Here is a 50266-nt window from a genome sequence, read left to right as displayed (position 1 = left end):
TGGGTGTATAGTTGCCATGAGTAGGGTTCCTTTCTTGGTGACTTCAGCAATCCCGAGAATACCCTACTTTTTTGCTGCCTGGAAAGGCTCCAAATCTTGGTACACAAACAATTTTACATCATCTCGATAAAACAGGTTACCAATTTTTAAGACATTAAGTGGTCTAGTATCACCCAAAAAATCAGTAATGAGTCCTTTTTTGTTCATAAACTCAACATGTTGAAGAGAAGGAAACATATCAAACCTTTGAGCGGATTCGTTCGCCACGAAGCTAATCTTGAAACGAACTAGTGCTTCAGCGGACACGACAAGCTTACGATGGGAATGACGGCCTAATTATGCCTTGGCATGGCCATTTACAACATTTTTCACTTGGCTGCTTTTATCTAGCGATTTGGCTAGACGCCTTCCTAAACTTATAGCTGGTTTTTCAACTAGATAATACATGGCACTTGAAATAATAAATGTGACTATAACAACCACTATACAAATTCCCCACAATGGTAACCTATTGTGAAGAAAATGCACACATGACAATAGCACAACAAGATGGGATAAATACAAGCTGAACGATACTTTACCTATATACTTCACAATTGCATTCCTTAGTATCTTAGATATTCGACTAGAGGTTATTGCAAAGATAATTAGAATTGAAGCACCAAGAGCAACAAACCATGTATCTATAACAGTTCGATAGAATGGGTGTAAATCATGAACAATTTTGTTTAGAACAAATGATGGATGAACATATAAATATAATATTAGTCCAATAAAAAACAAAGATATTCTTAGTTTCTTATGTAGATGCAGTATTTTATTGCTGATTTCATTTCGATACTTAGCGATTAAAGCACCTATCACAAACATTGCTGTGTAATGTAAAGAAGCATACAGTTCTGTTCCAATAAAATCGGCCTTTGTAACATAAGAGTAAACAACGCTGAGAACTGATAAAGTTATCCCTAATCCAATACCTTTTTTCCAACTCATACGTACCAATAAAAACATAATAAATGGAAATGCAAAAGATATTCTCATTTCATGAACTAATGACCAAACTACATTGTCCAAATTACTTGTGAATGTTCCTATTAGGAGTAAGTGATCTTTTAATGAACTTAAAGTTAAATCACTCGACCAACTTGAGTTAAACCAATCAGTTAAACCACTAATTTTACCAGTATAAAATAGTTCTCTGAGAAGCATGGCAAAACCGACTGCTACAATATATGGAATATATATCCTACAAATGCGTCTAATAACATAAGCACTATAAGTAAATTGTCGATTTGAATAGAACGGAAGGGACAGAACAAATCCACTTAAAACAAAGAATAATACTACAGCTTCACTGCCAGCAATAGCAAAGTGAAAAACACCAAACTTAAATAACAATTGCGATAAAAACGTTTTATTAAATATTAAATACATATGACCAAAAAAGACAGATAGTGCTGCAAGACCTCGAAGTGAATCCAGTTCTTCATAACGACCATTCATAAAAACTCCTCCATTTAGAGTAGCGTATTTAGCCCACGAAACAATATTCATCGCTTCTCAAGCAGCACATCTCGAAAAATTTCCAAAAAGCCCATATCTTTGTCTACTATAGACAAAAACATGGGCTTTTTGGAAATTCCCTTCAGAGATTAATTCTTATTCTGCATCTTCCACTTATTGAACTCAAGAAACTCCCGGAAGTCTTCCTTGCTGACTCCGGATGCCATCGCTTCGCGAATAAGTTCGTACCATTGGCGGTCTAGTTTTTCATCTTGCTCCTGTTGAACCGGGTCGTTAATCAGATCATCCATCGATACGCCGAGGGATTCGGCTACCTTCTCGAGAAATTGAATGGAAGGATTGGACATAATCCCTCTCTCAATATTGCTTATATAAGATTTGGCAACACCGGCACGCTCGGCTAATTCGGTAATCGAATATTTCTTTTGTAGACGCAATTCATGTATCCGTTTGCCTATCATGGGAATCGATCCTTTGCAATTTATAAACTTGATAAACTTAAATTAATTATAACATTATTATACCACAAAGAGAAATCCCCTCCTGTCCCAATGCCGAAACCATCTTAATAGATGTCTACTCTGCATTGTTTGGCATAAGGGGATTTATCATTACTGCGCTCTATGAATTAAATTCTGCAATCCGTCCGCATCGCTTATGTAAGAGTTTAAATGAGCCTGCTGTAAAAAATTTCGAACCTCGTCGATGGTAAGACCCATATTCCGCGCAGCCATGATCAGTTCTAACCATTCACTATCAACCACTTCTACAATTTCCCGGATAGCTTCATTCATTAGATAGAACAATCCTCCCCCACTTAACTAGGCCCTTAGACCTGTGACTCTGCGTTCCTACCCTTCGGCGAGGTGCGCCTGTTTCTGTCCGTAGCTAAAGGTTTAATTTAGTTAAAGTATACTCGGTAACATCTAAAAAGCATGTCACATCCTCTGTACGCTGAATAAATTTTTTTTTATCAATTTCGTTCTTTTCCGCAATCATTCTCCTTCTTCCCGCACATGATCGTTATACCATTTCATAAATTCAAATAAAATTTTATATTCGTTAATCCGATCTTTTTCGATTCCAAGTTGTTTTAATTCGTGGATAAAATCAAGCCACTCATTTTCAACCTGCTTAGTTTCCGCCTCAGCGGCCATTTCAACCAACACCTTGAGGTCCACTTTCAATACCTCAGAGAGCTTTTCGATAATATGGATCGAGGGATTTTGTTTCAAATTTCTTTCGATGTTGCTTAAATAAGACTTGGAAATCCCTGTCCGTTCCGCCAGTTCAGACAAGGTCAGCCCCCTTTGCTTTCTAAGGCTAGTGATATTATCGCCGATCATTATTACTCGACAGTTACGCTTTTAGCCAAATTTCTTGGCTTGTCGACATCGCACCCTCTAAACAATGCCGCATAATATGCGATTAACTGTAGCGGAATAACGGATACCAGGGGAGCAAGGTATTCATGAACTTTAGGGATCACCAACCGGTCGCTGCTTTCCTCCAGCCCTTCCATGCTAATCATGCAAACCGAAGCCCCTCGGGCCATAACCTCTTGTACATTACTTCGAATATTCCCCGCGATCGATGCTTGCGTTAACAGCGCGACTACCGGTGTCCCTTCTTCAATCAGCGCAATCGTTCCATGCTTTAATTCACCGCCTGCGAAGCCCTCTGCCTGAATATATGAGATTTCCTTCAGCTTTAATGCCCCTTCCAGACAAACGAAGTAATCCACGCTCCGCCCGATAAAGAAGCAATTGCGGGTTGCGCTCAAATAGCTCCATACGATCTCTTCCATCTTTTCTTTCCGGTTGATCATAATCTCCATCGCATTGGCAGCCAAGCTTAACTCGCCTACCGGATCGAATCCGATGTCCATCCCTTTAGCTTTCGCACAGTCGTATGCGAGTATAGTCAGCACGGCAAGCTGGGCCGTATAGGCTTTGGTTGAAGCGACGGCGATCTCAGGCCCGGCATGCGTCAGCAGCGTATAGTCCGCTTCACGCGATAGGGTAGAACCGGCTACGTTCGTAATCGTCAGCGCACGATATCCGAGCTTCTTGATCTCTACCAGCACCCCTCGACTATCAGCCGTTTCGCCGCTTTGGGAAATCATTATAAAGAGCGGCTTACCGGAAAGAATCGGCCTGTTGTAGAGGAACTCACTAGCTACATGAACCTCAACCGGTACATCGGCCATTTTCTCCAGCAGCTGCTTACCGACCAGCCCTGCGTGAAAGCTTGTGCCGCAACCGATGATATAGATACGGTCCGAACCCTTCATGGCTTCACGAATATTGGAATCGATAGCGATTTCACCGTTGCGGTCTTGATATTTGGAAACAACATTCCGAATCACGGACGGTTGTTCGTCGATCTCCTTGAGCATATAATGCGGGTAAGGACCTTTTTCAATATCGCTTGCATCCAGCTTTACTGTGAAAGGCTCTCTCTCAATCTGGGCCCCAGATAAATTTTTGATGGTTTTGGAATGGCTTTGCACAATCACCATCTCTTCATCCATCAGCTCCACAAACTGATTCGTCAGCTGCAGCGCGGCCATAGCATCACTTGCGATGACGTGAAAATTGCCGCCAACACCAATCAGCAGTGGGCTTTTATTTTTACCGACATAAATGGTTTCCCGGTCTTTCACATCCATTAAGGTAATGGCATAAGAACCTTTTAACACCGTCAGTGACTTTCTGAATGCTTCCTCAACCGGTATGCCGTTGTCGCTGAATTTCTCAACGAGCTGGACAATGACCTCTGTGTCCGTATCGCTGCTAAAGTACACATCCTGCAGATAATCCCGCTTAATTTCTTGAAAGTTTTCAATGACTCCGTTGTGGACGATAGTGAACCTGCCATTGCCGCTTTGATGCGGATGGGCATTTCTACGGCTGGGCACCCCATGAGTAGCCCATCGGGTATGACCTATTCCCATAGTTGCCGTCACCTGTGGATCGACCTCGTTCCGCAGCGCTGCAATGCGACCCTTTTCTTTAAAAACATGGGTTCCCGCTTCATTTAATAGCGCGATACCCGCGGAATCGTATCCCCGGTATTCCAGCTTCTCCAAGCCTTTTAGCAAGATTTCTTTAGCGTCCTGATATCCGATGTATCCGACAATTCCGCACACTAGATTGGCCTCCTATTAGTAAGAATGCAAGTTGGATTGCTTCGTTCTTTATTGAATCTTTCAGGTAGCTCATGAGGATTTAATGAGGAGGTATTGGTATGATTTCGCATGTATACAACCTTTGGAAAAAAGCGAATGTAACATACCATAAGCTGTTGTGTGCGTATCACTATACGCTTTATCGCGACTGCTTAGACCCCGAGATTAAAGAACAACATTACATAAAATTTAAAAAACATGAATTTTGGGAAGCGCATTCAAAATGATTTAACTAACGGCAGCCCGTAATTGCACGGTGCTCTTTATGGAATCGATCACTCTCATTTGATCTTCTTCGGTCATATTGGAACCTGATGGCAGGCACACGCCCTTGGCAAACAATTGCTCGGATATGCTTTCGCTCTCCTCATGAGAGAAGTAGGACATTCCTTCGAAAAGCGGCTGCAGGTGGAGCGGCTTCCATACCGGACGCGCTTCGATGTTCTCTTCCGCCAATGCTTCAATCAGTTGCTCCGCTGATATGCCAGCCTGCTTCTCGTCAATCGTTAATGCCGTAAGCCAGCGGTTGGATCGGGTATGCTTCAGCTCGGGCATAAAATTAAATCCTGGTATATAATTTAGCGCCTGATAATACCGCTCGAAGATCGCTCTTCTTGCCTCGACCCGTTCGGTCAGCACTTCCAGTTGCCCTCTTCCAATGCCGGCCAGCACGTTGCTCATCCGATAATTGAACCCGATCTCGCTGTGCTGGTAGTGCACGGCGGGATCACGCGCCTGCGTGGCCAAGAAGCGCGCTTTCTTCAGCGCGGCCACATCGTTGGAGACGAGCATGCCTCCTCCTGACGTCGTAATGATTTTATTTCCATTAAACGAATAGATGCCGAATTTGCCGAACGTCCCGCTTGCTTGACCCTTGTAAGTTGAACCGAGTGACTCCGCAGCGTCCTCGATGACAGGAACGTCGTACCGATCGCAGATGGCTAGGATCTCATCCATCTTCGCGCTTTGGCCGTATAGATTCACGACGATGACCGCCTTCGGCAGCGCCCCTTTCCGTTCTGCATCCTCCATCGCCCCCTGTAACGCTTGGGGCGACATATTCCAGGTTTCCGGCTCCGAATCGATGAACACCGGTTCCGCATTTTGATACAGGATCGGATTGGCGCTTGCTACGAACGTTAAAGTCGAGCAAAATACGCGGTCTCTCTCGTGGACATCCAGCAAGCGCAGTGCCAAATGAATGGCGGCGGTCCCGGAGCTTACGGCAGCAGCAGCATTAACCCCGACATAGGCGGCCAGCTCATTCTCGAAAGCATCAACATGCGGTCCAAGCGGCGCAATCCAATTCGTATCGAAGGCGTTCGCCACGTACGCTTGCTCTTTGCCACTCATGTGCGGAGAAGAAAGATAGATTCTTTTCTTAATCGAAGTCTCAGTCATGCGGCACAACCTTTCATCGGCATTATGGAATTACGATAAATAGAACACGGTGATCTCCGGTCTGCAGAACAAGCGAATCGGCAGATTGCTTGTACCGACGCCACGGTTTACATAGAGCGGCATCCTGTTTGGGCCGACCTCATACAAGCCTTCGATATACTTTTGCGCCAGATCCGGCGTAAAAAAGGGCTTGAAAAACGGCATACGAATCTGCCCCCCGTGAGAATGTCCTGAAAATTGGGCATTGACTCCGGATTTGCTGCTGAGCTCCGCAATATCCGGTTCATGAGCGAGCAATAACACGCAATGTTGATTGGACAAGCCCTGCAGCGTTTTCTTCAAATCGAATTTGCCCATTAAGTAGTCGTCTACGCCCGCAATGTAGAGTTGCTGCCCATCCTGGTCGATGCTGCCATGGCTGTTGATGAGTACTTGGAATTGTGAATCAAGCAGCTGCTGAATAACTTGTTTCTTTGATGTATAATCATGATTGCCGAGAACGGCCCATTTCCCGCCGCGCGGCGCTTGAAGCTTCTCAAGCAGCGGTGCTGCAGATTGTTTCCCGTTCCACTCCCGATCCAGCAAATCTCCGGTAAAGAACAGCAGATCCGGCTTAAGTCCGTTTATGAGGTCTACAACACTTTGGAATTGATCCGTTCCGTAGTAAAAACCAAAATGGACATCGCTGAATTGGACAATTTTCCATCCCTTGAATGCATCGGGAAGATTCCGAATCGAAAGCCGAACGGTTCGCACTTGATACCAGAATCGTTCCTCTATGACGTAGAAGGCCGTTCCCAACACCCCCGTCCCCAGCAGACCACGACCCATTTGCCTCAAGAATTGGCGGCGTGTGATGATTTTCGTTTCCGTCATGGATGTAAGCTCCTTAAAATAAGAAAAAGTGCCCTAGGCACTTTTGGACGCTTCTGTTTCTGCTTCATTACTGGCTGTCTTGATGATGACCGCTGGGGTTCCAACCGCTGTACTCTGCGGCGAAATATTGTTAATGACACTAGCCCCGGCCCCTATGATGGCCCACTCCCCAATCGTTCTTCCCGGAATGACCGTAGCTCCCGCTCCAATCATGCTCCCTTCTTCAGCTGTAACGCTGCCGGTTAGGGTTGCGTGCGGGGCGACGTGAACATAATCTCCGATGGCGTTGTCATGCTCGACAATAGCTCCGGTGTTGATGATGGCGTGTCGGCCGATAATAGCATCAGCGTTAATGACAGCGTTCGGCATCACGACGGTTCCACTCCCTATCCTTGCGCTCGGGCTCACCACCGCAGTAGGGTGGATCAGGGAGATATATGCATCGTCGGGTAAGCCAAGCTTCTTTGCCAATAGCCTACGAATCCGGTTGTTTCCAATTGCAATCACAAATTTTAGATTGCTGTTTACACTATGTAAGTAATTCGCCGACGCTATAGGACCTTCATAAATCCCATGTACCGAGCTCAACACATCATATTTATCGTCCAGAATCGCCCTAATTTCACACAAATCAGATACACAATGTATCATATCCTGTATGACTTTGCTGTGGCCGCCCGCCCCAATGATTACTAGTTCCATCTTTGTCACTTCCTTATTCTAGGAAAGTTTAGAACCTGTAAACCTCTCCATGGTGACATGATTTCCGTGTTGGATTCCTTCAGACTTAAGCACCTTGAACACAGTCAGCAGTAAAATTCGAAGATCGAGAAGGAAGCTTCGATGTTCCACGTACCATACGTCCAGTTCGAATTTTTGTTCCCACGTCAGCGCGTTCCTGCCGTTTACTTGTGCCCATCCGGTAATGCCTGGCCTCACGAGATGGCGTTTGGCCTGCTCCTCCGTGTAGAGAGGCAAATAATCCATTAACAGCGGTCTCGGGCCGACTAGGCTGATATCGCCTTTCACTACATTGACTAACTGCAGCAATTCATCCAGGCTGTATTTTCGTAAGAATTGACCGAACCGAGTAAGTCGTATGTAATCGGGTAATAAATTGCCTTCCTCGTCCATCTCATCCGTCATTGTGCGAAATTTATACAGCTCAAAGGGCTGGCCGTTCAGTCCGGGACGCAGCTGCTTGAACATGATTGGCGTTCCAAGCTTGAATCGAACGAGAACGGCAACTACGGCGATCATAGGGGAGAACAGCACCAAAAGCAATCCTGCCGCCAATAAATCGAAAAGACGTTTCATAGAGACAAAGCCTCGCGTATTTTGAGTTGTATTTTGGAAAACATCCGATCCAGCTTCCAAAAAAAATAATTTATTTTCCTAAATCGATGGCCATCCACAGCGACAAGCCATTGACCGTCTTGAATTTTCACTTGATCAATATGATGCATCCCATCCCGTCTCCAGTCGTTGTCTCTGTTTGTACCGCTTAAAATCAGCTCTGCCTCCTCTTCCTCGTACTCAGAGTCCGTAAGCTTAATGATCTTAAATACCCTGGTTGCTTTCCCATAATAGTCCTTGCCGTCCTGGGTATATCGATAAATCTCCCCATTCTGAACGATAATTCGGCCGCCGGGCCGGGAGATGCTGCTGTTATTGGTAATAATCGGACTTTGGGGATGCTCGACCCATGGGCCTTCAAGGCTGTCGGAGTGAAACAGATGCAGATTCTTGCCTTCAGATCCGGCAAATATCCACCACTTGTTATCGAATTCAAAAATAGATGGATCCACATACCTGCCGCTAAATAATTTGCAGGCTATTTCCCATTCGAACGGAAAGTTTGTTGCTTTGTACAACAAGACCCCCTGCGTTTGTTCCGTTTCGGGAAGCATGTAGATTTCATCCTTGAATTTAAATACCTGGGGATAGGATAAATGATGCTTTTCGTTCATCACGATTTTTTCGTACATCCACTCTTCCCCGTCATTGCTGATGGCTAAGCCGATCTCTCCGCGCCCCGATGCTTTATTTAACACTTCAAAAAACATGTAATACTTATTTTCATGTACGATAATAAAGGGGTCAGCAACGAATTCCGCTGGAACATCCTTAACATCCGAAGCCTGCAAAGTCGGCTTATCCAAATGATATTCATGTGGAGGCGCAGAAATCATGGAGTTCGAAGTAAACACTTTGATCGACCACAAAGAGGTGAGCATTCCTTCGCGTATTAGAGACAACAGATTCAGGGCCGTTTTCAGCGACGTAAATTTGGTTAACGACATTCTTCCCCTCTTTTCTTCCTATGAAGATATTACTGATAATATTTGTCGTTTTAGATCCTCGATAATATCCTTCACACAGACATCCGTAGATTCATGCCCTTTCTTGTATATGTCCTCCAGTATCTCCTGTAGCTGTTGTTGTGATAATTTTTGGGAGATATTCATGTTTCAATCCTCACTCGAACTTACCTCCGATTAAAATTTAATATAGTCGCTTTTGTAAACAATATCCAAGCTGATTGTATTTTCGTAATAATAATAAATAAGGTAACAAATGAGAATCGCGAAATAAATTAACTTCTGTTCCTTTTTGGGAAACAGCTTGACTACCCAAGGGATTAAGATCAGATTATATAAACCGAAATAAAAACTAAACCTGGCAAAAATCCACTGCTGCGTTGCGATTAGCATGAAAACCAGATTAATTAAGCACATGTTTACAACATAGTCACTATCGGGAAAGATCTCTCTGAGCTTATCTCTCCCGAAATAGGCTAGAACGACGGGAACAGCACACACAATTGCTCTCAAAAAATTAGCTCCGTGTGTTTCAAGAGCTTGATATTCGCTATATTTCGTATCCTGTATAACCGAAAATAACGCTTGTGAAAGTGTATTAAAGCCTATAACGAAAATTACTGCAAAAGCAAGCAAGATATAGGTTTGTGTAGTCCACGCTTTCCTTCTTACAATAAAGTAAATCGGTATGAGGATAAGTGCAGATTGATGGATTGTGGAAGCAAATAGCACTACGGCAATATACTTTTTCCAGCTGCCATCGAATATATATTTGGTTGCCATGAACAATATGGCGGCAGCAAGAAACTGCCTGATTCCATTCATGGATGTTAGAAGCAGTCCGGTAGTAAAGTATAAATAGATACTTAATTCAAATAATCTCGAGTATTTGTATAAAACAATGATAACAAGAACGTTCGTTATCAAGGCAACTGTGAAAATCAGTATTTGGGGGTCAGCCGATATTTGCTGTAACAAATATTGCAAAAATGCAAATCCAAACTCCCCCTTTAATCCAATATCTCCCAAATTCAAATGAATAAGTGTATAAGAATACATATAGAAAAACGTATCGCCGATATTTTTCCTTAAACCGGATACAAGCACTATGATTATCATCGCAATGAATACATAAAACTTATTTGGTTGAATAAAAACAGTTCCCACCGCTGCAGGTTTTGCTAGATATCTGGAAAATAGTGATATAACAAATGCACTAAACAATGTAAGCCATAATATAGTCATTTACAATATTCCCTCTCACTGAATAAGGACATATCGTTCATTTTTACTTCTTCATAACAGTTGCCCTATTTGTGTTTTGGATATATACATAAAGCAACGTGCCAAATGGTACAGCCAATAAAGTAGTCCATTTACATGGGGACTCGAACAAAAATTTGTAATTTCGAATCATTATGCTGCTTGAAACATAGTGCATAGCTTCGCGATATCTTTCTTTAAACGAGGGTGCATACTGCATAGCGATTTTTCTAAAAAATAGGAATCCCTGAGGGTTCCTCTTATACTGTTTGACGATGTTCATACTTGAACCGTCCACCAAATATTCAACGTGGCACAGGATTTCGTTCATAATAAGCAAGGGACAGTCTTGATCGATTAGAACATACTTATAACTAAGAGGACAGTACTTTTCACCAGGAAAAACCGGATACGGTGGACTCCTCCGTGTAAGCTCTGATCGATATACCAGCTTTTTATCGCCTTGGACTCTATGCTTAGAATATATATCCGATAACTTAGCCACCTTTAAATGTCCCGGTAGTTCGGTTCCAATTATTTCGCCATTTGGAGTGGCATCCAATCCAATAATCCCCGCAAACCTTTCGTTACCATGTTTCTTCCAAAATGAAACAATTTTCTCAACAGCATCATTGGCCATATAGTCATCCGAATCAATGCATACGTTGAGTTCCGTATCGATCAACTCATAGGCAGTATTATGCGCTCCGTGCATTCCTTGATTCTCTTGAAAATGATAACGGATTGGAACCAAATTCTCTGAAATCCAGTCATTAACAAGTTCCCTTGTTTTATCCGTAGATCCGTCATCTATAATCAACCAAATGAAATCCTTACAAGTTTGACGTTTTAAACTTTCGTAACAAAGATGAAGTGTATATGCTCGGTTAAATGTAGGCGTAAAAACAGTTAATGTATGACTCATTGTTTAATCCCCCATAAACTCTAAACTTACTTGAACTACAAAACATTATCCAAATAAAATTCACCTAAACTATTAGCGGTTGTAACGATATCATATCCTTTTTGGCGTAACAGATCTGTTGTATCTTCATGCTCCTGGGGTAATGCAAGAATCGAATCCGCCCATACATCTGGCGATTCCTTAAGACTCATGTACTTCACACGACCAGTTAAGTCAATTTCACGAGTTATTGTATCTGATACTACACATGTTAATCCTGTAGCCTGTGCTTCTATCATTACTACGGGGGCACCTTCAAAAAAAGAAGGAAATAAGAATATATCCATCGCCTGCATGACCCTTGCTATATCATCTCTAATGCCTAGAAATATAACAGCAGAAGTTAGGCCTAGGTTAGAAACCTTTTCTTCAATATATTGGCGTTCCTCACCATCCCCCGCCAATAGAAGTACGGAGTTCGGATTCTTCTTATTCAAGGCTTTAAATATATCTATCAGGAATTCATGATTTTTTGACTTGTGAAATCTACCCACATGTCCAACAACTAATTTACCACCGACGATATTCAACTTTTTTCTGATTTCGTTTCTCAATTCAGAACTATATCTAAATTCATCCAAATTTATTGCATTCTTGAGAATTGTTACATTCCCTGAATTTAAAAGTTTTTTTCCAAATAGCCATTGGCCCGCGGATTCTGAACATGCAAAATACATGCTAGCGCTATTCTTCATAAACAGTCTCGCATATATTCGAAAAGGTAATTTAAAATCAACCCCTAGATTACTTGTGTGACTATGTGCAATACGAGAATGAACACCCGCTTGTTTTGCCGCCCGTAGTACAAAACTGCTATTCTCGTTTATATGAGAATGTATCAATCTATATTCAGGATGATTTACGAAAAACTCATCTAACATTTTGAAATATACTCCGTAGTTGCCTGGTCGTATTTGCGGCATTCGATAAATTTTCCCTCCGAGACGCGAGATTTCATCATCGTACTGGCCCTTTTCAGCCCTATGCACCATAAAATCAAACTGAATCCGGCTGCGGTCCATTTGTCGATAGTAATTCATTAACATTGTTTCAAGTCCACCACGATTCATAATGGTGACTACTTGGAGTATACGAACTGGTTCCAAAAATATCGCTCCTATCTAATAATCTTTCTAAGACGATCCATGGTTACTAACATCATATAAAATCCCACAGCAAACCTATATTTCGCACAGAAATAAAACAACCTCCAAACAATTGAAAAATACTTCATTTCAAGGTGCTTGAAGGAGTGCTTTATTCTGCTATCATTCAAAATCGAGTTTAACATGCTAATCTTCCGCCAAAAGGGGACTTTATTGCTTAAACTAACAGTGTTTAAGCCAAGTCCTAAAGCATTAAGACAAATCCGATTGTTTAGAGCACAATGAAACTCTGGAAGCATCCTTTTTTCGGTTAAGAATCTTTCAATCGTACTGTAAAGGGTAAACCATTTATTTATAAGATCCGGCTTATAACCCGTTGTAACCGAAGTTGTATTCACGCGCCAATAATGATAATAAGGTCTATTGAGAAAGACAAACGATTTTGCATAATAGAACGTGTGTATATTAAAAAGTGAATCCTCGTTGGTCCCTACAATACTGAGATCTACGAATTGAACACCATTTTCTTTAATGATTTCTGATCGATATAACTTTGACCATACAGTTCCCCAGGCATCAAGAAGCTCCGGATTGGAGATCTCTTCATTTAACGGGCCCACCAAGCGACGAAGAATCTTAGATTGAACTTCGTCACCACTATAAGATACCTTATCCGGAAGGGGGAAATCCTTCTCCTTTGCATGGGTGCCAAACTCACGCATATAGGAGCACATGGCGATATCAGCTTTCTCCTGGACAGCTGTTTCATACAGTGCTCTATACATTTCCGAATCCACCCAGTCATCTGGATCGACAAAGCCGATATATTGTCCTCTCGCGATACTCAATCCTTCATTTCGCGCAGATGAGACACCACCATTTTGTTTTTCTATAATTAACAAACGTTTATCTCTATTTGCATACTCCTGAAGAATTTGTAAGCTCGTATCCGTAGAGCCGTCATTTACCGCGATAATCTCAATATCCGACAACCTTTGAGACAACAAGCTATCCAAACATCTACTCAAATAGTTTTCCATATTATATATAGGCACTACGATACTCACTTTTGGATTCATCGCGTTCCCCCGACATATATTGGGAATATATTTCGCCCAATTTTATCTTTACTTCGAAAAGCGAATATTTATTTACCATATTTGCACTTGCGATACCCATATTTTTGCGCAGAGACGTTGACAGACAGAGTTTAAGCAATTGTGTTGCATACAGGTGATAATCCTTATGAGACACAACAAAACCATTTTCCATATCCCGAATTAGCTCGGAGTGACCTCTGTTCATTGTTGCAACAACCGGCAATTCACATGACATGGCCTCCAAAATGTTTACTGGCAGTCCCTCTCGAAGACTTGATGCTACAGCAATATCGGATAAGGGCAGCAACTCATCGATATCGTTCCGATACCCTAAAAAATCAACCATTCCTGAAATCCCAAGCTGATTAGCCAATTCTATGCAGTCTGCTTTTAAATGCCCTTCCCCTGCAAGTAAGAGTCTCGCTTGGGGAACCTCATCTTTAATTTTTGCCAATGCTCTAATCAGAAGCTGCTGATTTTTATTTTTATTAAATTCAGCAGCGTAAAACATCAGAATTTGGTCTTGTTTATAGCCCGCTTTTAGTCGCAGTTCATGCTTTCGTGTTTTTCCAACTGTTGTAAAGCGCTCTGTGTCTACCCCAATCCCATGTACGTGTTCAATACGTCCGGCATTAAACTTGTGCTTCACAGCGAGCTGATAATCTTCTTCGTTGATAGTTATAAGGCAATCGGTTAAATGGGATAATAGTCTTTCGATCGGGTAGTAGGTCACCCAGTTTATTAGTGGTGCACCCTTACAAAAATGAAAGCCATGCGCGGTATAAATAACCTTAGTCCCTTGTTTTCGAGCTTTTCTTGCCGCAAGGCGGGTGAGAACACCACCTACTGGTGTATGACAATGGACGATTTCATACTTATTACTATCCATAATTGATTTTAGCTCACGATAGGCGTTTATGTTTTCTTTCCGAAAGGGCGACCGTTCGATCGGTAGATCATACTTGCGATCCACATACGGAAGCTCCATATTCCCTTTTGCAGCTACATGAACCTCCCAGCCTTGCTGCTGCAGCCACTCCAGATAGGGCAAATGAAATGCCTTAAAATGATAATCAACCGTTGCAACAAACAAGATTTTTGGGGACACTTAAACCACCCGTTCTTGGATAATTTCGGTCACTTATTAAGCAATTGCTTTTCCATCATCTTGGAAAGGTAATCTAACAATTTGTACTTCAAATCCTCGCGCTGTAGGGCAAACTCAATGGTCGTTTGAATAAAACCCATTTTCTCTCCGACATCGTATCGAGTTCCTTCAAATTCATAAGCATAAACCGCTTCGAAGTGATTCAATCCTGCAATCGCGTCCGTAAGCTGGATTTCTCCACCGGCACCTGGCTCTTGACTGCCCAAAATATCAAAGATCATCGGACTTAAAATATAGCGCCCCATGATAGCAAGATTGGATGGCGCATTCTCCAGCTTCGGCTTTTCTACTAAATTGCTTACATTGTAGAATCGCTCAGCGATTTTTTTTCCATCCACTATGCCATACCGGGATACTTCATTATCAGAAACATGCTTGACTCCAATAATAGATGCCTTATATCGATCGTATTGCTCAATCATCTGTTTTAAACAAGGTTTATCGGCGCCACTCACAATATCGTCACCCAACAGAACAGCGAATGGCTCGTTACCAATAAATTTGCGAGCGCACCAGATAGCGTGCCCGAGCCCTCTTGGCTCTTTCTGTCGGATATAATGAATGTCAACCATTTTTGATGACTTTTGGACTTCATTCAGCAAATCCAATTTCCGTTTTTCCAGAAGATTTTGCTCCAATTCGAACGAATTATCGAAGTGGTCCTCTATCGCTCTTTTACCCTTTCCAGTAACGATAATAATATCTTCGATCCCCGAGTCGACTGCTTCCTCGACAATGTATTGAATCGTAGGTTTATCTACGATTGGCAGCATTTCTTTAGGCATTGCTTTAGTGGCAGGCAGAAATCTCGTTCCAAGCCCAGCGGCAGGAATGATTGCTTTTCTTAGTTTCATGTTTGACATACTCTCCTTTAAACGTTGCATTCCGTATTAACCTGTGGATATGAGCTTCTTAGGTAGCTTAGGTGTTAGCTTTTGATTCGTTAAACCTAGCAACTGATTCCTTAGCGCTTCTTTATCAAGGGATACGTACGAGTCAATGACCTCTTCAATTTCGCTGATTAGAAGGTCTGCCGTTTTCCCTATGTAAATCTTAGGATGAACCTGCTGCTCATGAATCTCGTCTTCCTTAAGCAGTTCTTCGAATAGCTTTTCCCCAGGTCTAATTCCACTGTATTCAATCCCAATTTCTTCAATGGAGCTTCCGGATAACCTGATTAAATTTTTTGCGAGGTTCACGATTTTTACCGGCTCCCCCATGTCCAAGACGAAAATTTCTCCACCCTGAGCCAAAGCACCAGCTTGCAAGACCAGTCTGGAGGCCTCCGGGATCGTCATAAAGTAACGAACCATGTCGGGATGCGTAACCGTAACCGGACCGCCACTCTGAATTTGTTTCTTGAATCGAGGAATGACGCTGCCGCGGCTTCCTAAAACGTTGCCGAACCGTACGGCAACAAACCTGGTATTACTGATCTTATCCATGTTCTGAACGATCATTTCAGCTAACCGTTTTGTAGCCCCCATGACGCTGGTCGGATTGACCGCTTTATCCGTTGAGATCATGACGAATGTAGTTACTCCATACCGACTCGCTGCTTTGGCGACATTCATCGTCCCAATTACATTGTTTTTTACCGCTTCCTCCGGATTTCGTTCCATAAGTGGCACGTGCTTATGTGCGGCGGCATGATAAACGACATCAGGGTGATACGTGCTCATAACGGCCATCATTTTTTTTGCATCTTGGATGTCGGCGATTTCCGTTATAAATTCGATTTGAGTATTTCCGAACGAATCCTTCAATTCCATCTCAATTGAGTAGATGCTGTTCTCGCCATGTCCAAGTAATATTAGCTTATCCGGATGAAACCTTGCAATTTGCCGGCAAATCTCCGACCCGATCGATCCTCCCGCTCCGGTGACAAGAACAACCTTATTCGTTATATATTCCGAAATGCTTTCCATATTCAGTTCAACTGGCTCTCGGCCTAATAAATCCTCTACCTCTACATCCCGGAATTGACTAACGGTTACTTTCCCCGTTACGATGTCCTCAAGCATTGGTAATATCTGGGTTTTTACGGCAGTTTTTGCGCATTCCTGGAAGATACGGTTCAACTGCTTTTTATTTAGAGAGGGAATCGCAATAATAATGTTGTCGATCCCCCACTCTGTAACGACCCTCTCAATCTGTTCACTCCCGCCGACCACCGGTATACCCAATATGTCGAGCTTCTGCTTCTTCAGGTTATCATCAATGAACGCGATCGGTACCAGCTCTGCTTCATTATTGCCGATCAGCTGTCTTGCAATCATTGTCCCTGCCGCCCCTGCACCGACGATCAGAGTTCGCTTCTTATTGCGAGACTTCTGAACATAGGCATCGCGAAAGACTCTCCAACAAAACCTTGAGCCGCCTATTAACAGCATGTGCAGCATCCAGGTCACGGCAAGCAATCGGAAGAACGTCGTTTGCATTATCATGAGCTGAACAGTGCCGGTAGCCAATATAGAGAAAGAGACTGCCTTAAAAATAATCAATAACTCCCCGATGCTGGCATATTCCCAAGCCTTTTTATATAGCTTGTAACGAACAGAGAAAAGATGATGACTAAGCAGTAGGGTAATCGAGCTGACAACCATGGGAACAGTCACGACATGAAGAGTAGCATTCACCAGAAACTGACTGAAGTAGATAGCGGTTAGAACAATAAATGAATCCAATAAAATCAAAAATGAAAATCTTTGGCGGTAGGTCAATGAAATCACCCTTTCCATTCAATTCAATAAAGTTCTTGACTATAGGGTCTTTAAGACAAAACCTCATAGTCAAGAACTTAATGATAAACGGGCATCGAACCCATCCTCACACCATACCTTCGACGACTGGCGTCTAAGGTTTATTTCAACCCACAGCATGGCCGAGTGCCCCCTTTGATAACGGCGAGGAGACATCACCAAATTCCTTATAGTGAACAACGGTCTGTATTGTTGCACATACTCTTTTAAAATCGTTCGTTACATTGCTAGTTCATAAAATGTATTGTTCTATATAAAGAACGTAACTATAAAAAAAAAAAAAAATGAGTTGCATACCTTCACTGAAGTAATGCGTTCTTATTATTATAATAGTTCTTTATATAGAACAAGTCAACTGCAATCTGCATTTTCTTAAACGCGGTTTTATTGATAACGGTATTTGAACATTTATGTTCGATTAGTTTATTTGTACCATAGAAAAACCTTTGATCTGAGTTCTATACTCTTGAAGAAAAAGCTGCAATTTATTATCTGTTACCAAATATCTATCATCATGTAATGATTTTAATATATATTTATTAATTTCTGGACTATGGTGCATCGTATCTTTATAATTGTTTAAATTAAACGTAATTTCTTTATCTGTGGTAAAGTCAAAAAGTTTTGCGTTTTGATACTTGTTTAATTCTGAATAAAAATACTCTCTACTTTTGATTATATTATCTACAATAACTGGATCTAACTCATAAAAACGCTCGTTCATTAAAATTGAGTAGGGAGGATAGTAAAAATAAAAATGAGTGGCTGGATTGTTTTTAACGATAGGAAGAATATTGTTATCGATACTACTCTTTAGCCTATTAAAACTAAAGCTTTCAAGTAATTCTTTTTTATTTTTCTTATCTTCTAGAATTTTACGAGAATAATCAGCTATAACGTTTTCCTTACTATATGTGTATAGTCCCCCCCAAAAATAAAGTGAGTTTAAATCCCGTTGTGGCGCATCCTTAAAGTCAATCATGGCTGAAGTAATTTTAGCTAACTTAGGTGTTATATTATATAAAATGGAAATAATACTATATTTTATCGTTGTTATATTTAACAAATATTTCAGATCATTTGCCTGGTTATTATCATAAAGAAACGCTGGGAATTCTTCTTTATTAAAATCATCTTTACTTAGAGAAGTATAATCTAACCCCCAAATAACATTATCAATTTGGTTATTTTGAAAAGCAATTTCAGCAATTTTATTCTGTTCATAAGCAGAGGAACCTGCAATGGATAGTTTTAGTGTTTTTGCCCTAGGAAAAATACCATTTACTTCACTTGGGACGAAATTTTCTGTCATGGAAGTTCCTAATATTATCGTATTGTATTTATAATTTTTTGCTAAACCTGGCAGCTGCCATCTCTCTTCCGTCCAATATATACTATTAGCCTCTTTAGACCTATAGAATTGCAGTGGATCAATAAGTAAATTAAATAGAACTAATATCAATGAAAATATAAACATATAAGTTATTGTATTTCGCACCCAATTTTTACTCAATTTTTATTGCTCCTTTTTAGAAATTGAAGTATAAAAACTGACTTATTTTATTAAGGCTTGTTATGCAATAAACGAAAATAATGGAAATACAAATGGAAATTATTATGTTTGGCTGAAAACTTCCAGATAACTTATTGGAATTTTTACAATATACAACAACAAGCATGCTAACAAATATGTAAGGAATTGCGATCATCAACTCATTCAAATTAATAAAATAAGGGCTTATTGTAAATCCGTAATTTTTTAAAAAAGAGAGCTTTCCAAAGTCTGGCAATGCCATCCCGTTAAGTCCGATCATGCCTCTTAATACTTTTATTGCATCTCCCCATGTTGTAGCTCTAAAAAAAACCCACGCTATGTTGACAAAATTAAAAGTAATGAACCAAGCTATATATTTATTTAACTTAAAATCTTGTGACTTCCAGTAACGATTAATGACAGTAGCAGCACCATGTAGAAGCCCCCAAAAAATGAACGTCCATCCAGCACCATGCCATAAACCACTAATTAAAAACACTATTAATATATTAATATAAGTTCTTGTATTCCCTTTTCTATTTCCACCAAGAGGTATGTAGATGTATTGCGTCAAAAACCGGCTCAGAGTGATGTGCCATCTTTTCCAAAAATCTTGAATATCTAGTGCTTTATATGGCGAATTAAAATTCATTGGTAATACTATGTTAAACAATAATGCAGTCCCAATGGCCATATCCGTATATCCACTAAAATCAAAATATAATTGAAATGTATAGGACAGTGAAGTAATCCAACCCTCAAAAAAGGTCAATGTTTTTGCATTATCAAAGCCCATTGTGGCCCAAGAAGCTAATGAATCTGCAATAGCAACTTTTTTAAACAAGCCTATTGAAAAGATAAATATACCTAAGGAAATGTTTCGAAAATTTATAACCTTATTTTTTAATTGATCAAATTGAGGCATAATCTCTGAATGATGAACAATTGGTCCTGCAATTAACTGAGGAAAAAAGGTAACAAATAGTGAAAAATTTAAGAAGTTATATTTCATCGATTGTTTCTTGTAGGAATCTATAAGGAAGGCTATTTTTTGGAAGGTGATGAAGCTTATTCCTAGAGGCAAAACTAAATGTAATAGTGAAAAATGACTATTAAATAATGCATTTGTATTAGTAATTAAAAAATCAAAGTATTTATAATAGCCTAATAAACTTACATTGAAAATAATTCCTAGAACCAGCACGGCTTTTCTATTAATTCTTTGCTGTTTACTTCCCAATAAAGCGCCTGCAGCAAAATTAAATAATAGTGACATCAGTAATATTGATAAATATTGTATATTCCACCAACTATAAAAGCATAATGAACCAATAATTAACCAAATTTTCCCCAAAAAAACTAAACGTTTTTTATTTAAAATAAAATAACCTAAAAATACAATAGGTAAAAATAAAAAAATAAATTCATATGAGTTAAATAGCATGATTACACCATTTCCTTTATTTTTTCATATTCAGTTAGACATTTGTAACTAAACCTCGTAATGAATCTATCTCAAGATATCTTTTATTCATTTTTCACACGGGAATGCTCTAAATAATCCCACATCTATGAATCAGAGATTAGTGGTGGTGCATGAAAGACCACCACTAATATTGAGCATATAAATTTCATAACATCGACGCCATTGCAGTACTTGCCATATTTCTTCCTCACATTACTATTAAATCAATAAACTCTCTAACTGCCCCATTACCACCATTAGCTGTACAGACGTAATCTACTGCACCAATAACTTCATTTATTGCATCAGCTGGGCAAGCTTTCAGATAGCAAACTTTCATGCAATCCATATCATTAACATCATCACCAATATAAGCAACATTTTCATAGCTTAATTGATATTTATTCATAACCTCATCCAACACCCGCCGCTTATTGTCAACCCCTTGATAAACCTCTTCAATCTTTAGTTCAGCAGCACGTTTAGCTACTATTTCTGATTTTTTAGCAGTAATGATAACGGGTATAATATTATACTGTTTAAGATTAATTAAACGATATCCATCTTTTACATTAAACGCTTTAAAAACTTCACCATTTCCGCTAACATAAATTTTCCCATCTGTTAGGGTACCATCAACATCCATAACAAGCATTTTAATTTTAGATAAGTCTTTTTCCTTTATCATAAGAATATACCCACTCCAAGAATATCATTTACTCTTACTGTTCCAACTAGTCGATGATTCTTAATAATTGGCAATGCAGAAATATTCTTTTCTTGCATTATCTTTAATGCATCTACAGCGAGCACATCCAGATCAATACAGATTGGAGTCTTCACCATTACATCGTCTACTGACAAACCATAAATATTTACTTCTCTTGTAAATAATCTCCTTAGATCACCGTCCGTAAAGACTCCAATTAATTCGTTGTTTTCATTTACAATATTAATAATTCCAATGGCTTTCGTGCTCATCTCGATAATAGCATCTTTTAATTTAGTACCAACCATTACTACAGCGTTTTTATCCCCTGTATGCATAATGTCATCTACTTTTATCAGCAGTTTTTTTCCAAGGGAACCGGCTGGATGAAATAATGCGTAATTCCATTCACGAAAGCCATAAACTTTTGATAAACAAACAGCTAGTGCATCTCCCCAAACCATTGCAACCGTAGTACTGGATGTAGGTGCTAAATTCATTGAACAGGCTTCCCTAAATTCAGGGAACACATAGGAGTAATCACTGTACCTTACTAGGATTGATTTTGGATTTCCAGAAATTCCAATCAGTGTTGCACCTATTATTTTTATATTAGGAAGAATTCTAGCAATCTCTTCACTTTCCCCACTATAACTAATCGCTATTACGATATCATTCGCCGAGATCATCCCTAAGTCACCATGTAGAGCTTCTGCGGGATGAAGGAAAAACGATGATGTTCCAAGACTAGATAATGTGGCTGCAATCTTTCTTGAAACATGCCCAGATTTTCCCATTCCTGTAACAATAACTTTGCCATTACAATTAGAAATCAGCTCAACAATTCTTACAAAGTTTTCATCTAGAGCCTCTTTTACTAATTTTATTGCATTTATCTCAGTCTCAAAAACATATTTTGATTCAGAGAGAATATCGAATTGATGTTCAATTTCCGATTTAGTGAGAATATCGAATTGATTCATCATCGCGTACCGCCTTATATAGTTTAATAAGCTTTTTAAGTATTACCTCAATTTCGTCAAGCTTAACCATATTCGGGCCATCGGACTTTGCATGATCGGGATCCTCATGCACTTCCATAAATAATACATCTGCACCGACCGCTATCGCTGCTTTAGCTAAATACTCCACATATTCACGATTACCACCGGTTGAGGTAAGGTTTCCTCCAGGTTTTTGAACGCTGTGTGTTGCATCAAAAACAACCGGATAACCAAATTTTTTCATTTCAATGATGTTAGTCATATCAACAACTAAATTGTTATAACCGAATGTATTGCCTCTTTCGCATAAAAGAATATTTTCATTACCTGATTCTTCAACTTTTGTTATAACATTTTTCATATCTTTAGCAGATAAAAACTGTGCTTTTTTAATGTTTACGGGTAGTCCCGTTTCAGCTGATGCAACCAATAAATCCGTTTGTCTGCAAAGAAATGCAGGAACTTGGATCATATCCACAACCTCGGCTACAATCTTTGCTTGATACGGTTCATGAATATCTGTTACTATAGGTACCCCAAACTCATCTTTAACTTTTTTAAGTATACGCAGTCCTTCATGAATTCCTGGTCCTCTGAATGAGGAAATAGAAGTTCTATTCGCTTTATCGAAGGATGATTTAAAAATATACGGAATACCAAGTCGATTGGTAATGTCTTTCATCCTTGATGCAACTTCCATCACTTGCGCCTCTGATTCAATTACACAAGGTCCTGCAATCAACGTAAATATTGTGTTATCCATTGAAATGCTACCAACTTTCATCGTTTTCATTGTAACTTTTTCCTCCCAGTATATTTTTATAAACTTAAATAATCCCCACCTGATAGATGGGGATTTTCTTGTATTAGGATATGGGCAGCATGTGACGCTCGCTCATTTTTCCAGCCATATATTCTACAACTTTATCAATGTCTTTTGGTGTATCAACCGAGATGGTCTTACAATGTGCATTAATATAATAGATATCCTTCCTATTCTCAATAAACCTGAATGAATCGTTCTCTTCAATTTTTTCAATAGGGCCTCTAGGCGTTTCATGATAATATTGAAGAGCTGTTTTGGTAAATGCCCCCACCCCCACAAACTTTTGGTATGTATAGTTCATACCTCCTTTAGGAAATGGTATCGGGCTGCGAGAAATGAACAAGCAAATGCCATCTTTATTTGTTACAATTTTCAAATTCGTTGTATCCACAACCTCAACAGGGTCTGAAAAATCAGTCATAAGATTTGAAACATAAAATTCATCTTTGTTCAAACCATCTGGAATACACTTTACTATGTCTTTAGCTTCTATGACAGGCTCATCACCGTTTACCATCACATAAAGATCTGCATCAATGATTTGGGAGACTTCATACAGCCTTTCTGTTGCCGTATCATGGTCTTTAGAGGTCATAATCACTTTTGCTCCAAAACCTTCACATACGCTCTTTATTTCTTCACTATCAGTGGCAATATATACCTCTTCAAAGCATTCAACCTCCATGGAGTGTGTGTAAACCCACCAAACCATAGGTTTTCCAAAAATATTGGCTAACGGTTTATTATAGAATCTTGCTGAGCCGCCTCTTGCTGGTATTACTCCAACTATTCTCATACTTGTTACCACCTTTTCTAAAAATGGATTTTATCAAACTCTACTCTTTCAAATACATCTAACTTCCCGCCACGTGTTGCATTGAATATTTTTATATGGTTTTTATCTGCGTATTTTTTTGCAGATATAAATGCTCTCGTTGAAACCTCAATGTTGGGAATATACAAGTCTTCTTTGTCAGTGTTATACTTTTCAATAAAATAATCCTTAGCCGTCTCGTCTATGACTATTTCACCTTTATCGTTGACCATTTTACTGAAATTATGGTCAACACCTAAGAGATAGATTTCTTTTATTCCCATATATACAGCTAATTGAATTGCGGTATATGCAACGGTATTCCCCCAGTATATTCCCTTGACAATATTCTCGGAAAACTCAGGTTCAACTGTTCTATCGCCGAACTTAAAGATATAATACATTGCCTCATCGAAGTTAATTTTATAGTCCCGCGGAATGTTAACGGGGAAAAATTTATTTTTGACTTCTATTTTATTGATCTCTTCTTTACTTTTAAAAATGGTCTTGTCATCTTCAGAACAATAATACATGGGTCGCCAATCCGTGCGATCGAATATATAGTAAATTCGATTAAAGGCAAAGGTAACTTCATGCTTCAGCTTATCGAGGTCTTTAGCCCTCAAACTAGGACCATTTCCGATTATAAAGCAACGCTTATTTAAATGAATATTTTTCAAGGCTTTCATACTTTTCCCTTGTCTAGAGAAGGGAAATGCCAATTCATAAATATATTTTTTAGTACTATATATCGATGTAGATATTGAACCTTTAACTTTTTCCATAGATCTAACCAACCTCGGTTAAATGATATATTTTTTTCATCACAACTTCTGGACTGTAATTTTTTAACACATCACTATGATCCTTTTTCAATTTGGTATAAAGTTGATCATCCTTTAACAGAGAAATGATCCCACCAACCAAACCATCCGGGGTGGGTTCCACTAGTAGACCATTCTCCTTGTGTCTTATAAATTCCATGGGCCCCATAGACCTGGCAATAACAGCAGGGGTATTTAAAGTTAGAGCTTCCAATACCGTGATGGACAGTGATTCAACAAGGGATGGATGAACATATATCGTAGCATTTTTTATATAGGGGTAAGGATTTGGAATGGATCCTAAAAGAAAAATATCATTTTCTAATTTATAATCTTTAATGCATTTTTCAATTTCACCATACTGGACACCATCTCCAATAAGATACCATTTAATATTAAATCCATTTTCAATTAACTTTTTACATGCATGAACACAGTTAATCATCCCCTTTTCGGGTGACAATCGCCCTACACTTAGCAGAGTTATATTTTCATTAAATTTAATTTGATAAGCTGTCTCTTCATTTGCTTTTTGTTTAATTTCATCGGCATTTACTATATTTGGTATCGTAATCGTTTTATTTTCTATACCGTCAATGTTGCTTCTTATCATTCTATTGCTGCTATCTGATACCGCTATTATTTCATCAAATTTTTGAAATACTTTAGTCAATCGTTTTATTACCTTTTCCGGATAATCAAACGTCCCGTGATGCCACCATGTTATCTTCTTTTTACTGTTGATTACATATCCAACAAAGTCAGTGCAAATACCTACACGGTATGCTATTGCACAGTCATACCTTTTACTCAACTTAAAAAGTGGCCTAGCAAAAGTGAACGCCTTTACCCCTATGATTTTCTCAAGCAAAGTTATTAAGCGAAAACATAACCAGAACCAATTCCTGGTACGTATGTTATCTAAAATGCACTGCTTAAGTGGACCATAAGCTTTTGATAGATCGTAGGAAATAACATTGACTTCCTTGGGAACTTCATGAGCATAATCGCCAAGTCCTTCAAATAGTATCAAATCGATTTCATAATGATTATAGTCTACCCTCTTCAGCACATTGATTAGAGAGTTCTCAACTCCACCGACATTTAAATGACCGTTTACAAACAAAATTTTCTTCATTTAAAAACCTCTTCAAATTGTTTTCTAACACTAACACTTTTAATCTATTGTTTGGTTAGTTACATTCTTAGGCGAAAAGGTAAACGCTCCAAGCCTAACCAATCTACGTTTATTAAGTACTAATAAATTGTACAATCTACCCATTTTATACTTGATTAGAAGAATAACAATTTTCATCTTCCATGAGACTTTAGGTGCCTCCAAATCTTCAAAGATATCCCTGACTTTCGGATGATGCATTATATTTCTTATCATTATTATTCTATCTTGCACATTGCTTTCAGAATATTTTATTTGCCCTAAAGTGTATAATGTAAAATACAACATATTTATTTTTATTTGTTGGGGAAAATTAAATTCATCCCCCCCCTGAAAATACCTTTCTAATCTATAATTAATTTTAAGAAAGGAATCCCACTTCTTTGCATTATACGTATTTGTTGTAGAAGTGGGGTTGTAAAAGTAATTATAATAGAAATGATTTTTTAAATAATAGAAGTTTATCGCATGATACAATGCCTTTGAACCAAAAATTGAATCCTCACCATAGTGTACATCCTCATCATAGTAAATACTGTAAGTTCTAAGGAATTCTAACCTAAATAAACAAACACAGTTTGAAATGGTTGGTGGAAATTCGACATAATCAAACATAATTAAACTTTGAAACAGTTCATTCATGATGTCTTCTTTTGAGTAATACCCTTCTCGAATAGGTTGTGTTCGTTTGTCTTCATAGTCTTTTGATTTTTTTTTGAAATCGCACATAATAAGATCCAGGCTTAACTCTTCAGCCTTGCTAAACATATCCCGGTACATAGCGGCTTCAATCCAATCATCAGAATCAATAAAACTTATGTATTTCCCTTTCGCCATTTTTATTCCATCATTTCTAGCCGCTGAAACTCTCGCATTTTCTTTGTGTACAACTTTTATCCGTTTATCTTTTTTTGCATATTCATCGCAAATTTGTCCAGAACTATCCTTTGAACCATCATCAATTAATATAACTTCAAATTCCTGAAACGTTTGGCTTAGAATACTATCAATACAACGTTGTAAATATTTTTCAACATTGTAAACTGGTATAACTACACTAATTTTAGGACTAGTTATAGGGTCCATCCCTTTTCTCCTTCCCGAACTTCCTTAAATCTTCTGTTTAAGCTTATTATCCACTAATATTAATTTGCCTTGATCCAATTTATATACGATATCACAATTCTCAATGGTGCTTAATCGGTGAGCAATAATGATTAATGTCTTTTCACCTTTAAGATTATCTATTGCTTTCATAATTTCTCTTTCTGTTTCGTTATCTAAAGCAGAAGTCGCTTCGTCTAAAAAGATAATTTCGGGATTGTGATACAAAGCTCTAGCAATTCCGATACGCTGACGTTGCCCCCCAGAAAGTCTAATTCCCCGCTCGCCAACCACTGTATCTAATCCTTCAGAAAGTGTATTAATAAATTCTTTTAACTGAGAATCTTCAATTGCTTTTTGAAGAGCAGTTTCATCAATGTCCTTATCCTCAATGCCAAACGCAACATTTCTCCTAATCGTTTCGTCTGTTAAAAAAATGGATTGCGGAATATACCCGATTTTATTTTTCCATATTGGCAAAATCCCCTCTAATTCTCTACCATCAACCAATACACGACCTTTTTGGGTCTTTAATAGGCCTAATATAATATCTACAATAGTTGTTTTACCGGCACCCGAGGTTCCAATAAATGCAACTGATTTACCAATTGGAATGGTTAACGAAAGATTTTTAATTGAAAATTCCTCTTGATTCGGATAACGAAAATATATGTTTTCTAATTTGATAGAACTCCGAAAGGTTTTCTCGTCATTATTCAACTTTACTTGTGTCGACTCATCGGTCGATTCATTAAATACCGCTTTTTTTCCTTCATTCTCTTTAATCAAATCATTATAAACTACTGTCAAAGCCGGCTGGCTATATCGAAGGGACGTTAGCATCGCAACGATTCTTGTTATAGAAGGCATAAGTCGAAAAGCTGCCATAGCAAATAATGACATAGTAGAAACTAAACTAGCCATATCAATCCTTTGAAAAACAAGAATAATCATCGTAATAAGGACAACGGATACTAATAAGGTCTCAATGAATAACCTTGGTACTTGATCAAGGGTGCTTTTATAAATCATATTGTTTGTCAATATTTGACTTTCCCTATTGTACGAATTTACGAAGTAATCTTCTTTTCCTGAAACCTTTACTTCCTTGCTTGCCCCTAATCCTTGCTTTACCCATTTAAGTACCTCTCTACTTACTCTTTGATCTTCTTTTCCTAAATGAGTAATCTTTTTACGAAAGATTTTAAAGAACAGAAGAATACTTCCACCCAGCAATATTCCAGACGAAAAAGTTGCTAACGGCGCTGTCAATATAAGTAACGTAAGTATAAAAAGGATAACAATGATTTCCGTTAGCAATTGGAATCCCGACAGTAAAATACCAGTAAATATTTTCGTAACTTCCTCATTTACATTCCTTATTAATTCCGCTGAATTCCGCTGTAAATGGAATGTATATGGCTTTGTTAAATACTCCTTAAACATTTTCCTCGAAAGTTTTACCCTTTGATTAAAGATGACACGATATTGTGTGTTGTTAAATAATAGTAGATAGAGGTTTTTGATAATAAATATCGTTAATAGAACGCCAACACCAAATAAAATAAAAGCGTTCGTTGATTGAAAATTGAGAGCGTCGTACACATTTAATAAAATCGAGTGTTCTTTTATCATACTGGGATTTGTCACGATCCCAACAAAAGGGACAACTAATCCAATCCCTATGGTTTCAAAGATAGCCGCAATAATCATCATAAAAAAAAGTAATAGAAATTTCTTTCTATCACTTTTAGTAAAAAGTACCCATAATTTTTCGAATGTATCCTTCATTTTTGTTACACCTCAAATGTTTATAGTTCAACCTTCTGTAAGCCTCATACTCACCTTGAACCGACGCTAATTCCTCAGACGTTAAATAATTTGGTATAACTTATGCAGTTCTTCATGGTTACCAAAATCCTTATCCTTGATATTGTTAATTAAGATTTCTCTTAATTGATTATTCTTATATAATCTTTCAACTCCATTAGCTATTCCTTCAACACTTAGATCACAGATCATTCCATCTATTCCCTCTTCGATTTGACTATGGGCTGTAGGATATTGGGTCAATAAGATTGGTTTACCGAGTATTTTTGCCTCTGTAACGGTCACTGCTTTCCCTTCATACCTAGAAGGCTGAACATAAAGGTCACAAGCCTTAATATAGGGGTAAGGATTCATCTTTTTACCCAAAAGAATAAAGCTATCTTCTAATTGATGTTGTCGAATATGCCCTCTTAGCTCTTCTTCATATCCCCCATATCCGACAATATACCATTTAATATTAGTAAATCCTCTATCGTGCAGCTTCCTCAGTGCTTGAACAGCCATATCGAACCCCTTCACATAGGACAATCGCCCGACTGAGACTATGTTAAAGGATGAATCCCTTTCTTCATCAGAGAGTAAGGGGAGTTCATCGGCCATTTTTTTGATAAAGGCCGGAGAAGTAATATTTTCGATAAGCAAGATCTTCTTCCCTAAAGATGGATATTGAGTCAGGAATGCTTTTGTCACCGCATCAGAAATCGAGACGATATGATCGAACTTGTTCCAAACAGCTAGATCCAGCTTATTATCGATCTCCAGTTCACTATAGTCCGTATGAATCCAGGCGATCTTTTTGGCTGCTTCTACGTTATTCGAGATAATATCATGCGGCCAGGCGTAACTAATAGCAAGGTCATAATATTTCTTTTGTTTAGTAAGCACGTAAGAGCAGTATTTCATTACTAGTTGCATCTGAATGTAGCCGGAGCCCTCGGTCAAATTTCTACGCTTCGCTTTGATCTCTGCGACCGCTCTGCTAAGCAGTCTAATGATCGATGTCGAGATGTGCCCTTCTTTTAAGCATTGGACGACAGGTCTGCGGAACACGGTATACTTCGAATCTTGCGGTAAAATGTTAACCTTATCTGGAATTTGCCCGAGAAGGTCTCCTTTATGATGAAAAATCAGCAAATCGACATTATACTTTTCATAGTCGAAACTTTCAAGCATATTGATGAGACTTCGTTCAATTCCACCGATCTCCATGTCGTAAACCGAAAACAAGATATCCTTTTTCATACGTATCTCCAGACCATAACGATTTAATTATTGATTGGCAGCCGCATAAGGAATAAAGCTACGTTCCCTTTTATTCAAAAACAGCGTACTCGCAGGAACATGTCCTTTGACTACGCTGCCGGCTGCAATAACTGCATTATCCCCGATATAAGTATCCCGAAGAATAACTACATTGGAGCCAATCCATACATTTCGACCTATGATGACTTCGCCTTTAATCAGGTGCTGGTCGGTTTCACCTTTGTAGTTGTGATCGTGATCGTTAATGCTCACATTTGGCGCAATCTTCGTATGTTCCCCGATGAAAATCTTATTAACACAATTGATATTGCAATTATCGTTGATGAACACTTTATCCTCAATATGCAGCTCGCCAGTAAAATCGACTCGGATGCTAGCGTTCTTTCTTATGAAAACGAATTTCCCGATTACAACCTTGGCATGCCTGCTGAAAATTTCGATTCGACTATTGGCTTGAAGGGCAAAAATGGATGAACGAATGTTTCTCGCATAAATTAGCTTATTGATTCCCCCTCTAAGGTAACCGATCACTTGGGACAGGTTCATTATTAACGAATAATAAATCCCTCGATTTCGGCTTTCTCTCAGTAGGGTTGCAGCGATTTTTCTTACATTCGTTATCACCTTAGCCGCCCCCTTATTCTGGCAATATTATTTCCGCCAATAATTTTCGCCAGTGTTGATTTTATATTACCCTTTAGTCTCACAGATGGTGGCAGCCAACTCTTATAGAAATGATGTATCACATAGGTGTCGTTCGTAATAAATTTGCGGCAGTTGATATAGTCATAGGGGGAGAAATAAGTTTGAGGGTAAAAAACGGCTTCACCGTCGATGGCTTGAAGCTGGCCATTTAATTTAAGCCCCTTTTGTTCCTGTAAGATATTGGAGATCATGGCTACGTTGGTCAAGTCATTGTAGGTGCCATTATCTTTTAAAAAACTAATGCCGTCATAAGAATCTAGGAATGTCTTAATTAACTTGTTACCCCTAGTCGCCCCTATGGTGCTTGTAGCGATAAAGTTCTCTTGCTCAAAGCCCCAGAACGAATCATGGTGTAGAAGATTATCAAAGGGCTTGAACATTTCAACATCGGTATCCAGGTAAATGCCACCGTAGTTATAAAGCACAAAGACTCTTACATAATCACTAACAAAGGCAAACTTTCCGACCTTATAGGCTTCGCTCACATATGAATTACAGCTTATATCAAAGTTATCTTCGTTCCATTCCTTGATTTCATACTCCGGGCCCTTCCTTTTCCAGCTCTCCATGCATTTCTTGACGATGTCGGGCTTTTCTTTTCTGCCAAACCAGCAATAATGTATGATTTTTGGAATCTTATTCAAAGAATGACGCCCCCTTATAATAAGTCACGAACTATTATATCCCTTTAAACAGTTAAAGCTCTTAGCCATAAGGTCTTATCGCTAAAACCCCATAGCTAAAAGCCTTAAAGTTTGGGCATCTAACCCATCCTCACACCACACCACCGACGACTCGCGTCTAAGGTTGATTACCAACCCACAGCATGGCCGAGTGCCTCCATGGATAGCGGCAAGGAGACATCCCCGAAACGAACTGCATTTCACCCAAAATTCTGTTCTTTATATTGAACCATTTTTATTTTAGTTCTTTTTAGAGAACATGTCAACGAAATAATTCATTCCATGAACGATTGCGTCGCAGCAAGGATTTAAGTATCGGGGATCTGGCTACCTAAAAACAAAGAGAGCACTCCGTTCTTATCCGTGGCAAAATAGCTATATATGCCCCATTTTGAACAACGCAGCCCGATCCAAAATGATACTTGATCGGTGCTACGTATATAGTCGGATCGGTGAGCGATCATAATCACTGTCATGGATCCTTTTAGCTTCTCTAGGGCTGCTTGTATCTTTGCCTTATTCTCAGTGTCCGATGAGCTTGTAGCCTCATCTTAGTCAATGTCTCAGATTTCTGCAAAATGTTCAATTACTAAGGGCATTAAACCCGTCCTTTCACCACACCCTTGACAACTTGAGTCTAGGATTACATAACCCACAGCATGGCCGAATGCCTCCGTTTATACCGGTCAGAAGACATTACCGAACTACTGAACAAAATATTTTGTTCTCTCTATTCAGGAATCACGACATATTTTTTCTCTTAGGGAACTTGCCAATATTACATTTTCTATTCAATAGTAACCAACTTTATAAGGCAGCCTTCATCTGCTTCTGCAATAAATTGCTGAACAGGCCTCCATGATCTTCGGTGAGCTGCATAAATCCACCAAACTGAGCCACTCTACCATTTTCCAATACAATGACTTGGTTCGCATTACGGATCGTAGATAACCGGTGAGCAATGACAATAATGGTCATTGTTCCTTTTAATCCATCTAAGGCAGCCTGTATCTTACTTTCATTTTCCGAATCTAAGGCACTTGTGGCTTCGTCCAACACAAGTATCGATGGTTTTCTTAATATCGCGCGGGCCAAAACTATCCTTTGGCGCTCTCCTCCGGATAATCGAATTCCACGATCTCCTATAATTGTATCTAGTCCATTAGGAAGCTTTCTTACGAAATCAGATGAAGCTGCAAACTCAAGCGCCTCCCATAATTGTTCTTCGCTTGCATTTGGTGTAACCAACAATAGATTCTCTCTAATACTCCCATTAAACAAAAAAGGGTCCTGCGAAACATAACTGATCGAACGCCTTAATGACAACATGTTATCTTTCGTTAAAGGAGTTCCATCTATCAGAACAGACCCCTTCTCTGGCCGATTTAGACCCATTAATAGATCAACTAGCGTACTTTTCCCAGCGCCTGAAGGGCCTACAATTGCAGTCATCTGATTTGCTGGGATTTGTATATTGATATTTTGGAGTGCATAAGTTGACACTTTTGGATCATATGTAAAATAAACATTCTGACATTCAAGCTCTTTTTGAATTAGAATCGGTTTTATTTTGTCATAGTCTTCTTCATCTAATTCGTTCGCCCGCAAGCATTCATGTTGTAAATTGATTAATACCTGAAACGAAGGAATTAACGATCCTAACTCTTCTAGATTTGACTGAATACTGCTGACTCTTGGCCATAATCTCGAATAAATAGCCAAAATTAACATTAACTGTGGTAACTGTGCTTGAAACATCTTGATAGAAATATACGCGAAACCGGTAATTAAAAAGGCTGACACAACTTTATAGACAAATTGGGATGTTGTTCTCAATTTAATCAATTGAGTTACATTTTGTTCAATTCTAAAGCTAGTTGAACGTACCCAATTGATGTGGGACTTCTCAAGCGTATTACTTTTAATATCTTTAATCCCGTTTAGATGATCGGTCATTCCGGCTAAAAAAGCTTTAGATAACTCAACAGTTTCACTTCCCAATGAACTTGATCTTTTAATAAATTTCCGTGAAAAGAAAATAAGACAGGAGCCGAATAATATAACGAGAATGGTCATCCGTGCTGAAAGCCAGAATGCAAGGCTAATTTGTATGAAAGTAAATACCAATGCGGCCAAGAATTGAAGAAAAATCTGCGTCCCACCAGCAACACGCGATAGTTCGGTTGTCATTATGTTAATAACATCGGATCTTCTCTTTTTTAGGAAAAATCCCCAATTGGCTTCAACCAAAGCTTTATAAGTTTCTTCTCGTAATTTACGATTAAACCCTTGTTGAATTTTCCCATTCAATATCATTTGTTTTCGCTGAAAGTATCCTTGTCCTACCAATAATACAATATATACCACCAAAATTAATGGCAGACTAATATCCTTAGAAATGCCTTGAAACATATAAATAAACGAATGCAGTGGGGAAGTTTCATACATACGAAATTCAAATATCCCCGTAAAACTAATTAACGGTATTAATAGAAATATACCTATCCCTTCAAACAGGCTTATTACAACCATCCCAATTAGGTTTAAAAATAGTACATTTCCTGCGAAGGCGTGAATGCTTTTAAAAAAATGCAGGACGTTTTTCATTGCTAGGATCCCTTCTCATAATTTGTTTCCCTCAAATCCGGTCATGCGTTTAACTTTCTGGCAAATTTATTTACAACTGTAAACTTTTCCATTCCTTTAAATCCTGTAATAAAGTAGGGACCGCTGCGCAGCCAGGCATGGGCGATTAATCTGCCGTCCTTATCTTTCGAAGTACCGAAGTATATCGTACTTTCAATATTTCGCCTTTCCAACATCTTCATTGCAGCAATAGCTTGAACTAAACACATGCTTTCCCATAATGTGTAGCGGCTCATGATATGAATGGATTGAGATATTTGAATCAGATGTTTCTTGTTCGACTCTTCCAGATCCTCCGTTGTCTCATCCATCTGTTCACCCAAACAACATGAAAGCTTACGAAATGGAATACATTTCAATAACCGGGCCCATGCTAAAAAGAAATAAGCCTCGACATATAGAGTCTTTTCTTCCGAATTAAGCAAAAGATATGACTTAATCTTTCTTAACATGCTTCAATTAATCCCTCATTCATTAGATGCTTAAGAAACGAAGCCACTTGTTCCTCGCAGTCAGACCTTTCCACTGCATATACTGACATCAGATCGGAAACCAATTGCTCAATCGTGGTCGGTTCAGACATTAGTTCCCAGATGTGGCCACCGATTGCACCCAAATTGTAATACTTTCCATTCTTAATACATAACATTACCTTCTCTCCACCCATATCACTCACAATGTTTCCCTTTAGTTGTGCAATGGTTTGTTTCGTATCGATCATGCTCATTCTCCTTTATTTATTGAAGATATAATTAACTCAGCAAGTTGAGGGGCACTAAAACCCGAGGTAGGTCTACGTATTTGGTTGAAAATTAGCAATTGATTTAAAATATTAGCAGATGTGCGAAAATGCCAATCTATTAATCCCAAACGATTAATAATAAAATTTCTATATGTATGTTCGTACAAGGTGTGAAATCTCTCGAGCATTGAGAGCTGCTTTATGCTAATTTGTTGATCCTCTGTTTTTACCAGTTCAAAGATCCCTGCAAGTGGTAACGACTCAGTGGAGAACTGGGTCGATACTGGAATTGAATATTTCGTCTCTCGCTGGAATAAAGGACGAAAACCGCTTGATTCCATCCCGAAATGCATCAAGCTGTCTTGCCATAGCTTCTGCTGCGGATAAGATGGAATTACATATGGAACGCAATCCTCGGATTGGGTTATAGCGATAACGTCATCCGTAAGAAGCTGATAGCCTTTATTCAAGAAAGCTGTGGCCAAGGTTGATTTCCCTGCTCCTGAATCGCCTACAATAGCATATGCCTTCCCATCGAATGCAATAGCACTTCCGTGTAAAGGAAGTGTCCTTCTTTGCATTAAGATCGCGCCCATACATGTTCCAAGAACAAAAAGTCTAATTATATCCTCATCAGGTTCTTGTATAGGAGAAACCGTTATTTTTTTCCCATCTTGGATTGCAAATATGCCTATATTTTCGACCCGGAATACAACCATATTGCCATCAATTAAGAAATCGCTCCGTTCTTCCGAACGTTGTTTCCATAAATCATTTAGATCACCATACTCTATACATACATCTATTGAATTTGCCCCATCAATATTTAACGAGAGCTCCGGCAAAGATATTTCACTAGCAGTGAATAATCCAAAAGCCTTATAGATTAGTCTTTTCTCAACCTCAATCATTCATTTCACTCCAATACATGGGTGTTAAAAGCCCTTATACAAAAAGGTGTATAAGGGCCTCTAGCAAATGCAATAATTACTTAGCTGAAAGTTAAATCTTTCTTAGGTGTGTTCACAGGAAATTCTTTATCTGTGAAATCCCCATCAGATTGACCCATGGTCATGTTAACTTCCAAAACTTCAAGCTCAGGTTTCTGCCATTCTCTTTTCATTTACTCACCTCCTTTCAAGCAAAAATACATACTAAGCAAACTTTTTTAAAAAACGATATAAAATTAAACTACGCATAAGAGTCTTATAATCTGCATCCGAGCAACGTTCCGGAATTGGCCCATTTTTAACCTTCAAAAGCGCTGATCGAATTACTTGGCCGTCAACATATTCCAAAAATTTCTTATCACTAGCAAGCATTTCTGATTCTTCCAGGAAAGTATCCCAATGAGGCTTCATCCTATGAACCCAATCGGCGGATTGAATGCCCTTGACACTATGATTTAACCTAACCTTATCAGGTAGATAATTTACTGTAGATCTTCGAATAAGTGATCGGTCTACTCCATTCCGAACATATTGTCCTTCCGGTACGGAGAAACAAAAACGATACACTCGTAAATCATTTGTTGGATCGCGCTCCCAGAGCGAATGACGCAAAGACATTTTAGAAGCTCGTATATGGCTCGCATTCCATAAGAAAATATTCTCGTATATTCTTCTTCTCTCTTTATAAATAGTTGATCTAGGGAACCAACCTGATTCACTAAAACCGTGTTCCCTGAGTTTTTCATAAACACCTGTTCTTTGCGCAAACTTTGAATTTATCAATGTGGGTAGTTTAAACGGTTTACCAAGCGGAAACACTTTGTTGAGGATTGGAAACCCTGCTCTAAGAACATCAGGCAACATGCGCAATCTAGGACCGCCTACATATCTGCTGTAACTATCCAACTCTTTAAAAAGACGTATCCACTGCAACTTCTTTAATAGGATCGAATAGTAATCAAAAGCTGACCCCCACGAAATCGTGAAGTTTCCGGCTCCCCCGTCTAGAAGGACACCTATCTCGTGCTTATGCGCTTTCTCATAAATACCTTTAATCCAGAAAGAATTCTCAAAGAACTTATATGGCATCTCTAGAGCATCTATATAATCATCAATTTCTGTAAAAGGACTTTTCCCCTGGAAATCCAAGTAGTGGTCTTTAATTCCCCCTACATAATCTACTGTAGATTTAATAAAAGGACGTTCATCCGCTGTCAAATACCTAGGAGTAAAATCAACAAAGTCATGTGTTGGAACGTAGCTAAATGTATGTAACTCCTTGTTCTTCATCAGTGAGTTTTTTGCTGCGAAACTCACAACCGAACTGGAATCCAATCCCCCGCTGAGATATGAACCCACTTTTTTATGGGTACGCAGCTTAGAGGTCACCGCTTTCTGGAATACATCTTTAAAGGCTTCAACGTACTCCCCATCAGACTTTAGTTTTAATTGAGATCCGAAGGAGATAGAAACATATCTTTTAATATTAATTTTATTTGCCATTATTGAAATGCTATGGGAAGGTGGCAACAGATTAATGTTATGATATGGAGTCGTCGTTGCGTCTACCGTATCAATTGTCCCCAATATTGCCAAATATTCTGCAAGCCAAAGTTCATTTAATTGCTTTTTAACATAAGGCAAGGAAAGAATCGGCTCTATTGTTGTGCAAAAGGTAAACCGATACCGGTCATGAAAGTAATAAAGTGTTCTCGTTCCTGTAAAATCTCTCGCTCCAAACAAAAGTTGTTTGCGTTCATCCCAGATCATGAAGGCGAAATCGCCAACAAGAAATTTCGGCGCATCTTCACCCCATTTAACATATGCTTGCAAAATCAACTGGCTATCCTTCATTCCTTGTCGCCGATCCCGTTCAATGTTGAGTAATTCGAAAAGTTCATCTCGGTTATCAATGATCGCATCGGCCGTGATCGCAAGCTGCCTTAGGGAATCGTAGTAGGGCAACGGCTCGTTAATCGATTCGGGTGTTATCCACTGGGCGTGGCATCCAAGAAAGATGTTATCCTTGCGCCATACTTGGACATCGTCGGCCGGATATTTCTGTAGCGCCGCCATAATGTTCATGCTATGCTCATTAGTTACAGGTTCGTTGTTCATGTGAAATATTCCAACGATTGCGCTCATCTATTTCCCCTCATTCTTTTTGATGGTTATTTTTTGTTTTTATAACGAAATAAATTATATGACTGAATATCAATACCTTGCTTACATTTCATCAATAAAAATTATGATATTTTTTTATATCAGTTTTTCTCCAAAGTCAGAGACTTAAATCCAAGTTTATTCCCCACAAAGAACGTATAGTTCCACTTTCGATCATTTTTGTTCTTTATTAAGAACAAAATAAGAATAACATGTTATTTTTTTACTGTCAATACCGAAGGTACAGACAATTTCAGCTTAACCTTGTAATAATTAATTATTTTTAGAGTGATCAGAAAGTCTATTAGCATTATGATAATACTGACAAGGATGTTTTTATTTACAAGCTCCGAATTGAAGGACGTGCCATTCTCCATGTAACTCAGATGATATTGTATGAGCTTTTGGGAAGCTGCCATCATTTCTTCAGCGACAGGAAGCAACAGGGAGCTAAATAATTTGGCGACTTCATCCCGATCAGTCGGAAGTATGCTTGAAACCTCGCTGTTTTTCTTTCTGTATTCTTCATTATCTGCAGCTATTTTTTTCAGCATTTCTTTGTTTTTTTCCAAAATGGTTAATTGCATCGCCTTGTTTACTTCTTCATTGATCCGAACGTTAATCTGGAGGCTTTTCTGTAAATAGTCAGGCTTTTTCGTAAATAAATACGCCTGATATTTAAAATTTTGCTCAGATACATCAGTCTGCAAATCTTGAAGAATCGTTATTATCTGCAGCCGACGATTAAAAAGGTCCGAATAGGAATGTTCGATTTTTTTGAGACAATAAAGAGTTGTGACGTTTAAAGCTCCCAGGATCGTGATAACAATCAACATGTTCTTGATGATTTTCATACTGATCGGAGTAAACTTCATACGTCCACCTACCTTTTTGCGGGCAGGAGCTCGCTCCTCACCGCTTGAATGCCATGGGTGATCGAATCAAAGATCAGAAATTGGGAGTAAATGATATTCAAATATTGGTTAATTTTATTATATTTTAATTCCCTAATGGCATTGTAACTCCACCATAGCCGGTCGCTTGTCAGCGGCAGCTTCTTTATTCCGTTTAGTTGTGGAACACACTTATATACAGTCGCCAGCGTCCACTTCATTCTGCGTAAAGTTTTGTGTGCCGCGGCATCGCGAAATAAAGCGGAGTATTCCAATTCGTCCCGCAGTACATAGATCATCTGTAAAATATCCAGTACATACTTCAAAGAATTTAAGTTATGCCTCCACCCATGAAGACAGATCATATAAAAATTATGATGCTCGGAAAATTCTTTGATGTGCCGATAAGCCCCCAGTGGCTTAGCTTGTGACCAAAACTCCTCAATACTTAGATCGGACGTTTTTTGTTTCAGCAAATCCCAATGCAGTTCAACCATCAATGGACGAAGACCGCCAGGAAACTGCTTAATGAATTCCCTATGAAAATGGTCTGGGCTGAACTCCACTTCCGTGTCAAATCCAAGCGATTTGACACAAGCTATGGCTCTCTCCATATCCTGTGGTTTAATCAGTAGATCAATATCCGACGTGCCCCTAGCCCCCAGATGCCCAAAGTATTTCTCAGCGAATAATACGCCCTTGAGCGGTATCGCATCGACGCCTGTCTCTTCCAGCTTGTTTAGGATACCTTCTAATTGACTTTTCACAAACATATTTTGAAACACGATAGCTTTAAAATTTTGCTTCAGCCGCTCCTGAAAGAATCGCGGTGTTTGATCCAGCTGCCCCCGCTGCTTCAATAAAGAATAGATTTGTGAAGATATGCCAAAGAACTCAATGTCCGCCAGCACATGCTCATAAAACGCCGTATCGACCGGCAGCCGTTCTTGTGGCCCATAGAGAATTTGAACAAATTGGATAATCAACTGACCATTGCCCCTTCCCGATTGTGACCCTGTACCTGATTTAAGTTACGATATAGTCCGTCCTCATCAATCAACTCCTCATGTCGGCCCATCTGCACAATTTGGCCCTGATCCAAGACAATAATCAAATCGGCGTTCCGTATGGTCGATAACCGGTGGGCGATTACGAGCGTTGTGCGATTGCTCATCAGCCGGCCCAAAGCCTCCTTTACCTGATATTCGGTTTCATTGTCCAATGCGGATGTGGCCTCGTCCAACAGCAGGATCGGCGCATCTTTCAGAAGCGCACGCGCAATAGCCAACCGCTGCTTTTGGCCTCCGGATAATTGGACGCCTCCCTCCCCGATCTTCGTCTCATACCCTTCCGGTAAGGAACAAATGAACGGATGAATGTTGGCTGCTTCCGCCGCTTGGACTAAGGACATTTCGGTAATGCCGGGCCGGGCCAGCATCAGATTTTCTCTGATGGTTCCGGTGAACAAGAAGGTTTCTTGAGGTACATAAGCAAAGAAGCTTCTTAATTGGGAGGTGGAATACTTATCTGTGCGGCTGCCATTAATCCATATAGCCCCCGCTTGGGGCTTGTAGAAGCCTTGAAGGAGATTGAATAGGGTTGTCTTTCCCGCTCCGCTTGGGCCGACTATGGCCACGATTTTTCCTGCGGGAATCTGAAGATGGAATTGATCGAAAATCGGATTGCGACTATCGTAGCTGAAGGTAACGTTTTGCAAATGAATGGTTCTTATGGATGGCATGGAGGAGTAATAAATAGGCATTCTGGGTGATTCAGGAGTCTGCTTTAAGACCTTTGAAAGCCTTTCTACCGCTGCAACGGAACGTTGAAGATTAGCCCATTGACCGGCAAGCCCTGTTAAAGGGTAGATCAGATGGTCTACCAAATTAATAAATGTCAGAAGTGCACCAACTGACATCACTTTTATGGATATGAAGTAGGCACCGACGCTGAGGCTTAGGAGAAAAATAATAGAGCTGATCGCGTATCCTCCCGTATGAAACAGCCCTCTCAGCTTTGCATTTTGCAGCTCCAACGAGAGCAGTTCGCGATTTTGCTCAGTGAACCTTTTGAATGCCGATTTCTCCATCGTAAAAGAACGAATAACTAAATAACCGTGAAAGATTTCACTCAGCAGTGTGTTCATGTTTCCCAGCAAGCTTTGAATCAATCGGCTGTTGCGTCGAAGCAGCAAGCCGAATACGGCTCCCGCCAATAGAGCTGCCGGAGCGACAAGGAAGCTGATCAGTGACAAGGTCCAATTGATTTGCATCAAGTAAATAAAAACGGCCAGATAGATAAATGGAAGTCGGATGAGATTCATCAGGCTGCTTCCAATGACACCATCGATAGCATGAATATCATTAGTAAAATGGGATAAAAGGTCGCCGGAGCGGAGATTGGAGATGGTATTGAAAGGGAGGAGCAGGATATGCTTCAATAAATCCGCCTTAAGGTCATTCTTAACTCCGGTTTCTGAAATCGTTTCCGCATAATTCCCGAAGTAAGTTGACCCCACGCTGAGCAGCAGGAAAAGCCCCCCTAACGGAACAAGCCATTTCAATCGATGGAAATCACTATGAATGGCGGCATCCGTGACCGCACCAAAGAACCAGGCGTAGGCCAAGGTCAGTGAAATGTCGATCCACATGAAAGCGAACAGACTCACATATGCTTTCCATTGCCGAAGGATATATGGCATCAATATAGAGAAAGCCAGCCGTATATCCTCCGCAGCAAAGTACTGCTTTATATAGACGGAAGAAATCCGTTTTATTCGCAATGTCATAGAAAATCTCTCCTGCTCCAATACGCTGAAAGTTTTTTTGCAGCATGCTCAATCCGCATGCCGGATCAATCCGCACTGCTTTAAATCCGATAAGAACTGCTCCAAATCCGCATCAACGCTTTCTTCGGAAACCCATTCATATTTCCCTTGGATTGCCCTAGCGAGGGACGCTACAGTTTGTGCTTCATTTAACAAGGACCAGCAATAGCCGCCTACTTCATTTAAATTGGTAACAGTATAATCGGAGGTATTTAAAATAATCCATTCCCCTTCAAGCTCAATAGCGTCATAGTTACCCTTCTGTATATACTGAAGCATCAAGATATCAGCTCCCAGAACTTATTGTTATATTGAAAATGCAGCTCATATACCGGAACGCGATTTACTAGAATATTCAATAATCCTAGGAGATTTCCGGTTTCCTCAGAGCTATGAGGCCAATAAAATACTTTATCCATAAGTTCAAGAAGTCCGTTTGGTTTTCTTACACGTAACCTCTGGTTATGAAGCGCTTGAACCAAAACCTGAATGCTGCTGAGTGAATAGCACCCCGCCAAATCCGTAGGCTCTTGCTCGCTGCGAAAAGGAGAATTATACACGGTAACCTCATCCGAAGTGATTTTCACTATCGTCGCCTCATCCGAAAGCAACGTCCTCGGGTACGAGAGTCTGGCCGCAGTCGATTTGCCGGCCCCCGAATGGCCCGCAAAAATATGCGCTTTGCCATTGTCGATCACGCAAGAGGAATGAAGTAATAGCCCCCAATTGTGATAAGCGATATAGGAACTATAGAGGCTAATCAAAGCGTGCTTTAATGCCAATTCATCATGCACGAAGATCCTCGCATTTTTATAATACCGGTCTGACTCGATCAAGTAATCCGCTCTGCAGAACGAGATTTTATCCGATTCTTTCTTAATGCTGACTTCATAATCAACAAAAGGAACTCCATAGCCCTCTTCGATAAGAATCACGATGTCAGGTTCGTTTTCAGGATCATCATAGAAGGGATAGCTCCTTAGAAACAGCTTCATGAGGCTTTCCGGCACGTTCTCCAAGCGAATGTGGTGCTCCCCAATTTGGGTTTGGATATAATCCATAATGAATCCCCTTCACTAATAGGATTGCTCGTTTTTAAGAGCCGATGGTACCATGACCACCGGCCCCGTAAAAAGAATCTTATCTTACTTATGCGGCTTTTTACCCGGTCTGGGGTCATTAGGATAGTTCACTCCACCATTGCCATTGGAGCTGGGGTTTTTGTTTCCAACTCCCTTGTTCCAGCTTTGAGCCGTCTCGAACCGGAGCGGCTGGTGCTTTAAAACTACAGGCCGACTGTATGCTTTGGTTGTATAGCTAGTCACCTCATCCATGAATACACCTCCTCTCCATCCTTGGTAGAGAACGTTTTTCATTCCTTTTATACAGAACACCCCGACATCTGTAAACATCATCAATACTGCATCGTTTTCAGCAATCTCTTCGCCTCTCCGTAAGGCGTATCGATCGTTTCGTAAATCTTGACGGTTAATGCTGTAACTAACTGATCGGAGCTGAATGTAACCGCGGGATCTCCCGTGCCCAACCTATTGTCGCCGGCGAGTGAGAAGGCTTGAGAGCCTAACAATTTGCCTTCTTTATCGCTCACTTCCACCCTCATCTTCGAGAAGTTGGGATCGACAATGGCCTTATCCTGACTAATCGTCATATCCATAGTCAGTTTATTGGAATAAGACGGAGTGCCCATCGTATACGTTCTTGCGATATTGAAATCGTTGACCTTCACATGGAATGGATAGAAGACCAGGTCATCATCTGCCGGGCTGCTTTGAATTTGGGTCCGGATAGCAGCGATTGGGATGTTGAAGGGTGCCGCACTAACACCATCCAAAATTTTCAGCATCAGCTGTTCACCTGACTCAGATCCGGGTACGACGAAGGTATAATAGATGACATAATTAATACCCGGAATTAAAGTCTGGAGCCCAAGGCTTTGGCGGGTGCCGGAATATCCGTAGCCACTGGAGTTAGTCAGTTCCGCCGAAAAATTAGGAATCGGCTTTGGCTGGTCACTGTTATTCAGCAGCTTAAATTTGGCGACTACTGCCTTATAACCATCTTTTCCGCTTCCATGCATCTGCAGTTCCTCAAGCAAAACATTGACATTCGCAGGAATCAGCTTATTCAACGGATCAAACGAAATAGGCGTATCCTTTTTGTAGATTTCCGCTTGATTAAACATCAAGTTAGCGGCGTTGTCTGGAAGCAGAATATTTAATCGTCCGATCGCATAGCTCACATTTTGATTGTCTGCGGTGAAGCTCTCCAAAGTAAGGACATTCAGGCTTTTCAGCTCGTCTTTGTCTTGCGTAGGAATCGCGAAATGAATATACTGCTTTTCACCCGCTTCAAGTCTAATCGCATCTTTCTCCACCTTTTTTCCATTGTAAACTTTAGTGGCCGATTTGCCGTCAATGCGAAAATCAGGTATGGATTGTTGAGTGGTGCCCTTGTTTTCAGCAAGCAGGGTTAAGACGGATGCAGGTCCCTGTGGTGTGTTCTGCTTAAGAATATTGATTGGTTTGTACTGTATAGCATTAGATAACCCTGGTATCGTAAACGACTGCTCCCACGTTTTGATGGATGAGGGATTAGAAATGTCAGCGCTATCCCCATGCCATTCCATTGATGGAATGGGAATGGACAAATCTAATTTTTCCGTCCTCGGATAAACGTAAGGATCCACATCCAGCCAAGATAATTTGGATAATGTGAAAGGGTCCTCTCGGTCCACTACAGCTAAATAGCTTAATTCAACCTTTTCCTTCGGCATGATGGCTTTTGCATTAGCAGTACTCGGACGCAGCGCATATTCGACTCCGTCATCGGTTCTCACTCTTACTTCATCCTCCGGAACCGCGGTGATCCTGCTGCCTTGATTATAAAGACGAACGACGGCGCCAAGTCTCGTTCCATTTGGAGTCTGCTCATTCAATACACTTTTCACTTCAGCCTTTATGGCATCCGTTAAGTGATAATTAGGCGAAGCGGGCACGGCAGGAGCTTCATCTGCATTGACGTAGACCCCCGTTAAAGCTAAGAGGGAGGTCGAAAGAACGGCTGTTGCAATATGTCTTGTCCATTTGATTCTCACTTCTTCCATCCTCCGATTTATGGTTTCCCCTCAATGAGGCCTGGGTTAACCTTTTCTTTGTCCTTTAGCTGAGCGGGGTTGGAGGTGATGACAAGCTCGCCTTCAGCAACTCCACCCAGTACCTCTTGGAATGGATCGTTTAATCTGCCAAGCTGCAGCTTTCGTTTCTCCACAGTATCACCAGTCAGAACAAAGGCAGAGGAATCCTCGCCTTCTTTTACGATGCTGTAGGTTGGAACGACGAGAGCCATTTGATCCTGTTCATCCGTCAACTGAAGCTGTACCTTCATGCCCGGCTTCATAGTAGTCATGTCATTGATAGCCGATTCAACGTCCAATTCATAAGATTTCGTTTCTGGATCGATCACCTTCGAAAGATAGCTGACCTTCCCTTTAAAAATTTGACTCGCTCCCTGTACTGTAAAAGAAAGCTGGCTTTTTGCATTGACGAGCTTCGTCTGGTCTTCGGTTAACTGTGCTTTAATGACCGTAGGGCTTAGCTTCTGAATCAGACCAATCTTAGCTCCCGGCTGAAGACTCATTCGTGCCTCAACCGGCATTTCCGTCAAAATTCCGCTCACCGGAGCTTTTACATCAAGGGCTGCGACCGCCTTCTCCGCTTCCTGCAGAGACATCTGGGCTTCTCTAAGACTCAGCTCCAAGTCCTTTGTCGAAACCGTCGGCTGTGGAATTTGTTGTTGCTGCTGTTTAAGCTGCTCCAAATCCCTTCTGGCATTATTAAGCTGGGATTCCGCCTGTGAAACCTGAATTTTCGTAGCCTGCCCGACATCGAGATCATTTCTTGCTTTATTATAGCTTCTGGTCAACTCGACAACGCTCTGCTCCGACTTCTGTATAGCGGAACGAAGCTCTGCTTTACTTTTCTCCACTTCCTTTTGCGCCTGCACTTTAGCTTGAGTAATCGCATTCTGCGCGTTTTCGACGGCCATGGCTGCTTTATCACGCTGGAATTTGGCATCGCTGGAATCGAGCGTCATAATGACATCTCCTTCCTGAACCAGATCGCCCCGTTTTTTCAGAACTTGCTGAACTTCTCCCCCCATTTTGGCTATAACATCATATGGGGCAAATTGGACTTCTCCGGCACGTACAACCGGATCGGCAATTCTCTGCTTAACGACCTTTTCCACCTTTATGGTTTTCAGCGTTTGCTCCGAACCAGCAGGCTGTTCCTCAGGACCGGAAGATTTACAGCCGGCGATAATAGCCAGGCAAAGGGTAAGCATACTTATCGTTTTCATATTTGATTTCCGCCAGAATCGCGGCTTTACTCTTTTTTGCCTCATGCCTTTGAACTCTCCCCATTAACGTCCAATTTGGTTAGGAACGATAAAGATATGCTGCGGCATCCTTGGTGTTCATCTTATTGAACACGACCCCGATCAGGTTTACCTTTAAATGAACAAGGTCGTCATTCAGCTTCTTGGCTTCCGTTCGTTTCAGCTTGCCTTGATTGACGACGAGCAGTACACCGTCACACTTAGTCGCAATAATTCTAGCATCGGTTAATGAAAGAGCAGGCGGGGTGTCGATAATGACAACGTCGTATTGCTCATTTAATTCAGCCAAGAGCGACTTCATTCGTTCAGATGCCAATAATTCCGATGGATTCGGCGGAATAGGACCTGAGGCTATAAAGGTCAGGTTCGGAACTTTTGATTGTTTAATAATGTCATTTACTGTACTCATACCGGCCAAATAATTCGATAGCCCCGTGTTATTAGTCTCATTAAAAGCAAGATGCACTGCGGGCCTCCGGAGATTGGCGTCTACCAACACGACTTTCCTTCCGGCTTTTGCATATGCTGCAGCCAAATTTAGAGCCGTAGTGGTTTTGCCCTCCCCATCGTTGGCTGAGGTAATCGTTATCGTCTTAAGCTCACGGTCGAAAACCGAAAATTCTATATTCAGCTTTAGCGTCCGATACACCTCGGAAATCGGGGAGTCTGGGTTTGCTGCCATGATCATTTTAGAATTAGCGGTTGTTCGAGGCATATTGCGCTTCCCCCATTTGATGTCCGGATGAAGTAGCCTTCTTTTTTACTCTTAACTCTCTGTCCTTGATTTTGGGAACCATGGCCAAGGTCATTACATTGAAAACTTCGCGTATATCTTCTTCTGTCTTCAAGGTATCATCAAGAGAATCCAGGAAAAGAATGATACCGATCGAAACCACTAAGGAGGCTGCGACGGCCAAGATGATAAGCTGATTTGATTTCTTGTTGACAAGACTTGGTTTGTCCGTTAATTTGGCGGCATTTAAAATGGTGATGCTTTCTATTTTCATAATTTTGGGCATTTCGGTCTGAAATACTTCGGTAACGTAGTTGACAATTTTAACTGCTCGTTCGTGTGAAAAGGATTGGGCTATGATCGCCATGATGGGAGTACTATTGACTGCGGTAACGTTAACAGAGTTGATTAATTGTTCAGAGGTGATGTTTAGCTCGGGGTGACGTTGTGCGACTTTTTCCATAATGGCGGGGGTTTTGATAATTTCTTTATACATATTAATTTGCTGTGAGCTATCCCCCATCGCCATCATTCCGAGATCGATCGGTCCTCTGCCTCCATTTCCATCTGTAGCGACAGTATTCACGATCAGCTTAGTGGATGCCTGATAAACCGGCTGATAATTGATGTTGCTGTATTGTGCTGCAGCTATAGTGCTCAATACTACGCTTAAAACAATAATCCATAGACGTTTCTTAATCATTCGGTAATATTCTCTAAGATTAATTTCCATTATATCCCTCCAACTCAACTTAAATGTCAGGTACATCAATTAACATTGTGTTCATTATAACAAACAAAGATGTTTTTTGTAAAGAACGAATTATGAAGAAACTAGAAGTAAATTAAAGAAAGTTGGTCTTAAATGGTTCTTTGTTAGGAACATTCGGTTCAAATTGCAGTTTATTTAAGCAAATCGTTGCTATATACTACAGATAAAGTTCTCTTTAGAGAACAAATGTCAGGAGGTTGCTTGATGAATAAGATTCAATTGGATATAGGTCTAATCGCCGAACAGCTTGGAATCAATAAAGAACGACTTCTACAATGGAAGTCAGATTATCAACACGATTCAGGTACCGAATTCATTGTTGAGGAAGCAGGTCCTTGGATTAATAGCCCCCCGGACTCACACTGATCAAAGAGAGGTTAGAAAACACCCCTTTGAATACAGCAAAAAGCACCCGAATTGAGATCCCTGCAAAAGCCTTACTTTTAAAATGAGTAGCTTCTACAAATGGAAATGGAAAGAACAGAAGCAGCTCGTCCCTTACCCAAGGGCGGGCTGCTTCTGTTCTATTAACTTAACCATTCGTTTGGCATTAACGACGAATGAGGTGAGCAAAGCTTGTATTCGCATGCGAAATAGACCTCGGTATTTGGCCGTGTCCATACCGTGGTATCGTTTCATTTCTGCATTCTTGTGCTCAATAATGGGTCTGCGTCTGTTCCGTTCTTTAAACGTATCACTAAGCTCAAATTCAATTTGCTCTTGAAAGTGCTCAGCAATTATTCGGATGGAGTAGGTTTTGCTTTTGGACCCCGGCTTGTAGCATCCCTCGCGTAGTGGACATGCTTTGCATTTCTCCACATTAAAATAATAAACTAACGAGCGACTTTGCTCGCTTGTTTAGCTGCCCTGGATAGCTTTCCGTACGCTATGTTCGCCCGCGGGACACATGACGAAATCGGCATCTTTGTTATATGTAAATCCTTCCTGACGTTCGCCTCCCTCATGGACAACGGGGTTTAGCGGGACAATGGGGAGTTTCGTTTCCTTATTTCATTTCAGCTAAATTATCTTTTCCTGAATAGGCTGTATCTGCAATGATCTCCTTTACTTCTATGCCGTTTGATTTGGATTGGGTCAAAAGAGTAGAAAGCTGCTTGCAGTCGTCGCTTGTCCCTGGCGTTACTTCCGCCGCTGTGATAATTTTCTCCTCTGTCATGGCCAAGTGATCCTTGTATCCGAAAAATGACTTAGTACTGCTCTTCCAACTGAACCGAGCCTCTGGGTCAATAGCCGAGCGTATCCCTTTTTTTGACAGAAAACATTCATCTTCCACAATCTGTTTTGCTATATGTAATTTCTCGCTGACGGCTATCTCGTGGTCAGGCAACAGCTGCTCGACTTTTTCTCCGAGCTCAATTAGCGAAGCATGAGTCGCTCCGCTTCAGGCTCACTACTCTTCACTTTGGGTAATGCAGGCAGTTTATTTTCTAATTTCGTATGTCGCTTGACCACAATGCGAAAAAGGCGTTTGGCTGCATCTCGAAGCACATCGAGCGGCTTTTGTTTTTGGGCGGCTGCTTGAGTGTGTGTGGCGTCCAGAATGATGGTCTTGCTTTTAATGAGGCCATGCTCATTACACTGCTTAACTACATGCTTCAGCACATCGTCGATGTTGTTTGCACCTAGGCGGAGGTTGCGAAAACGCGATAGTTGTGACACATCCGGCAGCGTATCTTCAGGGTTCAACCCGACGAACCATTTGTAGGCCAAGTTAACCTGTGTTTCCTGGATAATTCGCTCGTCTGAAAGATTGTAGAGAATCTGTAAAAACAGCAGACGAAACAGCAGCTCCGGCTCGTTAGCCGGCCTGCCGTAAAAAATACAATATGATGCTTTCACTAAATCATGGATGAAGCCGAAGTCTACGATATGATTAATTTTACGTAACAAATGGTCTTCAGGAATGAATTTATATAATTCCGCATGGAATGATGCATTTATTTGTCTAGCTGACTGAAGCAACCACGTTCAACTCACTTTCCTTTTTTACCAGTATAGTAGGGTAAGACGAGGGATTACTCCCTCGGACTCCCCGTCAAACCGTGCATGCGGATTTCCCGCACACGGCTTTCCTTCGTCAGTTCCCCATCTTCAGGAGCGAGTCGTCTTCACCCGTCGCCAGGCTGCAAATTTCATTCCTGAATTAGAAACGTGTGGTGAGTAAATTTGTTAGAAATACCATTCCCACTTCCTCCAACAACTTGTTTGGAAGCAGTGAATTTGAGACCGTCGACTTCTTTTTCCGTATAAAGGCGCGAACCCTCATCCGTGTCCATTTGTCTAATGCCAGAAACTTTTTCTTTACGTTTCCTATCCCGAAATAGTTGCCAAATCCTCGCACCACTTCATTTAATTGCTTTATCATCTCCGTACTACGGCGAAGCCCAATTCCTTCATACTCCAATCGAAATGATTCAAATAAATGTTTGCAAGCAGTGGAGATATCACTCCGCCCTGCGGTGACCCGATTACCGTTTCATGGAACTGATC

The 50266-nt window shown here is 40.2% G+C and carries 48 protein-coding genes and 1 pseudogene; 1 reads left to right on the top strand and 48 read right to left on the bottom strand.

Going from position 1 to position 50266, the window contains the following annotated elements; translation table 11 throughout:
- Positions 1-336 precede the first annotated feature (336 nt).
- The 46 genes from FPZ49_RS29060 to FPZ49_RS28830 form a co-directional block, all read right to left on the bottom strand.
- Positions 337-1503: an acyltransferase family protein gene (locus FPZ49_RS29060; RefSeq protein ID WP_186446162.1), complete on the bottom strand. Its 1167-nt coding sequence runs from the start codon at positions 1501-1503 to the stop codon at positions 337-339.
- A gap of 149 nt (positions 1504-1652) precedes the next feature.
- Entirely contained in the window at positions 1653-1985 is a 333-nt protein-coding gene (locus tag FPZ49_RS29055) for a helix-turn-helix domain-containing protein (RefSeq protein ID WP_144853860.1), read from the bottom strand.
- 150 nt (positions 1986-2135) lie between these two features.
- A complete protein-coding gene (locus tag FPZ49_RS29050; RefSeq protein ID WP_144853858.1) occupies positions 2136-2318 on the bottom strand; it encodes an anti-repressor SinI family protein in 183 nt (60 codons plus the stop codon).
- A gap of 201 nt (positions 2319-2519) precedes the next feature.
- The gene (locus tag FPZ49_RS29045; protein WP_144853856.1) at positions 2520-2870 is read right to left on the bottom strand and encodes a helix-turn-helix domain-containing protein; all 351 of its coding nucleotides are present in this window, start codon (positions 2868-2870) and stop codon (positions 2520-2522) included.
- Positions 2871-2872: 2 nt separating this feature from the next.
- The gene (gene glmS, locus FPZ49_RS29040; protein ID WP_144853854.1) at positions 2873-4675 is read right to left on the bottom strand and encodes a glutamine--fructose-6-phosphate transaminase (isomerizing); all 1803 of its coding nucleotides are present in this window, start codon (positions 4673-4675) and stop codon (positions 2873-2875) included.
- A gap of 267 nt (positions 4676-4942) precedes the next feature.
- The gene (locus tag FPZ49_RS29035) at positions 4943-6115 is read right to left on the bottom strand and encodes a DegT/DnrJ/EryC1/StrS family aminotransferase (RefSeq protein ID WP_144853852.1); all 1173 of its coding nucleotides are present in this window, start codon (positions 6113-6115) and stop codon (positions 4943-4945) included.
- Positions 6116-6145: 30 nt separating this feature from the next.
- Positions 6146-6991 (bottom strand): metallophosphoesterase, encoded by an 846-nt coding sequence (locus tag FPZ49_RS29030; RefSeq protein WP_261381676.1) that lies wholly within the window; start codon positions 6989-6991, stop codon positions 6146-6148.
- A gap of 33 nt (positions 6992-7024) precedes the next feature.
- The gene (locus FPZ49_RS29025; protein WP_144853850.1) at positions 7025-7693 is read right to left on the bottom strand and encodes an acetyltransferase; all 669 of its coding nucleotides are present in this window, start codon (positions 7691-7693) and stop codon (positions 7025-7027) included.
- 18 nt (positions 7694-7711) lie between these two features.
- On the bottom strand, positions 7712-8308 hold the full coding sequence (locus tag FPZ49_RS29020) for a sugar transferase (protein WP_144853848.1): 597 nt from the start codon (positions 8306-8308) through the stop codon (positions 7712-7714).
- Complete coding sequence (locus FPZ49_RS29015) at positions 8305-9294, bottom strand: glucosamine inositolphosphorylceramide transferase family protein (RefSeq protein WP_144853846.1); 990 nt, start codon at positions 9292-9294, stop codon at positions 8305-8307. Before FPZ49_RS29015 ends, FPZ49_RS29020 begins: the two co-directional genes overlap by 4 nt.
- Positions 9295-9489: 195 nt before the next feature.
- The gene (locus FPZ49_RS29010; RefSeq protein WP_144853844.1) at positions 9490-10557 is read right to left on the bottom strand and encodes an EpsG family protein; all 1068 of its coding nucleotides are present in this window, start codon (positions 10555-10557) and stop codon (positions 9490-9492) included.
- 43 nt (positions 10558-10600) lie between these two features.
- Positions 10601-11500 (bottom strand): glycosyltransferase family 2 protein, encoded by a 900-nt coding sequence (locus tag FPZ49_RS29005; RefSeq protein ID WP_144853842.1) that lies wholly within the window; start codon positions 11498-11500, stop codon positions 10601-10603.
- 35 nt (positions 11501-11535) lie between these two features.
- On the bottom strand, positions 11536-12645 hold the full coding sequence (locus FPZ49_RS29000; protein WP_144853840.1) for a glycosyltransferase family 1 protein: 1110 nt from the start codon (positions 12643-12645) through the stop codon (positions 11536-11538).
- A gap of 11 nt (positions 12646-12656) precedes the next feature.
- On the bottom strand, positions 12657-13724 hold the full coding sequence (locus tag FPZ49_RS28995; protein WP_144853837.1) for a glycosyltransferase: 1068 nt from the start codon (positions 13722-13724) through the stop codon (positions 12657-12659).
- Positions 13687-14853: a glycosyltransferase family 4 protein gene (locus FPZ49_RS28990; protein WP_144853834.1), complete on the bottom strand. Its 1167-nt coding sequence runs from the start codon at positions 14851-14853 to the stop codon at positions 13687-13689. Before FPZ49_RS28990 ends, FPZ49_RS28995 begins: the two co-directional genes overlap by 38 nt.
- 29 nt (positions 14854-14882) lie before the next feature.
- Entirely contained in the window at positions 14883-15767 is an 885-nt protein-coding gene (galU, locus tag FPZ49_RS28985) for a UTP--glucose-1-phosphate uridylyltransferase GalU (RefSeq protein ID WP_144853832.1), read from the bottom strand.
- Between the two features lie 36 nt (positions 15768-15803).
- Positions 15804-17636: a polysaccharide biosynthesis protein gene (locus FPZ49_RS28980; RefSeq protein ID WP_144853830.1), complete on the bottom strand. Its 1833-nt coding sequence runs from the start codon at positions 17634-17636 to the stop codon at positions 15804-15806.
- A 457-nt stretch (positions 17637-18093) separates the two neighbouring features.
- The gene (locus FPZ49_RS28975; RefSeq protein WP_144853828.1) at positions 18094-19188 is read right to left on the bottom strand and encodes a hypothetical protein; all 1095 of its coding nucleotides are present in this window, start codon (positions 19186-19188) and stop codon (positions 18094-18096) included.
- 16 nt (positions 19189-19204) lie between these two features.
- On the bottom strand, positions 19205-20653 hold the full coding sequence (locus FPZ49_RS28970) for an MBOAT family O-acyltransferase (RefSeq protein WP_144853826.1): 1449 nt from the start codon (positions 20651-20653) through the stop codon (positions 19205-19207).
- 229 nt (positions 20654-20882) lie between these two features.
- Positions 20883-21362, bottom strand: a complete 480-nt coding sequence (locus FPZ49_RS28965; protein WP_144853824.1) for a KdsC family phosphatase — start codon at positions 21360-21362, stop codon at positions 20883-20885.
- Positions 21359-22369: a KpsF/GutQ family sugar-phosphate isomerase gene (locus tag FPZ49_RS28960; RefSeq protein ID WP_144853822.1), complete on the bottom strand. Its 1011-nt coding sequence runs from the start codon at positions 22367-22369 to the stop codon at positions 21359-21361. The genes FPZ49_RS28965 and FPZ49_RS28960 overlap by 4 nt, the downstream gene beginning before the upstream one ends.
- A complete protein-coding gene (gene kdsA, locus FPZ49_RS28955; RefSeq protein WP_144853820.1) occupies positions 22341-23180 on the bottom strand; it encodes a 3-deoxy-8-phosphooctulonate synthase in 840 nt (279 codons plus the stop codon). The genes FPZ49_RS28960 and kdsA overlap by 29 nt, the downstream gene beginning before the upstream one ends.
- A gap of 73 nt (positions 23181-23253) precedes the next feature.
- The gene (locus tag FPZ49_RS28950) at positions 23254-24009 is read right to left on the bottom strand and encodes a 3-deoxy-manno-octulosonate cytidylyltransferase (RefSeq protein ID WP_144853818.1); all 756 of its coding nucleotides are present in this window, start codon (positions 24007-24009) and stop codon (positions 23254-23256) included.
- Between the two features lie 17 nt (positions 24010-24026).
- A complete protein-coding gene (locus FPZ49_RS28945; protein WP_144853816.1) occupies positions 24027-24812 on the bottom strand; it encodes a 6-hydroxymethylpterin diphosphokinase MptE-like protein in 786 nt (261 codons plus the stop codon).
- A gap of 4 nt (positions 24813-24816) precedes the next feature.
- Positions 24817-25989 carry a glycosyltransferase gene (locus FPZ49_RS28940; RefSeq protein ID WP_144853814.1) on the bottom strand — a complete coding sequence of 391 codons (1173 nt, stop codon included), beginning with the start codon at positions 25987-25989 and terminating at the stop codon, positions 24817-24819.
- A 39-nt stretch (positions 25990-26028) separates the two neighbouring features.
- Positions 26029-27114, bottom strand: a complete 1086-nt coding sequence (locus FPZ49_RS28935; protein WP_144853812.1) for a glycosyltransferase family 2 protein — start codon at positions 27112-27114, stop codon at positions 26029-26031.
- A gap of 24 nt (positions 27115-27138) precedes the next feature.
- Positions 27139-28923 carry an ABC transporter ATP-binding protein gene (locus FPZ49_RS28930; RefSeq protein ID WP_144853810.1) on the bottom strand — a complete coding sequence of 595 codons (1785 nt, stop codon included), beginning with the start codon at positions 28921-28923 and terminating at the stop codon, positions 27139-27141.
- 81 nt (positions 28924-29004) lie between these two features.
- Complete coding sequence (locus tag FPZ49_RS28925) at positions 29005-30204, bottom strand: glycosyltransferase (protein WP_144853808.1); 1200 nt, start codon at positions 30202-30204, stop codon at positions 29005-29007.
- A 27-nt stretch (positions 30205-30231) separates the two neighbouring features.
- Positions 30232-30849, bottom strand: a complete 618-nt coding sequence (locus FPZ49_RS28920) for an acyltransferase (RefSeq protein WP_261381675.1) — start codon at positions 30847-30849, stop codon at positions 30232-30234.
- Positions 30846-31574: a glycosyltransferase family 32 protein gene (locus FPZ49_RS28915; protein ID WP_144853806.1), complete on the bottom strand. Its 729-nt coding sequence runs from the start codon at positions 31572-31574 to the stop codon at positions 30846-30848. Before FPZ49_RS28915 ends, FPZ49_RS28920 begins: the two co-directional genes overlap by 4 nt.
- A gap of 846 nt (positions 31575-32420) precedes the next feature.
- Complete coding sequence (locus FPZ49_RS28905) at positions 32421-34220, bottom strand: ABC transporter ATP-binding protein (RefSeq protein WP_144853804.1); 1800 nt, start codon at positions 34218-34220, stop codon at positions 32421-32423.
- 41 nt (positions 34221-34261) lie between these two features.
- Positions 34262-34711 carry a lasso peptide biosynthesis B2 protein gene (locus FPZ49_RS28900; RefSeq protein ID WP_144853802.1) on the bottom strand — a complete coding sequence of 150 codons (450 nt, stop codon included), beginning with the start codon at positions 34709-34711 and terminating at the stop codon, positions 34262-34264.
- Entirely contained in the window at positions 34705-34980 is a 276-nt protein-coding gene (locus FPZ49_RS28895; RefSeq protein ID WP_261381674.1) for a lasso peptide biosynthesis PqqD family chaperone, read from the bottom strand. Before FPZ49_RS28895 ends, FPZ49_RS28900 begins: the two co-directional genes overlap by 7 nt.
- A 2-nt stretch (positions 34981-34982) precedes the next feature.
- A complete protein-coding gene (locus FPZ49_RS28890; RefSeq protein ID WP_144853798.1) occupies positions 34983-35912 on the bottom strand; it encodes an aldolase in 930 nt (309 codons plus the stop codon).
- An 80-nt stretch (positions 35913-35992) separates the two neighbouring features.
- A complete protein-coding gene (locus tag FPZ49_RS28885; protein WP_144853796.1) occupies positions 35993-36124 on the bottom strand; it encodes a paeninodin family lasso peptide in 132 nt (43 codons plus the stop codon).
- Positions 36125-36155: 31 nt separating this feature from the next.
- Positions 36156-38096: a lasso peptide isopeptide bond-forming cyclase gene (locus FPZ49_RS28880; protein ID WP_144853794.1), complete on the bottom strand. Its 1941-nt coding sequence runs from the start codon at positions 38094-38096 to the stop codon at positions 36156-36158.
- 233 nt (positions 38097-38329) lie between these two features.
- Positions 38330-38989: a CHASE3 domain-containing protein gene (locus FPZ49_RS28875; RefSeq protein ID WP_144853792.1), complete on the bottom strand. Its 660-nt coding sequence runs from the start codon at positions 38987-38989 to the stop codon at positions 38330-38332.
- Between the two features lie 8 nt (positions 38990-38997).
- Complete coding sequence (locus tag FPZ49_RS28870) at positions 38998-39993, bottom strand: nucleotidyltransferase domain-containing protein (RefSeq protein WP_144853790.1); 996 nt, start codon at positions 39991-39993, stop codon at positions 38998-39000.
- On the bottom strand, positions 39990-41795 hold the full coding sequence (locus FPZ49_RS28865) for an ABC transporter ATP-binding protein (protein ID WP_144853788.1): 1806 nt from the start codon (positions 41793-41795) through the stop codon (positions 39990-39992). Before FPZ49_RS28865 ends, FPZ49_RS28870 begins: the two co-directional genes overlap by 4 nt.
- A 48-nt stretch (positions 41796-41843) precedes the next feature.
- Positions 41844-42113 (bottom strand): PqqD family protein, encoded by a 270-nt coding sequence (locus tag FPZ49_RS28860; protein ID WP_144853864.1) that lies wholly within the window; start codon positions 42111-42113, stop codon positions 41844-41846.
- A complete protein-coding gene (locus tag FPZ49_RS28855) occupies positions 42113-42895 on the bottom strand; it encodes a hypothetical protein (protein ID WP_144853786.1) in 783 nt (260 codons plus the stop codon). Before FPZ49_RS28855 ends, FPZ49_RS28860 begins: the two co-directional genes overlap by 1 nt.
- 84 nt (positions 42896-42979) lie before the next feature.
- Positions 42980-43168 carry a hypothetical protein gene (locus FPZ49_RS28850; RefSeq protein WP_144853784.1) on the bottom strand — a complete coding sequence of 63 codons (189 nt, stop codon included), beginning with the start codon at positions 43166-43168 and terminating at the stop codon, positions 42980-42982.
- Positions 43169-43248: 80 nt separating this feature from the next.
- Entirely contained in the window at positions 43249-44949 is a 1701-nt protein-coding gene (locus FPZ49_RS28845; protein ID WP_144853782.1) for a hypothetical protein, read from the bottom strand.
- Between the two features lie 17 nt (positions 44950-44966).
- Positions 44967-46211, bottom strand: coding sequence for an efflux RND transporter periplasmic adaptor subunit (locus FPZ49_RS28840; protein ID WP_186446160.1), 1245 nt, complete (start codon positions 46209-46211; stop codon positions 44967-44969).
- Positions 46212-46290: 79 nt separating this feature from the next.
- Positions 46291-46965 carry a CpsD/CapB family tyrosine-protein kinase gene (locus FPZ49_RS28835; RefSeq protein ID WP_144853778.1) on the bottom strand — a complete coding sequence of 225 codons (675 nt, stop codon included), beginning with the start codon at positions 46963-46965 and terminating at the stop codon, positions 46291-46293.
- Positions 46946-47716 (bottom strand): YveK family protein, encoded by a 771-nt coding sequence (locus FPZ49_RS28830; RefSeq protein WP_186446159.1) that lies wholly within the window; start codon positions 47714-47716, stop codon positions 46946-46948. The genes FPZ49_RS28835 and FPZ49_RS28830 overlap by 20 nt, the downstream gene beginning before the upstream one ends.
- A gap of 243 nt (positions 47717-47959) precedes the next feature.
- Between FPZ49_RS28830 and FPZ49_RS36115 the strand changes: the two genes are divergently transcribed.
- Positions 47960-48121, top strand: a complete 162-nt coding sequence (locus tag FPZ49_RS36115) for a hypothetical protein (protein WP_186446158.1) — start codon at positions 47960-47962, stop codon at positions 48119-48121.
- Between the two features lie 132 nt (positions 48122-48253).
- On the opposite strand, the pseudogene FPZ49_RS28825 reads toward FPZ49_RS36115, so the two are convergent.
- Positions 48254-49738, bottom strand: a pseudogene (locus tag FPZ49_RS28825) (IS1182 family transposase).
- A gap of 181 nt (positions 49739-49919) precedes the next feature.
- Positions 49920-50141 (bottom strand): group II intron maturase-specific domain-containing protein, encoded by a 222-nt coding sequence (locus FPZ49_RS37680; RefSeq protein WP_222429983.1) that lies wholly within the window; start codon positions 50139-50141, stop codon positions 49920-49922.
- Positions 50142-50266: the final 125 nt, after the last annotated feature.

It is taken from the genome of Paenibacillus cremeus, from assembly GCF_007786445.1.
In the GTDB taxonomy this organism is placed as follows: domain Bacteria; phylum Bacillota; class Bacilli; order Paenibacillales; family NBRC-103111; genus Paenibacillus_G; species Paenibacillus_G cremeus.
The sequence above is the reverse complement of the archived record's forward strand: the minus strand, read 5'-3'. Positions and strand labels throughout refer to the sequence as shown.

What these genes read in the sequence shown, in the direction of transcription:
- FPZ49_RS29060 (WP_186446162.1), bottom strand. Translation starts at nt 1,503, where the DNA reads ATGAATGGTCGTTATGAAGAACTGGATTCACTTCGAGGTCTTGCAGCA.
- FPZ49_RS29055 (WP_144853860.1), bottom strand. Translation starts at nt 1,985, where the DNA reads ATGATAGGCAAACGGATACATGAATTGCGTCTACAAAAGAAATATTCG.
- FPZ49_RS29050 (WP_144853858.1), bottom strand. Translation starts at nt 2,318, where the DNA reads ATGAATGAAGCTATCCGGGAAATTGTAGAAGTGGTTGATAGTGAATGG.
- FPZ49_RS29045 (WP_144853856.1), bottom strand. Translation starts at nt 2,870, where the DNA reads ATGATCGGCGATAATATCACTAGCCTTAGAAAGCAAAGGGGGCTGACC.
- FPZ49_RS29035 (WP_144853852.1), bottom strand. Translation starts at nt 6,115, where the DNA reads ATGACTGAGACTTCGATTAAGAAAAGAATCTATCTTTCTTCTCCGCAC.
- FPZ49_RS29030 (WP_261381676.1), bottom strand. Translation starts at nt 6,991, where the DNA reads ATGACGGAAACGAAAATCATCACACGCCGCCAATTCTTGAGGCAAATG.
- FPZ49_RS29025 (WP_144853850.1), bottom strand. Translation starts at nt 7,693, where the DNA reads ATGGAACTAGTAATCATTGGGGCGGGCGGCCACAGCAAAGTCATACAG.
- FPZ49_RS29020 (WP_144853848.1), bottom strand. Translation starts at nt 8,308, where the DNA reads ATGAAACGTCTTTTCGATTTATTGGCGGCAGGATTGCTTTTGGTGCTG.
- FPZ49_RS29015 (WP_144853846.1), bottom strand. Translation starts at nt 9,294, where the DNA reads ATGTCGTTAACCAAATTTACGTCGCTGAAAACGGCCCTGAATCTGTTG.
- FPZ49_RS29010 (WP_144853844.1), bottom strand. Translation starts at nt 10,557, where the DNA reads ATGACTATATTATGGCTTACATTGTTTAGTGCATTTGTTATATCACTA.
- FPZ49_RS29005 (WP_144853842.1), bottom strand. Translation starts at nt 11,500, where the DNA reads ATGAGTCATACATTAACTGTTTTTACGCCTACATTTAACCGAGCATAT.
- FPZ49_RS28995 (WP_144853837.1), bottom strand. Translation starts at nt 13,724, where the DNA reads ATGAATCCAAAAGTGAGTATCGTAGTGCCTATATATAATATGGAAAAC.
- galU (WP_144853832.1), bottom strand. Translation starts at nt 15,767, where the DNA reads ATGAAACTAAGAAAAGCAATCATTCCTGCCGCTGGGCTTGGAACGAGA.
- FPZ49_RS28970 (WP_144853826.1), bottom strand. Translation starts at nt 20,653, where the DNA reads ATGCTATTTAACTCATATGAATTTATTTTTTTATTTTTACCTATTGTA.
- FPZ49_RS28965 (WP_144853824.1), bottom strand. Translation starts at nt 21,362, where the DNA reads ATGATAAAGGAAAAAGACTTATCTAAAATTAAAATGCTTGTTATGGAT.
- FPZ49_RS28960 (WP_144853822.1), bottom strand. Translation starts at nt 22,369, where the DNA reads ATGATGAATCAATTCGATATTCTCACTAAATCGGAAATTGAACATCAA.
- kdsA (WP_144853820.1), bottom strand. Translation starts at nt 23,180, where the DNA reads ATGAAAACGATGAAAGTTGGTAGCATTTCAATGGATAACACAATATTT.
- FPZ49_RS28950 (WP_144853818.1), bottom strand. Translation starts at nt 24,009, where the DNA reads ATGAGAATAGTTGGAGTAATACCAGCAAGAGGCGGCTCAGCAAGATTC.
- FPZ49_RS28945 (WP_144853816.1), bottom strand. Translation starts at nt 24,812, where the DNA reads ATGGAAAAAGTTAAAGGTTCAATATCTACATCGATATATAGTACTAAA.
- FPZ49_RS28940 (WP_144853814.1), bottom strand. Translation starts at nt 25,989, where the DNA reads ATGAAGAAAATTTTGTTTGTAAACGGTCATTTAAATGTCGGTGGAGTT.
- FPZ49_RS28935 (WP_144853812.1), bottom strand. Translation starts at nt 27,114, where the DNA reads ATGGACCCTATAACTAGTCCTAAAATTAGTGTAGTTATACCAGTTTAC.
- FPZ49_RS28930 (WP_144853810.1), bottom strand. Translation starts at nt 28,923, where the DNA reads ATGAAGGATACATTCGAAAAATTATGGGTACTTTTTACTAAAAGTGAT.
- FPZ49_RS28925 (WP_144853808.1), bottom strand. Translation starts at nt 30,204, where the DNA reads ATGAAAAAGGATATCTTGTTTTCGGTTTACGACATGGAGATCGGTGGA.
- FPZ49_RS28905 (WP_144853804.1), bottom strand. Translation starts at nt 34,220, where the DNA reads ATGAAAAACGTCCTGCATTTTTTTAAAAGCATTCACGCCTTCGCAGGA.
- FPZ49_RS28900 (WP_144853802.1), bottom strand. Translation starts at nt 34,711, where the DNA reads ATGTTAAGAAAGATTAAGTCATATCTTTTGCTTAATTCGGAAGAAAAG.
- FPZ49_RS28895 (WP_261381674.1), bottom strand. Translation starts at nt 34,980, where the DNA reads ATGATCGATACGAAACAAACCATTGCACAACTAAAGGGAAACATTGTG.
- FPZ49_RS28890 (WP_144853798.1), bottom strand. Translation starts at nt 35,912, where the DNA reads ATGATTGAGGTTGAGAAAAGACTAATCTATAAGGCTTTTGGATTATTC.
- FPZ49_RS28885 (WP_144853796.1), bottom strand. Translation starts at nt 36,124, where the DNA reads ATGAAAAGAGAATGGCAGAAACCTGAGCTTGAAGTTTTGGAAGTTAAC.
- FPZ49_RS28880 (WP_144853794.1), bottom strand. Translation starts at nt 38,096, where the DNA reads ATGAGCGCAATCGTTGGAATATTTCACATGAACAACGAACCTGTAACT.
- FPZ49_RS28875 (WP_144853792.1), bottom strand. Translation starts at nt 38,989, where the DNA reads ATGAAGTTTACTCCGATCAGTATGAAAATCATCAAGAACATGTTGATT.
- FPZ49_RS28865 (WP_144853788.1), bottom strand. Translation starts at nt 41,795, where the DNA reads ATGACATTGCGAATAAAACGGATTTCTTCCGTCTATATAAAGCAGTAC.
- FPZ49_RS28860 (WP_144853864.1), bottom strand. Translation starts at nt 42,113, where the DNA reads ATGCTTCAGTATATACAGAAGGGTAACTATGACGCTATTGAGCTTGAA.
- FPZ49_RS28855 (WP_144853786.1), bottom strand. Translation starts at nt 42,895, where the DNA reads ATGGATTATATCCAAACCCAAATTGGGGAGCACCACATTCGCTTGGAG.
- FPZ49_RS28850 (WP_144853784.1), bottom strand. Translation starts at nt 43,168, where the DNA reads ATGGATGAGGTGACTAGCTATACAACCAAAGCATACAGTCGGCCTGTA.
- FPZ49_RS28840 (WP_186446160.1), bottom strand. Translation starts at nt 46,211, where the DNA reads ATGAAAACGATAAGTATGCTTACCCTTTGCCTGGCTATTATCGCCGGC.
- FPZ49_RS28835 (WP_144853778.1), bottom strand. Translation starts at nt 46,965, where the DNA reads ATGCCTCGAACAACCGCTAATTCTAAAATGATCATGGCAGCAAACCCA.
- FPZ49_RS28830 (WP_186446159.1), bottom strand. Translation starts at nt 47,716, where the DNA reads ATGGAAATTAATCTTAGAGAATATTACCGAATGATTAAGAAACGTCTA.
- FPZ49_RS36115 (WP_186446158.1), top strand. Translation starts at nt 47,960, where the DNA reads ATGAATAAGATTCAATTGGATATAGGTCTAATCGCCGAACAGCTTGGA.
- FPZ49_RS37680 (WP_222429983.1), bottom strand. Translation starts at nt 50,141, where the DNA reads ATGATAAAGCAATTAAATGAAGTGGTGCGAGGATTTGGCAACTATTTC.